This window comes from Sphaerisporangium corydalis (genome assembly GCF_025506355.1).
GTDB classification, from domain to species: domain Bacteria; phylum Actinomycetota; class Actinomycetes; order Streptosporangiales; family Streptosporangiaceae; genus Sphaerisporangium; species Sphaerisporangium corydalis.
Genome location: NZ_JANZYP010000052.1, coordinates 1 through 55,783, shown reverse-complemented (window position 1 = coordinate 55,783; position 55,783 = coordinate 1). Strand labels below are relative to the sequence as shown.

Genomic DNA, 55,783 nt, shown 5'->3' with positions numbered 1-55,783 from the left:
GTGGATCCTGCGGGAGGCCTGCCGCGAGGTGGCCAACTGGCGGGCGTCCTCCTGGGACATCGGGCTGTCGCTCAACCTGTCCAGCCGCCAGATCACCGCGCCCAGGTTCGTGGAGACGGTCGAGGCGGCCCTCGCCGAGAGCGGCCTGCCGGCCAGCGCGCTGACGCTGGAGGTCATCGAGGAGATGCTCGTCGAGGACGCCGAGGAGATCACCAGCAGGCTCTCGGAGCTGCGCGCCCTCGGCGTGCGGCTGGCGATCGACGACTTCGGCACCGGGTACGCCTCCCTGGCGTTCCTGCGTCAGCTCCCCGTCGACATGATCAAGATCGACCCGTCCTTCGTCTCGGGCCTGGGTCGCGACGAAACGCTCACTTTGCTGACCCGGACGATCGTGCGGCTCGGCCACGACCTCGGCCTGATCGTCGTGGCCGAGGGCATCGAGCGGCCCGAGCAGCTCGAACTCCTGCGTGAGATGGGCTGCACCCGAGGTCAGGGCTATCTGGTGGCCCGCCCGATGGCCGCGCGCGGCGTGGACTCGCTCATGCGGACCAGCCTGTCGCCGCTGCAGAACACCGCCTGACCCGTGAAGTCTCTGATCCCATATGGTGAGACATGCGTCCGTAGATTTGACACCTCGGATGTGTCAGGGGCTATCGTGGCGGCATGCGTATCACTCGGGACTCCATTGCCGGGCTCATTCGAGCCCGCCTCGACGGTGTAGTACTTCGCCGGCGCGCGGGTCGCTGACGAAGAGTCCCCAGCCTGCGCGCAGCCCCAGCACCGCCATACCGGCGGGCGGGGCATTTTTTATGGCCACACCCAGCTCAGCCAGCAAGGAAACGAGCCGATGACCGAAGAGATGACAGGTGCGCAGGCCCTCGTCAGGGCGCTGGAGCAGGTCGGGGTCGACACGGTGTTCGGGATCCCCGGTGGGGCGATCCTGCCCGCCTACGACCCGCTCTACGACTCCACCAAGGTCAGGCACGTGCTCGTACGTCACGAGCAGGGCGCCGGCCACGCGGCCGAAGGATACGCCCAGGCGACCGGCCGGGTCGGGGTCTGCATGGCCACGAGCGGCCCCGGCGCCACCAACCTCGTGACGGCGATCGCCGACGCCTACATGGACTCGGTGCCCATCGTCGCGATCACCGGCCAGGTCGCGGCCCCGCTCATCGGCACCGACGCCTTCCAGGAAGCCGACATCTCCGGCATCACCATGCCGATCACCAAGCACAACTTCCTGGTCACCGACGCGGCCGACATCTCCAGGACGATCGCCGAGGCCTTCCACATCGCCGCCACCGGCCGTCCAGGACCCGTCCTGGTGGACATCTCCAAGGACGCGCTCCAGGCGACGACCACCTTCGTCTGGCCGCCGGTCATGCGCCTCCCGGGCTACCGCCCGGTCACCCGGCCGCACTCCAAGCAGATCAGGGAGGCCGCCCGCCTCATGATGGAGGCCAAGCGGCCGGTGCTGTACGTCGGCGGCGGCGTGCACAAGGCCCGCGCGTCGGCCGAGCTGGCCGAGCTGGCCGAGCTGACGGGCATCCCGGTCATCACCACCCTGATGGCCAGGGGCACCTTCCCCGACACCCACCACCTCCACCTCGGCATGCCGGGCATGCACGGCACCGTCGCGGCCGTGGGCGCCCTGCAGCGCGGCGACCTGCTCATCGCGCTCGGCACCCGGTTCGACGACCGGGTCACCGGCCGGCTCGACACCTTCGCCCCGCACGCGAAGATCATCCACGCGGACATCGACCCGGCGGAGATCTCCAAGAACCGCCACGCCGACGTCCCGATCGTGGGTGACTGCCGGGAGGTGCTGGTCGACCTGCTCGCCGCGATCAAGCACGAGCACGCCGAGGGCCGCGCCGGCGACTACGAGGCCTGGTGGACCCTGCTGCAGGGGTACAAGGACACCTACCCGCTCGGGTACGACGAGCCCGAGGACGGCTCGCTGTCCCCGCAGTACGTGATCCAGCGGCTCAGCGAGATCGTCGGGCCCGACGCCTACTACCTGGCGGGCGTCGGCCAGCACCAGATGTGGGCCTCGCAGTTCGTCACCTACGAGAAGCCCGGCACGTTCATCAACTCGGGCGGCGCGGGCACCATGGGGTTCGCCGTCCCCGCCGCGATGGGCGCCAAGATGGGCGTCCCGGAGGCGACGGTGTGGGCCATCGACGGCGACGGCTGCTTCCAGATGACCAACCAGGAGCTCGCCACCTGCGCGCTCGAAGGCGTGCCGATCAAGGTGGCCATCATCAACAACGGCAACCTCGGCATGGTCAGGCAGTGGCAGACCCTGTTCTACAACCAGCGCTACTCCAACACCGACCTGCAGTCGGTGCGCCGGATTCCCGACTTCGTGAAGCTGGCGGAGGCGTACGGTTGTGTCGGCCTGCGGTGCGAGCGGCCCGAGGACGTGGACGCGACCATCCGCAAGGCCATGGAGATCAACGACGTGCCCGTGGTCGTCGACTTCGTCGTCCACAAGGACGCCATGGTCTGGCCCATGGTCGCCGCCGGCACCGGCAACGACGACATCAAGATCGCGCGGGACATGGCGCCCGTGTGGGACAACGAGGAGCAGCCGTGAACCGGTCGGTCCGCATCGGTGCCGGCGCACGCCGCACGGGTTCCACGGGAGGGGACGCATGAGCCGCCACACGCTGTCGGTGCTCGTCGAGAACAAGCCGGGCGTCCTCGCCAGGGTCGCGGCCCTGTTCAGCAGGCGGGGCTTCAACATCGACTCCCTGGCCGTCGGCCCGACCGAGCACGCCGACGTCTCCCGGATGACCATCGTCGTCAACGTCGCCGAGCTGCCGCTGGAGCAGGTCACCAAGCAGCTCAACAAGCTGGTCAACGTGATCAAGATCGTCGAGCTCGACTCCTCACAGTCGGTGCAGCGCGAGCTGACGCTGATCAAGGTCAGGGCCGACGCCGAGACCCGGTCCCACGTGCTGGAGCTCGTGCAGCTCTTCCGCGCGCGCTGCGTGGACGTGGCCACCGACGCGGTGACCATCGAGGTCACCGGCACGCCGGACAAGCTCGACGCCTTCATCAGGGTGCTGGAGCCGTTCGGCGTCAAGGAACTCGTCCAGTCGGGCATGGTGGCCATCGGCCGCGGCGCCCGTTCCATCACCGACCGCTCGCTCCGGGCCCTGGACCGCAGCGCGTAGACCTGCGGGCGCGAGCCGTATGAAATCACGAAAGGCAAGCAAGTGACTGAGATCTACTACGACGACGAGGCAGACCTGTCGATCATCCAGGGTCGGCACGTGGCCGTGCTGGGGTACGGCAGCCAGGGCCACGCCCACGCGCTGTCGCTCCGCGACTCCGGTGTCGACGTCCGGGTCGGCCTGCCCGAGGGCTCCAAGAGCCGGGAGAAGGCCGAGAACGACGGCCTGCGCGTCGTCTCCCCGGGGGAGGCGGCCGAGGAGGCCGACCTCATCATGATCCTCGCGCCGGACCACATCCAGCGCCACCTGTACGCCGAGCACGTCGCGCCGAACCTCGTCGAGGGCGACGCGCTGTTCTTCGGCCACGGGCTCAACATCAGGTACGGCCTCATCGAGGCGCCCGAGGGCGTCGACGTGGCCATGGTCGCGCCGAAGGGCCCCGGCCACCTCGTGCGCCGGCAGTTCACCGCCGGCCGGGGCGTCCCGGTGCTGGTCGCCGTCGAGCGCGACGCCACGGGCGAGGCCTGGCCGCTCGTGCTCTCCTACGCCAAGGCCATCGGCGGCACGCGCGCCGGCGCGCTCAAGACGACCTTCACCGAGGAGACCGAGACCGACCTGTTCGGCGAGCAGGCCGTCCTGTGCGGCGGCGTGTCCGAGCTGATCAAGACCGGCTTCGAGACGCTGATCGAGGCCGGCTACCAGCCCGAGGTCGCCTACTTCGAGTGCCTCCACGAGATGAAGCTGATCGTCGACCTCATGTACGAGGGCGGCATCTCCAAGATGTACTGGTCGGTCTCCGACACCGCCGAGTACGGCGGCTACACGCGCGGGCCGCGCATCGTCAACTCCGAGACCAAGAAGGAGATGCAGCGGATCCTCGGCGAGATCAAGTCGGGCGACTTCGCGCGCGAGCTGGTCGACGAGTTCGACAGCGGCCAGGGCAACTTCCGCAAGTACCGCGAGGAGCTGGCCGAGCACTCCATCGAGAAGACCGGCGCCAAGCTGCGGCCGATGATGAGCTGGCTCAAGGAGAAGTGACACCTGACGAGCCCACGGCGGGATGACCCCCGCCGCGTCGGCCCTCCGGCCCCGTCCCGCGTCTCGCGGGGCGGGGCCGGTCCCGTTTCGTCAGGGCCGGGGGCGGGTCAGCACTGGACGGGCTTCCGCCACGCGCATTCCAGGCCGGCGTCCCGGCCCTCGGGCTCGGCCGTCAGCCGGCCCTGCGCCGCGACGTCGGCCGGGGTGTTCCGGCTGAACCGGGCCAGCCGGACCGCGATGGCGTCCTCCAGGGTCTTGGGGCTCCCGGTCAGGTAGTTGTTGGTCAGGATGGAGAAGACCAGCGGCTCACCGTCCGCGCTGGTCACATACCCCGACAGGCCGGTGACGCTGGTCAGCGAGCCCGTCTTGGCGTGCACGTTGTTCGCGGCCGGGGTGCCCGCCATGCGGCTGCGCAGCGTCCCGCCGGTGAACCGGTCGGCGTTGCCCGCGATCGGCAGCGCGTTGTACCAGGTCGTGTACCAGGGCTTGGCGCGCATGGCGATGAGGAACCCCGTCAGCTCGCCCGGGGTCACCCCGTCCAGCCGGGACAGCCCTGAGCCGTCGCGCAGCCGTACCGACCGGACGCCGTTGGCGTTGGCGAACGCGGCCGTGACGGCCAGCCCGGCGTCCCAGGTGCCCCTGCCGGAGACCTTGCGGCCCATCGCCTTGGTGAGGATCTCGGCGTGCATGTTGTTGCTGAGCTTCAGGAACGGCACGAGCAGCTCGCCGAGCGGCATCGACGAGCGCTGCGCCACGCTCTTGGCCGAGGCCGGCGTCGCGCCCCTGCCGGTGGAGCCGAGCACGCGCACCCCGTGCTTGGTGAGGGCCCTCCTGAACAGGGAGGCGGCGTACCCGGTGGGGTCGTCGACCGCCACCCACTCGCTGTACTCACCGGCGACCGTGCCGGTGATCACGATCCGGTTGGTGCCGTGCACGCGGGTGACCAGGACGTCGGTCGTGGCGCCCGTGGTGGCGTGGTTCTCGATCTTGACGTAGTCGGTCTCGGGGGTGGTGGTCACCTTCGTGGCCTCGCCCGCCGCGCCGCCAGGGGCGACCGAGACGATCACCGAGCCGGCGTCGTAGTCGGTGTCCGGTGCGGCGGTGAGCGCGGAGATCTGGCCCGCGTAGTAGTACGGCTCGTCGTCCTGGGCCCAGTCGGTGCCGAGCCGGACGTCGTCGAACCAGGTGTCGTCGGCGACCAGCTTCCCGGTGACCAGCTTCACCCCCGAGCCGGCGACCTTGGCCGCGAGCGCGTCGTAGTCGGCGGCGAGCATGGTCGGGTCGCCCGTCCCCCGCAGGTACAGGTCACCGGCCAGGGTCGAGCCCACGCGGCGACCCGAGTTCAGCACGCTCGTGGTGAAGCGGTAATCGAGGCCCAGGGTGTCGACGGCGGCGGTGGAGGTGAGCAGCTTGGTGTTGGAGGCCGGCAGGAACACCTTGCCGGGGTCCTGCGCGTAGAGCTGCTCGCCGGTCGCCGCGCTCCTGACCACCACGCCCGAGCGGGCCACGGTCAGGTACGGGGCGGTGAGGATCTGGTCGATGTCCTTGACCAGGTCGGCGACACCGGGCGCCGGATCGTCGGCGCTCGCCGGGGCGCCCGCGCCCGATGCCCACATCAGGGAGAGGGTGAGGAGGACCGCTGTCAGCGGTCCGGCCGGTCGTCGGGGCATCCGCACGGGTTCCTCCAGAGATAGATGGCCCGGATCATGCCGCGATCATCGATAACCCCCGCCCCCACGGCAATACGGAAATATCCGTATCTTCTCCCGACCCCCGCCCGCGCTTCACGCGTTCCCCCTGGGAGGGCCGCGTTTTCGGGAATGTCGGAGGGGCGTGATGGGATGGCGCTGTGGGCAGCGCCGCAGAGGAGAGCAACCGTCGCATGCTTCGGGCGCGTGACGCGATGGACCGTGCCTACGCGCAGCCGCTGGACGTCCCCGCACTGGCCCGCATCGCCTTCGTGTCGGAGACGCACTTCACCCGCACTTTCCGGGCCACCTTCGGCGAGACCCCTCACCGCTACCTCCAGCGCCGCCGCGTCGAGCGGGCGATGTTCCTGCTGCGGGAGACCGACCGCAGCGTGACCGACATCTGCTTCATGGTCGGCTTCGGCAGCCCGGGGACCTTCAGCCGCACGTTCCGGGACATCGTCGGCCGGTCACCGAGGACGTACCGCAAGGAGACGACGGCCACGGGCGTGCCGACGTGCTTCATGAAGGCGTGGACGCGGCCGAGCGCCTGACCAGGAGGGGTGGACGCGGCCGAGCGCCTGACCCTGAGGCCGCCGGGACGGTGGACATGGCGCCTGGCCTGGTCGCCGGCCGCCGGGTGAGTTGTTTTGGATAAGTTTTCTGCCGGGCCGGCCGGTAGCTTGATGCACATGTTCAACGCCATCACGCACTCGCAGATATTCGTTCTCGACCAGGACGAGGCCCTCGACTTCTACGTCGGCAAGCTCGGCCTCGAGGTCGGCGCCGACGTCGACATGGGCTTCATGCGCTGGCTCACCGTCAACGTCCCCGGGCAGCCGGACCGCCAGGTCCTGCTGGAGAAGCCGGGCGGCCCGTCGATGTCCGAGGAGACGGCGCGGCAGGTCCGCGAGCTGGTGACCAAGGGGGCGACGGGCGGCACGCTCATCTTCAGCACCGACGACTGCCGCAAGACGTACGAGACGCTCCTGGCCCGGGGCGTCGAGTTCACCGAGGAGCCCACCGATCGCCCCTACGGCATCGACTGCGGCCTTCGCGACCCCTTCGGCAACAACCTCCGCTTCACCCAGCCGAAGGCCTGGCAGGCCGAGGACTTCCAGCCGAAGGCGTAGCGGGACCACCTGGCCGGCGGCCGAGCGGGACCGGCCCTCTCCCGGCCGGCGACCCAGCGGGGCTGGGCCCTCCCAGACGGTGGCCTAGCCCTGCTGGAAGATGATGTGCCAGCCGAACCAGATGAGGAAGCCGAGCAGCCCGGCGCTCGCCGCCAGCCGCCAGTGCTTCACGGGATAGATCCCCAGCCATTCGCGGAGCCGCTCCGACAGCGTGTCCCCCTCGCGGTGGTTGAGCAGCGCCACCGTCTCCAGGATCGCGAAGGAGCCGAGGGTGATCCCGGCCCAGACGAGCCAGATCGTGTTCAACGCGCCACCGCGGCCCGCGGCCTCATCAGGTTCTGCACAAACGCCACAATAGCCGCGACTGCCAACGAAAACCCCTACCGCATCGAGCGATCCGGCAGCGGGAGGCGAAGACTCAGGCGTCGAGCGTCCGCTTCAGGGCGGCGAGGCCGCCGGTGTAGATGCCCTGGAAAAGGGTGATCGCCTCCTCGTCGCCGATGCCCACCGGCGTGAAGGTGCCCGACCACTCCACCCGGGACGCCTCCGCCCCGGGAACCCCGTGCACGGCGATGGTGGAGCGGTAGTCCGTCACGGGAAAGGGGCCCTGGACGATGGAGTAGCTGTACGTGCGGGCCGTGTCGTCGAAGAAGTCCAGGCGTTCGACGATGACGTCGCCTTGGTCGGTGGTCAGCCGGCGGACGCGCCCGCCTTCTTCGATCTCGCTCACGGGGATGAAGGGCAGCCAGTCGGGCAGGGAGTCGAAGCCGCCGACGAGCCGCCAGACGCGGTCGGGCGAGACGGGCAGGTCGACGGACGCGGTGGTGGTGGCCATGCTGGTCTCCTGGGGTCACGCGGTGGGAACGGGGGCGTCCGGCGCGATCAGGCCCTCCTGGCGCAGCGCCGTCCAGAACTCCGCCGGTATGGTCTCGCCGAGCGCGGCGACGTCCTCGGCGACGCGGCTCGGCCGTGAGGCGCCGGGGATGGCCGCCGCCGTGGCGGGGTGCGCCAGGCAGAACTGCAGGGCGGCCGCCTTGACGCCGACGCCGAACCGTTCGGCGACGGACGTGATGCGCTCGACCTTCGCGAGGATGGCGGCGGGCGCCTTCTGGTACTCGAAGTGCCGCCCGCCCACCAAGATGCCGGAGCTGTACGGCCCGCCCACCACGATGTCCACGTCCCGCTCGACCGCCGCAGGGAGGAGCCGCTGCAGGGCGCGCTCGTGGTCCAGGAGGGTGTAGCGGCCGGCCAGCAGGAAGGCGTCCGGCCGGGGCTCGTCCAGCTCCAGGGTCAGCTCCAGCGGCTCGACCCGGTTGACGCCGAGCCCCCACCCCTTGATGACGCCTTCGTCGCGCAGCTTGTCCAGGACCCGGAAGGCGCCGGTGCGGGCCGACTCGAAGACGCCGAGCCACGCGTCCCCCCAGAAGTCCTGGGCGAGGTCGTGCACCCACACGATGTCGAGCCGGTCGGTCTGCATGCGCTGGAGGCTGTCCTCGATCGAGCGGTGCGTCGCGTCCGCGCCGTAGTCGTGGACGATCTTGTTCGGCCGGCCGTGCTCGAACAGCCCGCCCTTGTCGCCGAGGTCGCGGGACGACGGGTCCTCGGTCTCGTCGAGGATGACCCGGCCGACCTTGCTGCTCAGGACGTACTCGTCGCGGGGGTGGGCGGCCAGGATCTTCCCGAGCCGGATCTCCGCGAGGCCCGCGCCGTAGAGGGGGGCCGTGTCGAAGTAGCGGATGCCGCTGTCCCAGGCGGCCTCGACGGTGGCCAGGGCCTCCTCGTCGGGGATCGCGCGGTACATGTTGCCGAGGGGGGCGCTCCCGAAGCCGAGACGGCCGGGCAGGAAGGACCTGATGCTCATGGCACTGCACCTCTCCGCGCGTTACGGGATCCGGCACTCCTTCCGAGCGTTCCATCCCCGCACGCGGCCACGCGAGCACCACGACCCAGGCTTTACCCCTTCCGAGCACACCCTTGGGCCCTCGCCCGCCCTGAAGAGGCCGGTGGGCGGCCGGGGTTCAGTCGGGGACGGAGACGAGGAAGCCGCATTCGCCGAAGGAGATCTCGTCGCCGGCCTTCACGCGTGCCGGGCCGACGAGGCGCCAGCCGTTCAGGCGGGTGCCGTTGAGTGAGCCGAGGTCCACCAGCAGCCAGGCCTCGGTGTCACGGCGCAGTTCGGCGTGGACGCGGGAGACGGTGAGGTCGGCCAGGATCAGGTCGCACTCCGACCCCCGGCCCACCACGTAGCGCACGCGGTTGTCGCCGGGGAGGGCGAGCCGGGGCAGGCGCGGCCGGCGCCAGGCGCTTTCGAGGCGCGTCGTCAGGTCCGACACCGACGCGACCGCCTCGGTGAGCCTGCGCCGCCACCGTCCGGGCGGGGGCAGGTCGGAGACGAGCTCGGTCAGCTCGACACGGCTGCGCGCGCGCAACGCGCGGTCGACCCGTCCGAGGAACGTGTCGTGCGAGATCTGTCCCTCGACGGCGTGATCGCGGAGCTCGCTGATCGCGCGATCACGGTCTCCATCGGAGGCGCGCACAGGCGGGTGCGTCGAGCTCATCTCCTGAGTATCAGGCTGGCAACGGCAAGGTGTCCAGAATATCCGGGATCTCTTGTCGGACGCATACTGAGTATGCGTACCACCCTTGTATGACCATCCGTCCCGCCCCGCGTGGTCCCGCTGACGCGGGGCCACGCGACGGCCTGGGACTTTGCGCCGTTTCTTGACTACGAGGCCTCGGACACCGGGCTCGTGGGCTCCGGGTTCGCGGCCTTGGCGAGCTGTTCGGCGGTGAGGCGGTACTTCAGGGTCATCAGGATGCCGATGAGGATGATGACGGCGGGGATGAGCGCCTGGGCGACCACGACGGCCGTCAGGGCGCTGTCGGGCTGGGTGACGGGGTGCTCGGGGTCGGAGGGGAGGAAGCCCCCGACGGCCAGCACGCCGCCGACCACCAGGGCGCCGAACGCGGCCACGGCGCTCTCCACGGCCGTCCAGAGACCGGTGAGCACGCCGCCCCTGCGCTTGCCGCTCAGCGCCGACTCGTGGGAGATCACGTCGGCCAGCATGGAGAACTGGAGCAACTGGAGCCCGGCGTACCCCACGCCGATGATCAGCGTCATGAGGTGGGCGTAGAGCGAGCCGAAGAAGGGGGTGAGCGACGACATCAGCGCCCCGGTGAGGAAGAGCGCCCCGGCGAGGACCATGGCGCCGCGCTTGTCCATCTTGCGGGCGATCCACACCCACAGCGGCATCGTGATCAGCATCGGGCCGATCAGCGCGGCGAACAGCGTGCTGGTGGCGTCGGGGTTCTTCAGCGTGTACGAGGCGAAGTACGGGGCGCCGGCGAGCATGACCCCGGCGGCCAGCATCTGCGCGCTCGACAGGCCGAGCAGCCACATGAACGGCCGGCTGGCGCGGGCCGCCGCGAGCTGGGTGCGCAGGCTCGCCTCCGGCTCGATGACGCCCGTGAGCGGGGCACGGGCCGTGCCGAAGAACGAGGCGATCATGGACAGGAACAGGATGCCCGCGAAGACGAAGCCCATCGTGCGGTAGCCGTCGAGGGAGTGCGCCGCGATGGCGGGCGCGATGATGCCGCTCAGCCCGATGGCGAGGGCGACGAAGATCATGCGCCACTGGAGCAGCGAGGTCCGCTCGTGGTAGTCGTCGGTCATCTCGGCGGGCATCGCCTTGAACGGCACCTCGTACAGGGCGTAGCCGGTGGCGGCGATCAGGAAGAACAGGCCGACGTACAGGGCGGCGGGGGTGCCGGTCAGCGGCGGGCCGATGAAGGTGAGCGCGAAGGCGATCGGCAGGATGACGGCGCCGCCGAGCAGCCAGGGGCGGCGGGGGCCCCAGCGGGAGACCGTGCGGTCCGACCACTGGCCGACCAGCGGGTTGATGATCAGATCCCACGCCTTCGGGGCGAACACCACCAGGCCGCCCAGCCAGGCGGGCACCGCGAGGATGTTGGTCATGTAGAAGAGGAGCAGCAGGCCCGGGATGGCACTGAAGGTCGCGGTGCAGAACGAGCCGACTCCGTAGCCGAGCCGCACACCCCGCGTCACGGCCACGGCCCGCGCCGCTGTCGTCGTCGATGGGATCATTGAGCAATTACAGCCCAGCAAGCGTTTGGCCGCCAGGCTTATTCGATTACGGACCGGCACGCATATGGCCGCGATGCGTGATCACCACCGCCGCCGCACCGGCCGTCCCAGGTCAGGACGGCCGGGGGTCAGCTGTCGGAGACGTCGGCGCAGACCACGTGGGCGCCGAGTTCGATCATGCGGCGCTCGGTGTTCGCGTCCGCGACGCGCGCCATGAGCACCGGCGCCTCGCTGGCCGCGAGCTGCGGCAGCCGGGCGCGGACCATGCGGTGCAGGTCGCGGACGATGTCCTCGGCCGACCTGGTGTGCACCTTGACGTGCAGCATGATCCCCGAGGACCCCGAGACGGTCCGGGCCTCGGAGATCCACACGTGGTGGACCAGGGGGAAGTCGCGGAGCAGCTCCGAGATCGCCACGCGTAGCGCGGGGAGGATCGGGTGGACGCAGCGCTTGTAGCCCGGGTCGACCTGCTGCATGGGCCCGGACAGGTGGGGTCTCGGGGCGGGGATCCACGGCCGCGCGGACGCGTCGGGTGCGCTCGGCTGCGGCATGCGCGCGGTCAGCGTCTCGTTCCGCCCGAGCCCGGTCGGGCCCGGCACGGTGGTGGTGTGGTGGGAGACCGTCGCCATGGCACCGGTGGCGTACGCCGTCGGCAGGGCGCTGGACAGGGCCGGCGCGTGCTGCCCGCTGCGCGAGGCGGCGAGATGGCGCTGCAGGTCCTCGATGGGGATGGCCGCCGCCGCGGGGCCCGCGGCGTCGATGACGATCTCACGCACGCCGGTGACGCGCTGGATGTCGAGGATGGTGTCGGCGTCGCACGCCGACAGCGAGTGGTTGCCGCGGTGCCGGGCGTAGGTGTTGGCCCCGGTGTACCCGAGGAGCACGCGTTCGCCGGCCTGCGTCGTGCCGAGCACGACGGAGCGGTCCGGCCGCACGGCCACCAGGATGCCCCACTCGGCAAGAGCCGCCAGTAGCCGATGCGGGCTGCCGTGCTGCGCGAGCACTTCTCCGAGAGCGGGGTTCCCGATGCTCATACGACAAACGATAGGTAGTGGGACACAGCTTATCAGCCTAATCGTCAAGAAATGTTGTGATCAATACCAAGATGGCGACTTGCGCGTGGAATCCAGTTTAGATGGGTACGCGCCGCTGTCTCGGATACCGGGACGTTCGTGAGGCGTTTCACAAGCGTGGATAGACTCGAACCTCGTCCGTGCATCCGCACTTCCCGAAGGACTCACCAGTGAACAAGCCCGTCGTCCTGGTCGCAGAGGAGCTCTCCGAAGCAGGCCTCGCCGTGCTCGAGGCCGACTTCGAGGTCCGTCACACCGACGGTGCCGACCGGTCGCAGTTCCTGCCCGCGCTCGCCGGAGCGGACGCGCTCATCGTGCGCAGCGCCACCCAGGTGGACGCGGAGGCGCTGTCGAACGCGCCCCGCCTGCGCGTCGTCGCCCGCGCCGGCGTCGGACTCGACAACGTCGACGTCGAGGCCGCCACCAAGGCCGGCGTCATGGTCGTCAACGCGCCGACCTCCAACATCGTCAGCGCCGCCGAGCACACCGTCGCCCTGATCCTGGCCAGCGCCCGCAACGTCGCCCAGGGCCACGGCGCGCTCAAGGCCGGGGAGTGGAAGCGCTCGAAGTACACCGGCGTCGAACTCGACGAGAAGGTGATCGGCGTACTCGGGCTCGGCCGCATCGGCCAGCTCGTGGCGCAGCGCCTCGCGCCCTTCGGCGTCGAGCTCATCGCCTACGACCCCTACCTCCAGCCGGCCCGCGCCGCCCAGATGGGCGTGCGCCTGGTCACGCTGGAGGAGCTGCTCATGCAGGCGGACTTCATCACCGTCCACCTGCCGAAGTCCAAGGAGACCGTCGGGCTGATCGGCGAGCGCGAGCTGCACACCGTCAAGCCGTCGGTCCGCATCATCAACGTCGCCCGTGGCGGCATCGTCGACGAGGCCGCCCTCTACTCCGCCATCAAGGAGGGCAGGGTCGCCGGGGCCGGCATCGACGTGTTCTCCAAGGAGCCCTGCACCGACAGCCCGCTGTTCGAGCTCGACAGCGTCGTGGTGACCCCGCACCTCGGTGCCTCCACCCACGAGGCCCAGGAGAAGGCCGGCACCCAGGTGGCGCGCAGCGTCAAGCTGGCGCTGGCCGGCGAGTTCGTGCCGGACGCCGTGAACGTCCAGGGCGGCGCGGTCGCCGAGGACGTCAAGCCCGGCCTCCCGCTGGCCGAGAAGCTCGGCCGGGTCTTCACCGCCCTGGCCGGCGAGGTGGCCACCCGCCTGGACGTCGAGATCCGCGGCGAGATCGCGGCCCACGACGTGCGGGTCCTGGAGCTGGCCGCGCTCAAGGGCGTGTTCACCGACGTGGTCGAGGACGCGGTGACCTACGTCAACGCGCCGCTGCTCGCCAAGGACCGCGGCGTCACGGTCGAGCTGGTCACCAGCGAGGAGAGCCCCGACTGGCGCAACGTCGTCACCGTACGCGGCGTGCTGGCCGACGGCCGCACGGTCTCGGTGTCGGGCACGCTGTCAGGCCCGCGCCAGGTCACCAAGATCGTCGAGGTCAACGGTTTCCAGATGGAGATCGAGCCGACCGAGCACCTCGCGTTCTTCACCTACGCCGACCGGCCGGGCATCGTGGGCATCGTCGGCAAGATCCTGGGCGAGCGCCAGGTCAACATCGCCTCGATGCAGGTCGCGCGGGACACCAAGGGCGGCAAGGCGCTCATCGCGCTGACCGTCGACTCCTCGATCACGGCCGACGTGGCCGACCAGATCATCCAGGAGATCGGCGCCGAGGGCGGCCGCACGGTCGACCTCACCGACTAGGACCCTTACGGCGCGTACGCGGTCTCACCGGCCGGGCCATAGGTCTCACCGGCCGGGCCGCACGGTCTCACTGGCTGGACACGGTCGAACGCGGGAAGGCCCGCCGCCCTCGGGGCGGCGGGCCTTCGTCGTCTCAGCCAGTGAGATACTAGGTCGTCCTACGAGACAAGTAGGCTACCGGCAGGTAACGTGAAGGACGATGACGCGTCAGGTGGTCGCACTCCTCACCTGCCGCGGCGGGGCCTGATCAGGGCAGGCCGGCGACCCGCCGCGGTGCGCGGCGTCCGTCGGCCGTGAGAGCCGTCCCCGATCCGCGATCCGGATCAGGGGCAGGAGCACCGGTCCACATCGGCGACCGGGGCCCGCTGTCAACCGTCCCCATCGCGCACGTGACGCGTGCGCCCTCAAGGCAAGCGAGAATCCGTCATGTACGACATGTATCCCTGGAACCGTCCCGAAGACCAGCGTCACGAGGACGAGACGCCCGACCCCGTGCAGACGGCACTGGACCGCCGCGACAACGGCGGCGTCCCCACCGACTGACCAGGCCGGCGACGGCCCGCGCGCTGATCACGCCGGTCCGCCGGCCCTCGCGGTCATGGCCAGCGCCAGCGCGCCGTACAGCGGGGCGTCGTCGACGAACCGCGCCGCCGTGATCTCCGGCGGGAACGGGACCGCGCGCGCGATCTCGGCCGTGAGGCCGGGCAGGATGTGCCGCGCGGCGCCCATGAGCCCGCCGCCGATGACCACGCGCTCGGGGTCGAGGACCACGCACACGTTGGCGACCGCCATGGCGAGCGCCTCCACCGCGCCGTCCAGCAGCGTACGCACGGCCGGGTCGCCGTCCTGCTCGAACAGGGAAGCGGCGCTCACCGTCCGGCCCAGCAGGGCCGACCCCTGGTGCGCGAGCGCGTGCCCGGAGACGACCTCCTCCAGCGGCGCGTGCCCTTCGGCGAAGGCGGGTTCGCCGGGCCTGCTGAGCAGGTACCCGATCTCACCGGCCGCGCCGTGCGCGCCCGGCACCACCATCCCGTTGACCACCAGCGCGGCCGCGAGGCCGGTGCCGAGGTTCAGGTAGAGCCCCGTGCGGACCCCCCGCAGCGCGCCCCAGCGCAGCTCGGCCGCCGCCGCGGCGTTCACGTCGTTGTCGATCGCGACCGGCGTCTCGCCGAACTCCTCCCTGAGCAGCCGGGGGAGCTCCAGCCCCTCCCATCCGGGCACCGTCGGCGCGAGCTGCACCGTCTCCCCGCGTACCACCCCGAACGTGGACACCCCGACCGCCTGGAGCGTTCCTGACCAGTCGGCCAGTTCCCTGGCGGCGTCCAGGGACCTGCGGAGCACCTGCTGGGCGCCCTCGCTTCCCAGGGTCGGCAGCCGCATCTTGCGCAACGGCCGGTCGACGCTGTCGGCCGCCGAGGTGGCCAGGGCGACCTTGGTGCCGCCGAAGTCGATGCCCAGCACGAACCGCCGGCTCATTGGGCGCTGCCACGGCGGGCGAGCGAGTCGATCGCCACGGCCAGCGCCAGCACGCTCGCGGTGACCATGTAGCGCACCGAGGAGTCCACGTTCAGCAGCAGCATGCCGTTGGTGATCGACTGGATCACCAGGATGCCGAGCAGCGCCGCGTACGTCCGTCCCCGGCCGCCGAACAGCGAGGTGCCGCCGATGACGGCCGCCGCGATGGCCATCAGCAGGATGTCGCTGCCGCCGGAGCTCTGGTTGACCGCCGCCAGCCGGCTGGCGGCCAGGATGCCGCCGAACGCCGCGAGGGCGGAGGACAGGACGAAGGCGAGCAGGCGGATGCGGGTCACGTTGATGCCCGCCCGCCGCGCGGCCTCGGCGTTGCCGCCCACGGCGTACATCCAGCGGCCGAAGGCGGTGTGCCGCAGCACCAGGTCAAGGACCACGACCAGCGTGCCGAAGATGACCAGCAGCAGGGGTACGCCACGGTCGGCCTGGAGCACCAGGACCGCGCCCGCGAGCACGACCGCGAGGCCGCCGGTCCGTACGGCCGCCCAGTACGCCGGGGTCACCGGCAGGCCGGCGGCCAGGCGGAGGCGGCGGCTGAGCAGCAGCGACCCCCCGTAGACGGCGACCAGGGCCGCGGCGAGCGCCCATGCCTGCCAGGGCGGCAGCCACGTGTCACTCAATTTCGCGATAAATCCGTCGAAGGGGAGGTTGATGGTGCCGGACTCGCCCAGCAGGTACAGCAGCAGGCCCTGCCAGCCGATCAGCCCCGCCAGCGTCACCACGAAGGACGGCATCCGGACCCGGGTGAACAGCAGCCCGTGCAGCAGCCCGACCGCCGAGCCCGCCACCACGGCGACAACGATGGCGAGCACCGGGTTCCAGCCGTTCCGCACCGACAGGATGGTCATCACCACGGCGCACAGACCGCTGACCGAGCCGGCCGACAGGTCGATCTCGCCGAGGAGCAGCACCATGATGATGCCCAGCGAGATCGTCCCGGTCGCCGCCATCTGCAGGGCCAGGTTGGTCAGGTTCTCCGGCGACAGGAAGTGCTCGTTCAGCGAGCCGAAGACGATCGCGATGGCGATCAGCCCGCCGACCACCGGCCAGGCGCCGAGGTCACCGCGCCGCACCCGGTCGAGCGCCTGCCTCGGGCTGAGCGGCTTGCGCGCCGGGCTCATGGTCGTCGCGCTCATGCTGCGGCTCCGGTGATGGCGGCCACGATGGACTCCTGCGAGGCCTCGGCCGTGCGGAACTCGCCGGCGTTGCGCCCGAGGCGCAGCACCACGACGCGGTCGCTCACGGCACGGACGTCGGCGAGGTTGTGGGAGATGAGCAGGACCGCGAGCCCCCGGTCGCGCAGCCGCCGGATCAGGTCGAGGACCTGCGCCGTCTGCTCCACGCCGAGGGCGGCGGTGGGCTCGTCCAGGATGACGAGCCGAGGCTCGCCGATCAGCGCGCGGGCGATGGCGACCGACTGCCGCTGGCCGCCCGACAGCATGGCGACCGGCACCCGGATGTCCCGGATGCGCACGTCGAGCTGGGTGAGCAGGTCGCGGGTCGCCCGTTCCATGCTGATGTGCGACAGCCACGACCAGCGCCGCCGCTCGGACCCGAGGAACAGGTTGGCCACCACGTCGAGGTTCTCGCACAGGGCGAGGTCCTGGTAGACGGTGGAGATGCCGAGCGCCTGCGCGTCGTGCGGGTTGCCGATGCGCACCGGCCGGTCGTCCATGGTGATCTCGCCCTCGTCCGGTGAGATGACACCGGAGATGGCCTTGACCAGGGTGGACTTGCCTGCCCCGTTGTCGCCGACCAGGGCCACCACCTCGCCGGGAGGCAGGTCCAGGCTCGCTCCTTCGAGGGCCTGGACCGCTCCGTACCGCTTGGAGATGTCTTTCGCGCGGATCATCTAGCTGATGCCCGCCTTGGCGCACGCGGCGGCCGTCTCGCCCTTGCAGATGTCGGCCGCCTTGTAGAAGCCGTCCTTCACGATGGTGTCCTTCACCTTGTCCGCGGTGACCGCGATCGGGTCCAGGAGGAAGGAGGGGATGTCCGCCGTGCCGTTGTTGACCGTGGTCGTCGCCGCGGGCTTCTCGCCCTTGCCGACCGCGACCGCCAGTTCGGCCGACTTCTCCGCCTCGCTCCGGATGTCCAGGTAGATGGTCATGTACTGCTCGCCGGTGAGGATGCGCTGGACCGCCGCCAGTTCGGCGTCCTGCCCGGTGATGGGCAGCGCCGGGTCGTAGCCGGCCCGCTTCATCGCGGCGATGGCGCCGCCCGCCATGCCGTCGTTCGCCGACAGCACGCCGACGATCTTGTCGCGGCCGAGGGCGGTGATGGCCTGCTCCATCTCCTGCTGGGCCTTGTCGGGGCTCCAGTCCGGGGTGTCGAACTCGCGGCCGACCTTGACCTTGCCGTCCAGGACGTTGTGGGCGCCCTTCTTGTAGTCGGCGGAGCTCGGGTCGGTGGTCGCGCCGTTGATCATGACGATCTGGCCCTTGTCGGTGGTGCCCTTGGCGTTGAGCGCGTCCAGGAGCGCCTGGCCCTGCATCTCGCCGACCCGCACGTTGTTGAACGACACGTAGTAGTCGTAGGAGATGCCGGAGATCAGCCGGTCGTAGGCGATGACCGGGACCTTCTTCTGCTTGGCCTGGTTGACCAGGGGCGCGACCGCCGCGGCGTCCACGGCGTCGAGCACCAGCACGTCGGCGCCCTGGGTGAGCGCCGCCTCGACCTGTTGCTGCTGCTTGGCGGCGTCCTGGTCGGCGTTGGAGTACAGCAGCTTGCAGTCGGGGCACAGGCTCTTGACCTTGGCCTCGAACAGCGGCTTGTCGAACGCCTCGTACCGGGTGGTCTTGGACTCCGGCAGGAACAGGGCGATCGTCGGCGCCTTGTCGCCGCCGCTGGTCGCGGCCGGCCCGGAGGTGGCCGCGTCGTCGGTGGAACCCCCGCAGCCGGTGGCCGCTACGGCTATCGCAAACGGAACCGCGAACCATTTCGCGCGCATGTTGCCCCTCAGGGTGTTCGTGGTGGTGCTTCAGGTACTTGGCAGCATGCTGAACTCCCGATACAAATTTGGCAAGGTCTCTTACAAAGTTCTTCGGCGTGCTTGCCGAGGTAAAGCGTGTGCCAGTCTGGGGGACGTGGTGGGTATCGGCGGTACGGCGAGCACGACAGCGGTGCTGCGGGTCATGAACGAGCGCGCGGTCTTCGCGGAGATCTTCAAGCTCGGGAAGGTCTCCAGGCCCGAGCTCGCGCAGGCCACGGGCCTGTCCAAACCGACCATCTCCATGGCCCTGGCCGACCTCGAACGCGCGCGCCTCGTCCGCCCGATCGGCCTGCGCACCGGCAATGCCGGGCGCGCGGCCCTGCTGTACGAGATCCGCCCGCAGGCCGGCTGGGTGCTCGCCGTCGACATAGGCAGGGAGTTCGTCCGGCTCGCGCTAGCCGACCTCGTCGGCGACATCGCCGCGCGCCGCGACGAGCCGCGCAAGGGCGGCGAGACCCCCGACGAGCTGGTCGCCTCGCTGGCCGAACTGACCCGTGAGCTGGCCGACGAGGCGGGCGCGAGTGTGGGCGACATCACACTCACCGTCTTCGGCACACCGGGCATCCACGACAAGGAGACCAGCTCACTCCAGCTCGCCCCGAACCTGCCCGGCTGGGAGCGCACGGGGGCGGTCGAGCTGCTCGCGGGCGTCGCGGCCGGCGCGCCGTACGTCGTGGAGAACGACGTGGACCTCGCGGCCCTGGGCGAGGGCGCCTACGGGTACGGCCAGGGCGTCGCCCACTTCGCCCTGGTCTGGATCGGCACGGGCATCGGCATGGGCATCGTCATCGACGGCAGGCTCTACCGGGGCGCCCAAGGGGCCGCCGGGGAGATCTCCTACCTTCCGGTGGGCGAGGGCGACCCGCTGGTCAACCGGGGGCGGGGCATGCTGGAGTCGGTGGCCTCGGCCGACGGGGTGGTGGCGCTCGCCACCCGGCTCGGCATGCGGGGCGTGACCAGCGCCAAGGACGTCTTCGACGCCGCACGCGCCGGGGACCCCATCGCCGACCGGGTCCTCGCCACCGAGGCCGACCACATCGCGCACGCCCTGGCCGGAGTGATCGCCGTGCTCGACCCCGAGCTGGTCGTGCTCGGCGGCGGCATCGGCGTCCAGGCGGGCGACCTGCTGATCGGGCCGGTCACCGACTGCCTGCGCGACCTCGTGGCGCTGCGGGTGCCGATGATCAGGGCTTCCGGGCTCGGCACCGAGGCGGTGCTGCTCGGCGCGATGGCCGTGGGCCTGACGACGGCCCGCGATCTGGTCTTCGAGCGCGCGGTGGCCCAGCTCCCGGCGGGCTGACGTCCCGCCCCGGCGTCGTGAGATCTCGTCCGATATGTGAGATGCTGTGTTCGACCAACGAGACGCGACGGTAGGGTACGACCATGCGGGAATCTCACAACATCCGTCTGGCGGTCATTCCCGGCGACGGCATCGGCGGTGAAGTGGTCGCCGAAGGGCTGAAGGTCCTCGACGCGGTCGGTCTCAAGCTGGAGACCACCACGTACGACCTCGGCGCCGCGCGCTACCACGCGACCGGCGAGGTCCTTCCCGACGAGACCCTCGCCGAGCTGCGCGGATTCGACGCGATCCTGCTGGGCGCCGTCGGCGACCCGAGCGTGCCGCCCGGCGTGCTGGAGCGCCGGCTCCTGCTGAAGCTCCGCTTCGAGCTCGACCACTACGTCAACCTGCGCCCGGTCAAGCTGTTCCCCGGCGTGGAGACCGCGCTCGCCGGGCCCCGCCCCGAGGACATCGACATGATCGTCGTCCGCGAGGGCACCGAAGGCCCGTACGCCGGCGCCGGCGGCGTCATGCGCCGCGGCACCTCGCAGGAGATCGCCACGCAGGAGAGCGTCAACACCGCCTTCGGCGTCGAGCGCGTCGTGCGCTTCGCCTTCGACAAGGCGATGACCCGGCCCCGCAGGAAGCTCACCCTGGTCCACAAGACCAACGTGCTGACCTACGCGGGCGACCTGTGGGCGCGCGTCGTCGACCGGGTCTCCGCCGAGTACCCCGAGGTCACCACCGACTACTGCCACGTCGACGCCGCCTCGATGTTCTTCGTGACCCAGCCGCAGCGCTTCGACGTGATCGTCACCGACAACCTGTTCGGCGACATCCTCACCGACCTCGGCGCGGCCATCGCCGGCGGCATCGGGCTGGCCGCCAGCGGCAACGTCAACCCCGCGCGCCCGGGCACGGCCTCCTGGGCGCCCAGCATGTTCGAGCCCGTGCACGGCAGCGCCCCCGACATCGCCGGCCAGGGCAAGGCCGACCCGACCGCCACGATCCTCTCGGTCGCCATGCTGCTCGACCACCTCGGCCTCGCGGACGACGCGGCCAGGGTCGAGCGGGCGGTGGCCGACGACCTGCTCGAACGCCAGGTCGCCTGGGTGCCCCGCTCCACCTTCGAGATCGGTGACGACATCACCGCGCGAGTAGCCGGCTGAGGGGCCTCCCGACGCCGACCGACGCGCATGGTGGCCCCGCTGACGGGCCGCCGTGCGCGTTTTCGCGTTCGAGGGGCCCTGACCGGGGCACCAGAGACCCTGACCGGGGCGCGTGCCCCCGCCGTCGCCCGCGTCCCCGCCGTCGCACGCGCTCCGATCGAGCCGCCGGGCCGCACGGCAAGGGCTCCGGCGACACACTCCCGTATGTCCAGATGATGCAGTAGTTTCCCGTTACCCGGTCCGTCGCAGAATGGATGCAGGCGAGACCGACAGAGAAGAGAAGGATCTTCGACATGACCACCGCTCCACGGCTCAGCTTCGACGTGCAGCCTTCCGACGCCGCTCGCACTCCGGCCGAACGCGAGCGGGTACTGGCGGACCCGGGGTTCGGGCAGACCTTCACCGACCACATGATCTCGATCGACTACACCGAAGGGCAGGGCTGGCACGACGCCCGCCTCACGCCGTACGGGCCGCTCACGCTCGACCCGGCCACCTCGGTCTTCCACTACGCCCAGGAGCTCTTCGAGGGGCTCAAGGCCTACCGGCAGGCGGGCGGGTCCATCGTGACCTTCCGGCCGTACGCCAACGCGGCGCGCTTCAACCGGTCCGCCGTGCGCATGGCCATGCCGGAACTGCCCGAGGAGGCGTTCGTCGAGTCGCTGGAGCTGCTGGTCCAGACCGACCGCGAATGGGTGCCGACCACCGAGGGCCACAGCCTGTACCTGCGCCCGTTCATGATCGCGACGCAGCCGGCGCTCGGCGTCAACTACCCGTCCCGGACCTACACCTACATGGTGATCGCCTCACCCGCCGCGGCATATTTCTCTGGCGGGGTCAAGCCGGTCTCGGTCTGGCTGTCCCAGGACTACACCCGGGCCGCCCCCGGCGGCACCGGCTTCGCCAAGTGCGGGGGCAACTACGCCGCCGCGTTCGTCGCGCAGCGCCAGGCCGTCGAGCAGGGCTGTGACCAGGTCGTGTGGCTGGACGCCTTCGAACACCGCTACGTCGAGGAGATGGGCGGGATGAACCTGTTCTTCGTCTTCGGCGACCGCCTGCTCACCCCCGACCTGACCGGGACGCTGCTGCCCGGCGTCACCCGCGACTCCCTGCTCACCCTGGCCGCCGACCTGGGCCTCACCGCCGAGGAGGGCAAGATCTCCATCGAGGAGTGGCGGGCGGGCTGCGAGTCCGGCGAACTCACCGAGGTCTTCGCCTGCGGCACCGCCGCCGTGATCACCCCCGTGGGCAAGGTCAAGGGCGTCGACGGCGAATGGACCATCGGCGACGGCACCCCCGGCGACCTCACCCTCCGCTTCCGCGACGAACTCATGGGCATCCAGTACGGCACCCGCCCCGACCCCCACAACTGGGTCCACAAAATCTGCTGACCCCCGGAGCCCGGCCACCCACCGGGCTCCACCTGGTCGCTACGCCGACCGCTCGGCCAGCCGACCGGTGTCGATCGAGAGGCCCCATGGCTCCGGCAGTTTCAGCGGCTCGCCCAGCGCGACCGTGACCTTCTGGGAGTACTCGCCCTCGCGTGGGTGGCTGAACAGCCGGGCCGTGTCCTCGAAGGCGTCGACCACCAGATAGAGCGGGACGCCGGCGACCGCGCACGCGCCCGGCTTGACGACATGGTCATCGTGGGCGCTGCTCTTCGACACCACCTCGGCGACGAGATGCGTCGCGTGCCCGTACACCTCGTCCGGTTGCCACATGGGCGGGTGGGCGGGCACGACGGTCGCGTCCGGCCGGTATCGATCCATCTGGGGGCCGAGGAAGATCGCGATGTCGGGAAGGATCTCCCAGCCGCGCTCCGTCACCAAGGGGATGAGCTGGAGCAGCAGCCGGTAGACGATCCTGGCGTGTTCGATGGTGGGCATCTCCCTCACCACGACCCGGCCGTCGACAAGCTCGACCTTGCGCCTGCCGTCCAGGCTACCGGCGAGGTCACGGTAGATCGCTTCCTGCTCGGCGTGCTCGTCCACGACCTCGGGATCGACCTCCTCGACCGGTGACACGTCCGGATCTCCCGCCGGCGGCACGGTGGATCTGTCCAAGACCTTGACCATGGGTGCATCATCCTCTCCAGGCGGATCGCGTAACGTCCCAACACCATCACACAAGGTAATCGCACGGGTTTCGGGCCGCCTGGAATTCGTCAATGTTTGCGGATGAAGGTCAGGCCGTCGGCGATGGGGAGGAGGGTGGTGGTGACGCGGGGGTCGCGGTAGACCAGGTCGTTGAAGGCGCGCATGGTGGCCGCGTCGCCGTTGGTGTAGTCGGCGACGCTGCCGCGACGCAGGGTGTTGTCCACCAGGATGATCCCGCCGGGGGCCAGGCGCGACATGATCGCCTCGTAGTACACCGGGTAGCCGCCCTTGTCGGCGTCGATGAACGCCAGGTCGACCTCGGGCCGCACCGGGAACTCCAGCAGCGTCTCGGCCGCCGGGCCGAGGCGGAGCTCGATGAGGTGGGCGACGCCCGCCTTCTCCCAGTACTTGCGGGCGATGGACGTCCACTCGTCGCTGACGTCGAAGCAGGTGAGCCGGCCCTCGCCGGTCAGGCCGCGGGCGATGCAGATCGAGGAGTACCCGGTGAACGTGCCGACCTCGACGACGTTCCGCGCCCCGCTGATCTGGGTGATCATCGTGAGGAAGGTGCCCTGCTCGGGTGAGATCTGCATCCCCGCGCTGTCGCCCGTGGCGCTGAGGGTCACCTCGGCCAGCTCGGTGAGCAGGGCGTCGGGCGGGGTCGTGTGTCCGGCGATGTACTCGGCCACGTCGGCGTTGAGGAACGAGAATGCCTTCATGGGTGCCATTCTTACCCCTCGACGGGCTTCTGGTGAGGAACCGCGAGGGGTTCCCACCTCGGAGAACACCCCTCCGGTCCCCCGGTCGTCCCAAATCGTGAGATCAATGCGTCACATGGTGGCCACGTGTGGCAGACTCCGTAGCACCATGTTCTACGGTCTGCTCATTATCAGCAGGCGCGCTGGCTAAAAGGGACACCGCCAGCGCGCAGACCTCTCACGTCCGTGAGGGGTCTTTTTGTTTGGGCCGAGTTCCCGGCTCCTGGGCAGAAACCGCGCGCGGCGCATCGAAAAGCACCCCCGCGAAGGAGAAGACATCATGGCCGACGACCGCTTCCATGTGTACGACACGACCCTGCGTGACGGCGCGCAACAGGAAGGGCTCTCCCTGACCGTCGCCGACAAGCTCGTCGTCGCGCGGCACCTGGACGACCTGGGCGTCGGCTTCATCGAGGGGGGCTGGCCGGGCGCCAACCCCAAGGACACCGAATTCTTCCGGCGGGCTCAAACAGAGCTCGGCCTGAAGCATGCGCAGCTCGCCGCGTTCGGCGCGACCCGCCGAGCCGGAGTGAAGGCCGCCGACGACCCCCTGGTGGCCGCATTGCGCGAATCAGGCGCGCCGGTCGTGACCCTTGTCGCCAAGAGTCACGACCGGCACGTGGAGCTGGCCCTCCGCACGACGCTGCGGGAGAACCTCGCGATGATCCGCGACACGGTCTCCCACCTTCGTGCGGCGGGGCAGCGCGTCTTCCTCGACGCCGAGCACTTCTTCGACGGCTACAAGTCCAACCCGGCCTACGCGCTGGAGGTCCTGCGGACCGCCGCCGAGGCCGGCGCCTCCGTCATCGCCCTGTGCGACACCAACGGGGGGATGCTGCCCGACGAGCTGTCCGACGTCGTCCACGAGGCGGTCGGCACCGGCGCCCGCATCGGCATCCACTGCCACGACGACACCGGCTGCGCGGTCGCCAACTCGCTCGCCGCGGTCAAGGCCGGCGCCACCCACGTCCAGGGCTGCGCCAACGGCTACGGAGAGCGCTCGGGCAACGCCAACCTGTTCACCGTCGTCGGCAACCTCCAGCTCAAGCGGGGCTACGACCTGGTCCCGCCGGAGTCCCTGGCCGAGATGACCCGCATCGCCCACGCGATCACCGAGGTCACCAACGTCACCCCCAACTCCCACCAGCCGTACGTCGGGACCTCGGCGTTCGCCCACAAGGCGGGGCTGCACGCCAGCGCGATCAAGGTCGACCCGAACCTCTACCAGCACATCGACCCCGCGCGGGTCGGCAACGACATGCGCATGCTCGTCTCGGACATGGCCGGCCGGGCGTCGGTGGAGCTGAAGGGCAAGGCCCTCGGGTACGACCTGACCTCCGCCCAGTCCCGCGAGCTGGTCGACCGGGTGAAGGAGCTGGAGTCCCAGGGTCACACCTTCGAGGCCGCCGACGCGTCCTTCGAGCTCCTGCTCCGCGACACCGTCACCGGCGAGCGCCGGCGCTACTTCACCGTCGAGTCCTGGCGGGTCATCGTGGAACGCCGCCCGGGCGGCGACGTCGTCAGCGAGGCCACGGTCAAGCTGCACGCCAAGGGCGAGCGCATCGTCGCCACCGGCGAGGGCAACGGCCCGGTCAACGCGCTGGACCGCGCGGTCCGCCTCGGCCTGGAGAAGCTCTACCCCGAGCTCGCCGAGGTCGAGCTGATCGACTTCAAGGTCCGCATCCTGGAGGGCACCCACGGCACCGACGCGGTCACCCGCGTCCTGATCACCTCCAGCGACTCCAGCGGCGAATGGGCCACCGTCGGCGTCGGCGAGAACATCATCGAAGCCTCCTGGCAGGCCCTGGAACAAGCCGTAACCTACGGCCTCCTCCGAGCCGGCCACACCGCCTGACCCCCTGACCAGGCACGCGTCCCGCCTCGACCCGAAACCGCCTGAGCGTGATCCCGTTTGCCCCATTGACACGGCGCCGGGCGGTTATAGGTTACTGACAATGCCTTTAGTGGGCTTTGTTCTCGTGGCGTCGGCGTGCTTGAAACGGTGGTCATGGGTTCGGTGGGCAAGGGCTCCTGGCGTGGGGTCGCGCGTGCGGGCTTCGTGACGATGATGGTCCTCGCGCCGATGGCGGTGGCCGCTCCCGCGCGGGCGGCCGTCCCGCCCCGGTACGTGATCACCGATCTGGGGGCGCTCGGGGTGGCCGAGACGAGCGTGGCCAAGGCGATCAGCAACGCGGGGGTCGTGGTCGGGTCCTCGACGCTCGCGGGCGTGTCACGGGCCGTGCGGTGGTCGGGCGGGTCGATCGTCAACCTGGGCACCCTGCCCGGTGGGGGTGGCAGCACCGCCAACGCCGTCAACGACGCCGGGCAGATCGCCGGCACCGCCGACCGGCTCACCACCCGGTACGGCTCCCCGGTGCGCTGGAACGCGGCGGGCGTGATCCAGGACCTGGGCGGCCCGGCCGACGACCGGCTCGGCGCAGGCAACGGCATCGACCCGGCGGGCAGGGTGGCCGGCGGGCAGCGGCCCGCGGGGTCCGAGGGCGGCCCGCTCGCCATCCTGTACGACCAGGCGGGCGCGCCGGCCGAGCTGGGCGACCCGCCGGACAGCCTGGGCGCCGCCAACGCCGTCAACGCGGCCGGACAGGTGGTCGGCGACCCGGCCTTCGTCTGGCGCGGGGGACATCTCACGAAACTGCCGGGACTGCCCGGTGGGAGCGCCGAGTGGTACCAGCCCACCGCGACGGCGATCAACATCAGCGGCCAGATCGCCGGCTCGGCCTCCGCGTCGTCCTCCATCGACCATCGGGCCGTGATCTGGCGAGGCGGGGCCGTCGCCGACGTCGGGACCATCGACGGGATCGCGTTCAGCGAGGCCACCGGCATCAATGCCGCCGGCCAGGTGGTCGGCACCGCCGATCCGAAATGCCGGCCCTGTCCCGCCCCGCGCGCCTGGTTCTGGCAGCCCGGCGGCGTCATCACCGCCCTGGACACCCTCATCCCGGCCGGGTCGGGATGGACGCTGCGGGAGGCCAACGGGATCAACGACCGGGGCCAGATCGTCGGCTCCGGGCTGCACGGCGGCGCATTGCACGCGTTCCTGCTCACGCCCGTCTTCAGCGCCACGGTGAACTTCCAGCCGGCGAGCTCGGTCGTGCCGGCCGGCTACACCGCCGACACCGGGGCCGTCTACGGTCCGCGCGCCGGCGGCCTGACCTACGGCTGGAACGTCGACAACAGCGCCAACGGCCGCGAACGCGAGGCCGCGAACGCCCCCGACCAGCGCTACGACACCTTCAACCACCTCCAGGGTCCGGGCGGCGCCACGAGCTGGGAGCTCGCCGTGCCCAACGGCGCGTACCTGGTGCACCTGGTGGCCGGCGACCCGGGCTCGGGCGACGGCGTCTACAAGATCGACGTAGAGGGGGCGCAGGTGGTGTCGGGTACGCCGTCCGCCGCCGCCCGCTTCGTGGAGGGCGTCGCGCGGGTGCTGGTCTCGGACGGCCGGTTGACGATCACCAACGCCGCCGGGGCGGTCGACAACAAGATCGCCTACTTGGACGTTCTCAGTAGCTTGTAGTCGGTTGTTCGTGGTCGGCCGGACCTCGTGATCGGGTTCGTGGTCGGCGGAAGACCGTTTCGTGGTCGGGCTTCGTGGGCGGCCGGAGCCTTCGTGGTCAGTCGGAGCCGCGCGGGAACTGGGAGCAGCGGAACGAGCCCATCGCGCCGACCCGCTGCTGCTGGATGACGACCGTGACGGCGTCGGGGTCGATGTTCGTGCGCGCGGCCAGAGCGCTCGCGGCCGTACAGGTGAGCTGGCCCAGCCACAGGCTCGCCCGGGGGGCGGACTGCGCGGCGGCGGGCCTGGGCAGCCCCAGGGTGATGCGGACCTTCGCCGGGCCCGAGCTGACCTTGATCGGCGCCGCCGCGCTCAACTCCAGGTCACTGCGGAGCCCCCGGCCGCGCTCGGCGGCGGTGGGCCCGTCGAGGAGCAGGACGAGCGTCTCCTTCAGGGAGGGCCACGGGAAAGGCCTGATCACGGGCTGGAGCCGGGAGCCGAGGACGAAGTAGAGCCGGGTGCTGGGGCGGAACCCCACCGGGGGCGTGCCGCCGTCGATCACGTCCGTCGGGGTGATGCCGCAGCCGGCGGCCAGGACCGCGACCACCAGAGCGAGCGCCGCCACGACGCGCCGGGTCCATGCTCTGCGGCCCCTGACGTGCCGGCGGTCTCTGGACCGCGCCGTGATCTGCCGGCGGTCCGCAGGGGGTGCCCGCCAGGGGTCCACGGGGGGCGTCGTCATCCGCCGGGCTCCGTGATCCACGGCGGGTCGGTCCCCGGTTCGCCCGGGTGATCCGGCGGTTCGGCGCGGCGGGGGAGGGTGAGGGTGAACAGGGCTCCGCCCTCGGGCGGGTTGGTCACCCGGATCGTGCCGCCGTGCAGGTGGGCGTTCTCGCGGGCGATCGCCAGGCCGAGCCCGCTGCCGTCCGACCTGGTCCGGGCCGCGTCGGCCTTGGAGAACCGGTCGAAGAGGTGCGGGAGGACGCGCGGGTCCACCCCGCCGCCCGCGTCCTGGACCTCGATGACGACGCCCCCGGCCCCGCCGTCCGCCCGCAGCCGTACGGTGACCGGGGCCGCGCCGTGCCGGAGCGCGTTGCCCACGAGGTTGGCCATGATCACGTCGAACCGCCGGGGGTCGAGGCCGATCCGCACGTCCGGCGGCAGGTCGAGGCCGACACGGCCGGTCCAGCCGCGCGTGCGCAGCGAGGCGCGGACCGCGTCGGCCACGTCGACGTCGTCCAGGATCAGGGTCGCGGCCCCGGCGTCGAACCGGGAGATCTCCATGAGGTCCTCGACCAGCCGGACCAGCCTGCCAACCTCCAGGTTCATCAGGCGGGCCGCCTTCGCCAGGTCGCTTTCGAGGCGGCCGGCCTCCTCCTCGAACATGTCCGCCATCGCCAGGATGGACGCCAGCGGCGTGCGCAGCTCGTGGGACACGTCGGCGACGAACCTGCGGGCCTTGACCTCCATGTCACGCAGTTCCGACACGTTGGTCTCCAGGGCGGCGGCCGTGGCGTTGAAGGTCTTCACCAGCCGGGCCAGCTCGTCGCCGCCGCTCACCTTGAGCCGCGTGTCCAGCTCGCCCGCGCCGAGCCTGCGGGCGGCCCGGTCGAGGTCGCGCACGGGGCGCAGCACGCCTCGCGCCGCCACCAGGGCGAGCAGCACGGCCAGCGCCACGACGGGGATGACGCCGTTCCGTGCCGCCGCGACCAGCGCGTCCTCGTCCGCCTGCTCCTTGGCGAGCGGGGCCACCAGGTACACCTCCACGCCCGACGGCGTCGTGCGCTTGCCCAGCATGACCGGCGTGCCGACGACGAGGTACGGGAGCCCGTTCTTGATCACCCGCTGGTGGTACAGGCGGCCCCGCGCCACGACGGCGCGCCGGAGCGCGGGGGTGATCGGCCCGGTCAGGTCCCCCGAGGTGATCAGTCCCGAGTCGCGGTAGGCGGCGGCGCCGGTCGCCTGGAGGAACGACGGCGCGACGCCGTTGGCGAGCTGCTGGAGCGCCGCGCGGTCCGGGGGGTGCTGCATGTTCTCGGTGAGGGTCGCGACGCGCAGCCGGAACTCGTTGACGACCGACCCTTCGGTGCGGGTCAGCATGAGGTCGCGCGCCTGGCGGTAGATCAGCCCGGCGGCGGTCAGGGCGCTGAGGCCGGCCAGGAGCACGCAGACGATCACCAGCCGGGCCCGTAGCCCGCGCAGCCTGATCGGGATCCAGGGTCGCCGCGGGGGGTCCGCGGCGGTCCGAGGGTTCGCAGGGGTTCGGAGCGGAGGGTTCACAGAGGTCCGAAGCGGTAGCCGAACCCGCGCACGGTCTGGATGTACCGGGGCTTGGACGGGATGTCCTCGATCTTCGTGCGCAGGCGTTGCACGCAGGCGTCGACCAGCCGGGAGTCCCCGAGGAAGTCGAGCTCCCACACCGACTCCAGCAACTGCTGGCGGCTGAAGACCTGCCGGTAGGCCGCCGACAGTTCCAGGAGCAGCCGCAGTTCCATCGGCGGCAGGGTGATCGGGACACCTGCCCTGGTCACGGTGAGCGAGCCGCGGTCGATCGTCAGGTCGCCGTGGACCTCCTGCCCGGTCGAGACGGCCCCCGCCGGGCCGCCGCGCCGCAGCACCGCGCGGATCCGCGCCTCCAGCACGCGCGGCCGTACGGGCTTGATCACGTAGTCGTCGGCCCCCGCTTCGAGCCCGCTGACCACGTCGAGATCATCGCCACGGGCGGTGAGCATGACGATGGGCGTCGGCCCGCCGGCCCGGATCCGGCGGCACACCTCGAATCCATCGAGACCGGGAAGCATCAGGTCGAGCACCACGATGTCGGCGGGGGCGGCCAGCAGCCGTTCGAGGCCCTCCTCGCCCGTGCTCGCCAGGTCGACGTCGTGCCCGTGCCGACCGAGTGACAGGCGCAGCCCCTCGCGTACGGACGGGTCGTCCTCGATCAGCATCACTCTGGCCACCGCTCCAGTATCGGCGCTGGCCAGACCGCTGCTTCCCGATGCCGGCATCCATTACAGGCTCATGACATTCCGGTCATAGCGGGCGGACGTTCCGCTGCCAGCATCGAGCCGTTCCCGACCCGTCCGATGAGAACCGTGTACGGCGCGCGTCCCTTCGCGATGCGGCCGTACGAGGAGGATTTATGCGATTTGTAGCTACAAGCCTGGCCGTGACGGCGCTCGGCGTCGCCATGGCCGTCGCGGCCGGCCCGGCCATGGCCGACGCGAAGCCCGCCGCTACCAGCAAGCCGAGCCCCGCGGCGTCGCGGTCGGCCGCGCCGGCGCCGGTCCGGGCGACCAGGTCCCCGGCCCAGGCCGGGACGCGACCGTCGGCCGCGCCGGTTCCCGCCCGGGAGGTGCCCAGGGGCGCTCCGGAGACCGGCGGCGGCCCCGGCGGCGACGCTCTGGTGCCGTTCGGCGGGGCCCTTCTCGCGGCGGGGGCCGGGATGGGCGCACTGGTGCTGCGCCGGCGCGCGCGTGCCCATTCCTGATATGCCGGATATCCGACGCAGCGGTGGCCGCCTTGCCCTCGGCGCGGCGGCCACCGCCGTCACCCTGACCGGCGCCGTGCTCGCCGGACGCGGACTCCTCCAGGACGAGCCGCCCCCCGCCCCGCCGCCCGCGACCGCGCAGGCCGTCCAGGCCTACACCTCCCCCTCCGGGAGCCCGGCCCTCGCACGGTCGCTGCCGCGCCTCCTCGACGTACCGAAGATCGGCGTGCACGTCGCCCTCGGCCGGCTCGGCCTGAACGCGGACGGCACGGTACGCGTCCCGCCGGTCGAGCACCCCGAACAGGCGGGCTGGTACTCGCGGGGGGCGACTCCGGGGGAGCGCGGGGCAGCCGTGATCCTCGGGCACGTCGACGGCGGCGGGCGCAAGGGCGTCTTCTACGACCTCGGCCGCCTGCGCCGGGGGGACGCGATCTCCGTGCTGCGCGCGGACGGCACGGTGGCGGCGTTCGTGGTCGACTCGGTGGAGAAGGTGGCCAAGAGCAGGTTCCCCAGCCGGCGGGTGTACGGGCCGCTCACCTACGCCGGGCTGCGGCTGGTGACCTGCGGCGGCACGTTCGACCGGCGGACGGGCCACTACACGAGCAACGTCATCGCGTACGCCCACCTCGCGTAGCGGGCTCAGCGCTCGCAGAGCACGGACAGCTCGCGCCACTCCGGCAGGGGGAGCGCGGTGGGGTCGGGCGTGAGGACCTGGAGGCACACGTGGTCGGCGCCGGCCTCGAAGTGCTCGCGCACCCGCCCGGCGATCGCGGGCAGGTCGCCGTAGGCCACGATCGCGTCGACCAGGCGCCCGCTGACCCCGCCGGTCATGTCGGCGTCGCCGAAGCCGAGCCTGCGCAGGTTGGCCTGCTGGTGCGGCGCGGCGGACGCGTAGAACGCGACGTGTTCCGTGGCGACCTCACGGGCCCTCGCGACGTCGGCGTCCAGCACCACCGCCTGCTCGACGGCGAGGAAGGCGTCCGGCCCCATGATCTCGCGGGCCCGGCGGGTGTGCTCCACGGGCACGAAGTATGGGTGAGCGCCCCAGGCGCGGGCGGCGGCGAGTCCCAGCATCTTCGGGCCGAGCGCGGCCAGGACGCGCTGCGGGGGCGCAGCCGGCGCGGGGGAGTTGAGGGGGCTCGCGTCCATGGCGTCCAGGTATTCGGTCACGGTTCGTACGGCACTGCCCCGGCTGGGGACGGCCTGGAGCGCGGCGTCGTTGACCCGGTGCCCACCGAGGCCGAGCAGGAACCGACCCGGGTACGCCTCGTTGATCGACCTCTCACCGGCGGCCATCGCGGTCGGGTCGCGACGTTCGATGCTGGCGATGCCCGTCGCGATGATCATCCGCTGGGTGGCGGACAGCAGCAGCCACGACTGGCCGATGGCGTCCCGGCCGAACCCCTCGCCGAACCACAGCGCTCCGTACCCCAGCTCCTCGATCTCCGCCGCCGCCTCGCGCACCGTGGCTGCGGGTTGCCCGTCGAAGGCGAACGTCCAGACGCCGACGCGTCCGAGGTCGAGCCGTCCCTTGTGCATGTTCCAAGCTCCCCTGCCGTTTATCCGGAGAAGTTCTCCGGATATTCGGCACTATAATACGGAGAACTTCTCCGTTTGCACATCCGGGGGTACCGATGGGGACACGGCCCATGCGAGCCGACGCGCGCCGTAACCGTGACCAGGTGATCGCGGCGGCCACCGCGGTGATCGCCGAAGAGGGCCCGGACGCGTCACTGAACGAGATCGCCCGCCGGGCCGGAGTGGGACCGGGGACGCTCTACCGGCACTTCCCGACCCGCCGCGAGCTGATCGCCGCCGTGTTCAGAGAGCGGGTCGAGACACTGTGCGCCGGCGCCGACCGGCTGGCGGCGGCCTCCCCGCCGGGAGAGGCACTGACCGCCTGGATGCGCGCCATGCTCAAGCACGTCCTCACCGACCGGGGCCTGGCGACCGCGATGATGGACATCGGCCCGGTGGCCGGCTTCGACTGCCACGCGCTGCTGCGCTCCACGGCGGGCCGCCTGCTCACCGCCGCCCAAGCCGCGGGAGCCGTACGCCCCGACCTGCAGGTGGAGGAACTCTTCCAACTCATCACCGGCATCGCCCACGCCACCCCCGACCTCCCCCACGCCACCCGCCTCCTCTCCCTAACCCTCGAAGGCCTCCACGCCCCCCACTGACCCGCCACACCCCTCACCACCCCGCGTCTCGCGTACGCCGTGGCCCTCACGACCCGCCCTTCACGTACGCCGTGGTCCTCGCGATCCCCGCGCTTCGCGCACGCGCGCTCGGGCTGTGTCTTGTGGGGGCAGGCCCCCACACCCCCGGCCAAGCGGCCTGACGGCCCCTCGCACCCCCCGGCCTGTGATGGAAATAGGCATATCTACTTGAACAGCGCAGGATGCAAGCGTCTTCGGTAGCCAGGTAGGTCATTGAAAATGATGGCGCGAGCATCACGCATCATTGGCCTTGGTTGCGGCTTCGGTTGCTTCGTTGCCGCATTTGGGGCAGGACATCACTATCTGGAACCAAACTGCATGTTTCGATTGGTCATGCCGAGTTCCCCACCGCGCGGCCATCTGATCTACGAGCCAGAGTCCTCGACCTCTCTCGAAGTCCGGATTCGCTGTCCCTTCCAGTTCGGCAGTGGACTCTGCCGATCCGTCGTCGATCACCTCGATATGGAGCAATCTGCCGTAGCTTTCGATGATTACGGTTATCTGTCCGCAGGGGTGCCTTCCTGAGTCGGAGTGCCTTATGGCGTTGGCGGTGAGTTCACTCACCAGCAGGACCTGGCTCATGTGGGCATCACGATCCTCGACCTGACCCGCGTCCTCGATCTCTACGAGGTAGAGGATGACAAGCGCAAGCCCCTCTTCGGCCTGGCCAGAACGGCGCGAACACGTGGCTGGTGGGACGCGTACGCCGACTCGGTTCCCAGCGACTATGCCACGTACATCGAGTTGGAGGCGGACGCCTCGTTCATCCGCAGCTATGACGCTTTGGCCGTCAACGGCCTACTTCAGACGGCTGACTACGCCCAGGAGATCATCCGTGCGGCACTGATGGGTCTTTCGCCGCCAGGGGAGGTCAAGCGTCGTGTCGAGGTGCGGCTCACCCGTCAGAAGCTCTTTGCCCTTGAGGATGGCCCACTTCGCCTTTGGGCCGTCATCGATGAATCCGTGCTCACCCGCGTGGTGGGATCACATGTGATCATGGCGGCCCAGTGTGCCGCCTTGCTGGCGGCTGCCGAGCTGCCCAATGTGACCATTCAGGTTCTGCCCTTGGCAAGCGGTGCCCACCCGGCATCAGCAGGCCCGTTCAGCATCATGGAGTTTCGTGAGCCGTACGATCCGGACGTCGTGTATGTGGAAAGCATGACGAGTAGCCTGTACGTAGAGAGTGATGCCGACATATATCGGTACACACTTGCATTCGACCATCTCAGGGCCTCCGCCATGGCCCCCGACGAATCGAAGTCACTGATCGCGCGGGTGGCTGATCGGTTCTCGTGCTGACCGGACGCCCTGCTGAGAAGTAGGGGGAGCAAGTGGACTTGTCCCATATCACATGGCGCAAGAGCAGCCGGAGCGGCAACGGCGCCAACTGTGTGGAGGTGGCCGTTGTTGAGGATGTCTACCTGTTACGTGATTCGAAACATCCCGAAGGTCCGAAACTGGTCGTTCACGCGACCCAATGGCGGGATTTCATCGCCGACCTCAAGAACACCGAGTTCGATCAGCGGGGCTGACTTCGAGGTGTGCGTGAGCTGCCTTCCGTATGGATGGGAGTGCTAGGACCGACACGGATTGCCCCATTTGGCACAGCTTGAGCGTGGGTGTGTCAAGGGCGGGGTTGTGGCGGGCTGTATTACCAAGGGTGTGTGCAGTTAGGGAATTGGGTTCGGGGTGAGGAGTTGGGTTAGGCGGGTGGCGAAGGCTTGGGGGTGGGAGGTGAGGGCGTTGTGGCCGGCGGGGAAGGTGGTGGGTGGGACGGCGAGGTGTTCGGCGAGGAGGAGGGTGCAGCGGTGGGGCCAGGTGTGGGCGGAGGTCTTGCCGACGGCGGGGAGGATGCGGGTGGACGCCGATTTGAGGGCGGGCAGGTCTAGTAGGTGACGTCTGACCGCCGGGGCGTCGTGGGTCAGGAAGAACTCCAGGTTCGGCAGGCGCCCGGGGCCCCGAGGCGCTGCCTTGACGTCGGGTTCACGGTCGTTCAGGTCGATGCCCGTGAGGATCGCGAACTTCAGCAGGGCGGCGAAAGTGCCTTCCGTCCGGTGGGTCTCCTCGATTTCCCGCTGGTCGTGAGCGGCCCGGGTGCGCTCCGCTTCGGAAAGCAGTTGCGTCGTAGGGGGCTCGTGCGCGACCAGGACGCCGACCTGGCCGGGGTGACGGGACACCAGTTCCAGGCTGATCAGGGCACCGATGCTGCTGCCACAGACGTAGGCGGGCTCGGTGGTGACGGCGGCGAGGAGATGGTGCAGGTCGTCGGCGTGGGTGGTGACGGTCGGGGGGTCGCTCGGGTCGTCGATGGTGCTGCCGGACAGGCCTCGGCGGTCGTAGGTGAGGACCGTGTAGTCGTCGGCGAGCCGGGCGGCCAGGTCGTCACTGGAGGAGGCGTCGCCGTCCCCGCCTGCGACCAGGACGAGCAGCGGGCCGGAGCCGCGCAGGACGTAGTGGAGTCGCGCGCCGGGGACGTGCTCGGTGTTCAAGATCGTCATGGGGTTCCCTCTGGCCGGGGTACATCGGTTCGTAGATGCATCAGGAATTAGATATATCAATATCGTGATGCATCTGTCGAATGGTGCATCATGGGTGGCATGAACGGGCTCGAACTGTTCCTGCTGGGGCACAAGTTGATCAAGATCGGGCAGGACGCCATTCCCCGGTCCGGCTTCCACACGCTGCCGGTCAGCGCCCGCACGATCCTCGTCGACGTCTTCGAGCACTCCGTCAGCTCCATCGGTGAGATCACCTCGCGTACCGGCTTCCCGCAGAGCCTGGTGTCGGCGGCGGTCGCCAAGTTCCGCGACGGGGGGGTGATGGTGACCGAGCCGGACCCCGCCGACCGGCGGCGCACCCTCGTACGGCCGGCTCCTGGCATGCGCGAGCAGGGGCAGCGGCGGGCTGACATGGTGACGGTGGATGACACTCTGGCGAAGGCGCTCGGCGTTGAGCCGGAAGAGGTCGCCCAGATCGTGGCCACGTTGGAGTCGCTCGCGCGACGGTTGTCCGAGGTGCAGGCATCGACCTGATTCACCGGCGTTGATCACGTCCAGCGGGCCGTGTGGGTAGCCCTGGTGGGTGGTCGCGACCGATGGGCGTGGTTCGCGTACGGTCAGCCGGGTTTGATCTCGGTGCCCTGGGCGGAGGTGAGGCGCCAGCCTTGGGTGGCGGGGGTGGTGGTGAAGACGTGGGTGTAGCGGCTCGCGGCGGTGAAGGTGGTGCCGTCGGGGGCGGTGAAGTTCATGCTGGTACGTCCGACGACGAGGCCGGTGTCGCCGACGCGCCGGACGATGGCCTCGTCGGGGAACGAGTCGATCGCCGGGAAGGTCAGGGCGCCGCTGGAGACGGCGCCGAGCAGGTCGTGCTTGGTCGCGATGGAGCCGTCGGCCACACCGACCAGGAGGAAATCGTCCGAGAGCAGGATGCGGAGGGTGTCCGCGTCGGCGGCGATCAGCGCGTCGAAGAACCGGCGGTCATGGTCGAGCAGGGACGTACGGTCGTCGGGGCCAGGGGTGGCGGTCATCGTCTTCCATTCGGCGTCGGTATCGCGGTACCAGGGTCTGGGTCGCTTTCGCGGAGCGCGTTGATGTTAGACGTTGACGCCAGTGACAAGGTCAACCGCTGATTCGGCGATCATGCACCGGTCTGGCCGCCGCAAGACGGCGCCGGATTCGCCGTACCACGTCCCGCCGCGTCGGCGCCGAGCTGACACGGCAGGAGCAGGAGAAACGACCGGGTCGCGAAATCGCGGAACCGAGGCGTTGTGAAATCGCGGAACCGAGGTGTAGCGATGGAGCGGACGACTGCGAGCTCAGGGGGGTGGGGTCAGGAGAGGGTGCCCGCCCGGGCGCGGAGGGTGGTTTGGGTGTCGGGGGTTTTGATGGTTACTCGGGGGCCGGAGCAGGTGATGGTGGGTTTGTCGGTGCCGGGGGTGACGATGGTGAGGAGGGAGGGCGTGGCGGGGGAGACGACCACCGAGGCGGGTACTTTGCTCATGTAGGTCGGTGAGATCCAGCCCTGGAAGGGGCTCGACGCGCCCCGTACGACCGACTGGCCGGAGATCGGCTTGCAGGAGGGCATCGCGAGCTGGACGAGGGTGGCCTTCCAGCCTGACTTGTCCTTCACGACGATCCGGCCGCCGTGGGTCGACACCGGGGAGAGCGCCGGGTCGAGGTGCCAGTAGCTGCGTGCCCGCGTGCCGGACGGAACGGTGTCGAGCACCGCCATCAGGTCCTCGCCGTGGTTGACCAGCACCGAACGCGTCCGGGTCACCCCGTAGGCCTTGTCGGTCAGCTTGTACGACTGCCGGTCGTCCTTGACCGACGAGCTCACCAGCTTCGTGGCCGTGTGGCCCCGGAAGGGCTTGCCCACGACGACGGGCACGTTGTGCGCCTCGGGGGAGATGGTCCAGTAGCGGTACGGCGTCTTCTCGTAGGAGTGGAAACCGGCCTCGACCAGCACGTCGTGGCCCTGCGCGTAGTAGGTGACGCCCATGTGGTCCTCGTGCCCGTGGAACTTCAGGCCGGGGCCGAACCGGATGGAGTAGTACGCCGACTCGGGCTTGTCCCACGCGGTGCGCCCGAAGACGTACCCGGCCTTGAAGATCTTCACGGTCTGCTTGGCGTGCTGGAACCCCGCCGGCCGGACGTCCGCGCCGCCGTCCCCGATCGGCACCATGAACCCGCTGGGCTCGGTGGCGTGCGTGATGTACGCCTCCAGCGACTCCCAGCGCTTCGCGATCTCGGACGGCACCTTGCGCCCGCAGTCGGTGATGGCCTCCATGCCGACCTTGAGCCGCTCGTGCACGTAGATGCCGTAGCGCGGCGCCTGCTCCTGGAGCGCGCCCTGGGAGTCGATGTCGAGCTTCACCGACCCGGTCATGCGGCGGACGGCGAGGTCGGCCCACTCCTTGTGGCCGGTACGGCAGCCGATGCGCAGCAGGGCGATGTCCTGATCCATGCCGTGGTTGTGGCCTTTTTCGTACAGGGCCGGGTTGGACAGCATCTTGGCGTGGTCGGCGAGGCTGCGGGTGAGCCATGAGGCCTTGACGTGCCTGCTCAGGCAGACGAGGACGGGGGCGCGCAGCGCGATGGGATGTTCGGCCCACGCGTACTGGCTCGCGCCTGAGCCGCCGCGCGGGTTGCTCTCGACCCAGCTCTTGGTCAGCTCGGTGGCCCGCTTGAGGTAGGCGTCCTCCCCGGAGGTCTCGTAGTCGGCCACGAGCCGGCCGACCCAGCGCAGCGAGGAGAACACCATGTCCCAGGAGCGGTTCTTGTACGGGCTCCAGCGCCAGTTGATCGTCTTGCCGATCTTGACGGGCGGCAGGTCGAGGAACTGCACCTCGCCGGACATGACCTGCGTGGACGTCGGCGTGGCCGGTAGCCAGTCGCCCTGGCACTCGGGGGTGGGCTTGGCGGTCGCCCGCGCTTCCGAGCTCCGGGCGGCGGCCGGGGCCGCCTGGGTGATCCCGCCACCGGTCAGGAGGAGGGTGATGATGAGACCGAGAGCTCGTGTCCGGCGGCGCACGCCAGTTCCTTCCGTGACCAGGATGGGGGCGGATCATGCTGTCCGATTCACACCGAATTGGTCAAGCCGCAGGAGCCCCATCGGTCACATCGTTAACAACCAGATGCCGGGATGCCAGCCAACTCCCAGAAACGGCGCCGGAGCAGGGGCTCCACGGGAACGCGTACGCCCCCGGCCGCGAGGTGCGCGGCCGGGGGCGTACAGCGAGCGGTACGGCGGGACGGGGGACGGGGGACGGGGGACGGGGTGAGGTCACATGGTCTGGGTGCGGGCGTGTTTGGGGAGCAGGAAGCCGAGGCCGAAGGTGAGGACGATCAGCGCGATGGTGACCAGCGCGGTCGTCTCGGCGGCGCCGAGGGAGTCGCGCATGTGGGTCTCCCGCCCGGCCGCCGTGACGGCCGCGCCGACCGCCGGGGCGGTGGGCAGGGAGCCGGCCGCGCAGCTCGGGGGCGTCGCGTCGGGGTTCTCCTCGGTCTCGCGGTCGTGCACGCAGGCGCGTACCCCGGCGACGATCGGCCCCTGAGCCTGGGCGGGGACCCCGGCGGCGGTCAGTTCGGCCCGCAGCCGGGGCGCGGCGGCGGTGTCGAAGTTGTGCCCGGCCTGTGTGCCGAGGAGCCCGAAGAAGATCGTGCCGATCACGGCGATGCCGAGCGACATGCCGAGCTGCTGGATGGCCTGCAGGGCGCTGGACGCCGAGCCCACCTCGTGGTCGGCGACCCCGCCGAGGATGATGTCGAACAGCGGTACGAAGATCATGCCCATGCCGATCCCGCCGATCAGCAGCGGGACGATGAAGTCGGTGCTGCCGATGCCGGTCCCGGAGGTCCGCAGGACCACGTACAGGGCGGCCATGCCAAGGGCCATGCCCACCGTGCCGATGTGCAGCAGGGTCCGGCCCAGCTTGCCCATCAGGGCCCCGCTGATCCCCGAGCCGATGAACGCCCCGGCCGCCCACGGCAGCGTGGTCAGGCTGGCGCGCAGCGGTGAGTACCCGAGGCCGACCTGCATGAAGACGCCGAGGGTCAGCATCGTCCCGCCCATCGCGCCCATGAACACGGTCGCGAACAGGACGCCGGAGACGTACGGGCGCCTGGTGAACACGGCGGGCTCGATCAGCGGGACGCCGCCTGACCGCTTGCGGCGCACCTGGTAGGCGGCGAACAGGCCGAGGATCGGGACCGAGCAGGCCAGCATCGCCAGGATCCAGACGGGCCAGCCGAGCTCGCGGCCCTGGACCAGCGGGAAGATCAGGGTGAACGTCCCGGCGGCGGCCAGGACCACGCCCACCGCGTCCAGGCGGGCGGACCGCACGGCCGGGGGCGTCACCGGCAGGAACCTGGCCCCGATGACCAGGGCGAACAGGCCGATCGGCGCGTTGACCAGGAAGATCATGCGCCAGCCGGTGCCGAACAGGTCGGCGTGAATGAGCGCGCCGCCGACGATGGGACCGAGCACCGCGGACAGGCCCATGATCGGCCCGAAGGCGGTGTACGGCTTCTGCATCTCGGCGGGCGGGAACAGGTCGCGGATCAGCCCGAAGCCCTGCGGCAGCATCACCGCGCCGAACGCCCCCTGGAGCACCCGCGAGAGCAGCAGCATCTCCGGCGAGAGGGCCGCCGCGCACAGCATCGACGCGACGGTGAACCCGCCGACCCCGATCAGCAGCATCCGCTTGCGGCCGAACATGTCACCGAGCCGCCCGCCGATGAGCAGCGTCACCGCGAGGGCCATGGTGTACCCGGCGGCCATCCACTGCACGCTGGCGTACGACCCCCCGAGGTCCGCGCGGATCGCCGGCGCGGCCGTGTTGATCACCGTCGAGTCCAGCAGGTCCATCACGCTCGACGCCATCACGGCCGAGAACGCGAGCCAGCGCCACCGGTAGAGCGGCGCGGTACCGGTTCCGGGCGGGGCTTCGAGTATTGCGGTCATCGAGATCTCCTGAGAACGAGGACGATGAGCTCACGCTATGGTGGATAGCGGCCACTTTCTGACCTGAATGACGAGCATCCTGAAGACATGGCGAACACGAGCTCACGCACCCTGCGGCTGCTGTCCCTGCTCCAGACCCACCGGTACTGGCCGGGCACGGAGCTGGCCGACCGGCTCGAGGTGTCGGTACGCACCCTGCGCCGCGACGTCGACCGGCTGCGCGAGCTGGGCTACCCGGTCGAGGCCCACCGCGGCGTCGACGGCGGCTACCAGCTCGCCGCGGGCGCCGCGCTGCCTCCGCTCCTGGTCGACGACGAGGAGGCGGTCGCGCTCGCCGTCGGCCTGCGGATGGCCGCGCAGGGGTCGGTCGCCGGCATCGAGGAGTCGTCGGTCCGCGCGCTGACCAAGGTCGTGCAGGTCATGCCGCCGAGGCTGCGACGGCGCATCGAGGCGCTGAGCACGGCCACCGTGCCGACGGTGTGGGGCGCCGGGCCGACGGTCGACGCCGGTGTGCTCACCTCCGTCGCCCAGGCGTGCAGGGACGAGGAGCGGTTGCGCTTCGCCTACAAGGCGCGCGACGGCGAGGAGAGCGCGCGCTACGTCGAGCCACACCGCCTGGTCTCGCTGGGACGCCGCTGGTACCTGGTCGCCTACGACCTGGGCCGCCACGGCTGGCGCAGCTTCCGGCTCGACCGCCTCGACGGGCCGCTCGGCACCAGGGAGCGGTTCCGGCCGCGCGAGCTGCCCGCCGACGACGCGGCCGGTTTCGTCCGCCAGGGGATCGACAGCATCGTGCCGCCGCTCGCCTGCGAGGTGGTCGTGCACGCGCCCGCCGGCAGGGTGCGCGACCGCGTCGGCCGGTGGGGGACGGTCGAGGAGATCGACGAGGGGCGGTGCCGGCTGCGGATGACCTCGGACACGCTCGACTGGCCGGCCATGGCCCTGGGGTCGCTGGGCGCGGACTTCGAGGTGGTCCACCCGCCTGAGCTGGTCGTCCACCTGCGCGACTGGGCCACCCGCTTCACCCGCGCCACCTCCGCGCACGAATGAGCCCCGGCGCGCCGGGCCACGACGCGGATCCAGGCCAGGACGCGGGCGCGGACCCTCCGGCGCGCCAGGCCGGTGCTACTCCTTGCGGCCGACGCTCTGGATGACCTCGAACGACCACAGCTGCGAGTCCGTCGCGGCAGGCCCGCCCTGCCCGTGGCCGTGCCCCTGGCCGCCGCGGCCCTGGGCCTCGGCGTCGGCGACCGCGCGGGCGTGGCCCGCCTGGAAGGCCTCGCTCGTCTGCCAGCGCTGGAAGTCCTCCTCGCTGCGCCACCGCGTGTACACCAGGTAGGTGTCGGTCCCCTCGACCGGCCTGAGCAGCTCGAACCATTCGAAGCCGTCGGAGGACTCGACCATCCCCGCCCGGCTCCCGAACCGGCGCTCCAGCTCCTCGCGCATCGCGGCCGGGACGGTCAGCGCGTTGATCTTCACAACGGACATGTCCACTCCTCGTCAGGCATAAAGGCATAGGCGTACGGGCACCCGCCCACGCGGCGCCGGACGGGTACCGCCACCTTACGATCAGCGCCGTGTCCTCGCGGGGCGGCGGGCGGCACTAGCCTTGAGGGGTGCGTATCGCGAGGTTCTCCACGGGTGAAGGTGTCGCGTTCGGCGTGGTCGAAGGCGCTCAGGGTGAGGAGTTCGTCTCCCGGATCGACGGGCATCCGTTCGGCACGATCCAGTTCACCGGTGAGCGCTACCCGCTCCAGGAGGTGCGCCTGGTCCCGCCGATGCTGCCGAGCAAGATCATCGCGGTCGGCAGGAACTACGCCGAGCACGCGCGGGAGATGGGCAACGAGCCGCCCGCCGAACCGCTGATCTTCAGCAAGCCGTCCACGTCGGTGATCGGCCACAACGAGTCCATCGTGTACCCGCACAAACTCTCCGAGCGCGTCGACTACGAGGGCGAGCTGGCCCTGGTCATCGGGCGGCTGTGCCGCGAGGTGCCGGTCGAGCGGGCCCGCGAGGTCATCTTCGGCTACACCTGCGCGAACGACGTCACGGCCCGTGACCTGCAGAGCAAGGACGGGCAGTGGACGCGCGCCAAGGGCTTCGACACGTTCTGCCCGCTCGGCCCGTGGATCCAGACCGAACTGGACCCCGACGACCTGGCCATCACCACGACCGTGAACGGCGAGCTCAGGCAGAGCGCGCGCACCTCCCAGCTCATCCATGACATCCCCAAGCTGATCGCCTACATCACCGAGGTCATGACCCTCATCCCCGGCGACGTGATCCTCACCGGCACCCCGGAGGGGATCGGCGCGCTCGACGACGGCGACGAGGTCAGCGTCGGAATCGAAGGCATCGGCACTCTCACGAACCGGGTGGTTCCGCGTGACTGATCTCCAAGGCCCCGCCGGCGCCCCTGAGCCGGACGCCGCGCTACGGGTGCGCTTCGCCCCGTCCCCGACCGGAATGTTCCACGTCGGCGGCGCCCGTTCGGCCCTGTTCAACTGGGCGCTGGCCGAGCAGTCGGGCGGCCGGTTCGTCCTGCGCGTCGAGGACACCGACGCGGCGCGCAACCGTCCCGAGTGGACCGAGGGCATCATCTCGGCGCTCGCCTGGATCGGGATCAACGGCGAGTCGCCGTACTTCGAGGGCCCCTACTTCCAGTCGGCGTACGAGGAGCAGCACCGCGCCGCTTCGGCCAAGCTCGTCGCGGACGGCAAGGCCTACCACTGCACCTGCACCCGCGACGACGTGAAGGCGCGCACGGGCTCTGAGCACCAGGGGTACGACGGCTTCTGCCGCGACCGTGGCCTGCGCGAGGGCGCGGTGCGCTTCCGCACGCCCGACACCGGCGTCACCGTCGTCGACGACCTGGTACGCGGCCGGGTGGAGTTCCCGAACGCGGCCATCGAGGACTTCGTCGTCGCCCGGGGGGACGGCTCCCCGCTGTTCGTCCTGGCCAACGTGATCGACGACATCGAGATGCGGATCACCCAGGTCGTCCGCGCCGAGGAGCACCTGTCGAACACGCCCAAGCAGCAGCTGCTGTGGCAGGCCCTCGGCGTCACCCCGCCCGTGTGGGCGCACGTCCCCGTGATCGTCAACGAGAAGCGGCAGAAGCTGTCCAAGCGCCGCGACAAGGTGGCCCTGGAGTCCTACCGCGACGAGGGCTACCTCCCCGAGGCCATGGTCAACTACCTGATGCTGCTCGGCTGGGGCCCGGGGGACGACCGCGAGATCATGCCGTGGTCGGAGATGGTGCCGCTGTTCCGGCTGGCCGACGTCAACCCGTCCCCGGCCTTCTTCGACGAGAAGAAGCTGCGGGCGTTCAACGGTGAGTACATCCGGGCGCTGCCGGCCGAGGTCTTCGCCCGGCGCTGCGAGCCCTGGCTCGACCCGAGCTGGAGCCGCGAGACCTTCGCCAAGGTGGCCCCGCTCGCCCAGACGCGCATCGCCCTGCTGTCGGAGATCACGGCCAACGTCGACTTCCTGTTCCTGGACCAACCCGTCTTCGACCAGCCGAGCTGGGACAAGGCCATGAAACCGGGCGCCGCGGACATCCTTTCCGGCTATCTCGACCGGCTGGAGAACGTCTCCTTCGACCCCGAGTCGCTGAAGGCCGCCCTGGAGGAGGTCGGCCTGGCGCACGGGCTCAAGCTCGGCAAGGCCCAGGCCCCGGTCCGCGTCGCGATCACCGGGCGCACGGTGGGGCTGCCGCTGTTCGAGTCCATCGAGGTGCTGGGCCGGGCGGCGGCCATGGACCGCCTGCGCGCCGCCCTGGCGAAGCTCCAGGCCTGACCACGCCGCCACCCGGGTGACCGGTCGTGTCCGGGCCGGCCGCCCGGACACGGGGGGTCACAGCAGGCCGCGGCGCTCCAGGAGGGGCTCGATGCGGGGGTCGCGGCCGCGGAAGGCGCGGAAGGTCGTCATGGCCTCCACGCTGCCGCCCTTGGACAGGAGCTCGCGGCGGAAGGTGTCGCCGTTCTCCCGGGTGAGGCCGCCGTTCTCCTTGAACCACTCGACGGTGTCGGCGTCCAGGACCTCGCTCCAGATGTAGGAGTAGTAGCCGGCGCTGTACCCGCCCGACCAGATGTGCGCGAAGTACGTGCTGCGGTAGCGCGGCGGCACCAGCGGCAGGTCCACGTTCGCGTCCCGCAGCGCCCGCGCCTCGAACTCCTGCGGGTCGCTCCCGTCCGCGTCGACCGTGTGCCACGCCCAGTCGAGCAGCGTCGCGGCCAGGTACTCCACCGTGGCGAAGCCCTGGTTGAACTTCTGCGACTCCAGCATCCGGTCGACCAGGTCCTGCGGCATCGGCTCGCCCGTCTCGTGGTGCCGGGCGTAGTTGGCCAGCACCTCGGGCCAGACCCCCCACATCTCGTTGACCTGCGAGGGGTACTCCACGAAGTCGCGCGGCACCGCCGTACCCGAGAAGCGCGGAAACTGGACGGCGGAGAACAGCCCGTGCAGGGCGTGCCCGAACTCGTGGAACATCGTGTTGACCTGGTCGAAGGTCATCAGCGTCGGCTCCCCGGCCGGCGGCTTGACGATGTTGAGGTTGTTGACCACCACCGGCCGGGTGCCTTCGAGCTCCGACTGCTTGACCAGGCTGTTCATCCACGCCCCGCCGCGCTTGGACGCGCGGGCGTAGAAGTCGCCGAGGAACAGCCCGAGCGGCGAGCCGTCCTCGTCGGACACCTCGAAGACCCGCACGTCGGGGTGGTACCCCACGAGGTCGGTGCGCTCGGTGAAGCCGATCCCGTACAACCTGCCCGCCGCGTGGAACACCCCGTCCCACAGGACCCGGTTCAGCTCGAAGTACGGCCGCATCTGCCGGCTGTCGATGGAGTAGCGGGCCTCGCGCACCTTCTCGGCGTAGAAGGACCAGTCCCAGGCCGCGATGTCGAAGCCCGCGGTCTCGCGCAGCGCCTCCGCCTCCTTGTGGGCGTTGGCGACGGCGGCCGGGGTGAGCTTGGCCAGCATCTCGGTGACGGCCTCCGTGCCCGGCGCGGTCTGGTCGGCGACGACGTACTCGGCGTGGCTGCCGTACCCGAGCAGTGCGGCGCGCTCGGCCCGCAGCCGCGCCATGCGCACGACCAGCGGGGAGTTGTCCCGGAGGCCGCGCCCGGCGGACGCCTTGTGGATGCGCTCGCGCAGGCCGCGGCTGGTCAGCTCGGTCAGCACGGGCTGCCCGGTGGGCAGCACCAGGGTGAGCACGTACTTCCCGTCGAGCCCGCGTGCCTTGGCGGTTTCGGCGGCGCCCCGGATGTCGTCCTCGGACAGGCCGTCCAGCTCGGCGACGTCCTCGACCACGATCGCCGAGGCGTTGGTGTCGGCGAGCAGGTTCTGCTCGAACTGGGTCGACAGCCCTGACAGCTCCTCGTTCAGGCCCCTGAGGCGCTCCTGGTCCTCGGGGGCCAGTTCGGCGCCCGCACGGACGAAGTCGGTGACGTAGCGCTCCAGCAGCAGCTTGCGCTCCGCGTCGAGGCCGTCGGGGGAGATGGCCTTGATCCGGGAGAACAGCCGGGCGTCGAGGTGGATCGCGTCGCTGTGCTGGGCGAGCCTGGGGGTGACGTCCTTCTGGATCGCCTGGAGCCCCGGGCCGGTGTCGGAGGAGGCCTGGTTGAAGAACACCGTGGAGACGCGGTACAGGAGCTGCCCGGACCGTTCGAGCGCCGCCACGGTGTTGTCGAAGGTCGGTGGGTCGGCGCTGCCGGCGATGGCCTCGACCTCCGCGAGTTGCTCGGCCATGCCGCGTTCGAAGGCGGGCGCGTAGTGCTCCTCGCGGATCTCCGCGAAGGGCGGCAGCCGGTAGGGCAGGGCACTCGGGGCGAAGAAGGGGTTCTCGGTCAACGCACAGGCTCCTCACGTGGCAAAGGTTCTTCCCAGCGTTACACAGGGAACAGGCTCCCGGCACTCCTTGAGGGGTCGTCCCCACGCGGCCGGCGACGGGGTTCACCAGGGGTGATCCGCCGCTTGGGCAATCGTTTTGGTCTTGACCCTCAAGCTGGGCTATTCTTTCGGAGTCGCGAGCGGGCCCGGCTGACAGGCGGGGGTCGCGAGCAATGGGGTATGGGGTAATTGGCAGCCCGGCTGATTCTGGTTCAGCTAGTCTAGGTTCGAGTCCTGGTACCCCAGCAGTTCAACCGTGTGACGCCTATGCCTTCTCGAAGGCATAGGCGTTTTCGCTTTCCCTGGCCGGGGGCGTGATCCGCGCGGGGGCCGGGGAATCGGTTTGGTCGTGCTCTCACGGGTGCGGTAGAGTAACGCCCGTTGCCAAGGCGTCCGCAGGGGCGCCTCCGTCGGTTCACCGTCGTGAATCCGGCAGGCAGTGGCAAGGTCCCGTCGTCTAGTGGCCTAGGACGCCGCCCTCTCAAGGCGGTAACGCCGGTTCGAATCCGGTCGGGACTACCACCTGCCACAGCAAGACCCAGATCGTGTAAGCCTGGCTCCGTCGTCTAGTGGCCTAGGACGCCGCCCTCTCAAGGCGGTAGCGCCGGTTCGAATCCGGTCGGGGCTACACAGAGATCGGGAACCCTCGGAAGCGTCTTCCGAGGGTTTTTTCGCGTCCACGCCCGTTCGGCGTCCGGACCCGGCGGGCCGGACGGGCGGGGCCGGACGGGCGGGCCGCCGCCGAAGCGATCACCCGTCCCGCCCGGCCCCGGGGGTCACTCGCGGTCGCCGGCGCCGGAGCGGGCCTTGAACAGGGCGCGTTTGGCGGCCTTGGCGACCTGCTTGTCGGGGTGGGCGTCGCTGACGGCCTCCAGCAGCTCCTCGACGTGCGGGTGCGGCACCTTCCAGATCACTTCGAGCAGGCTGCTCAGCACCGGCGCGGGGCCGATGTCGTGCAGGCTGCTGACGAACTCCGGCCGGCCGAGGCCCGCCGAGATCGTCCACATGTCGAGGATCAGCCAGTGCGTGTCGCTCTGGCTGGGCTCGGGGGCGTCCTCGACGCCGAGCTGGGCGAGATGGGTCGCGGCGTACGGGCGCAGCGACGGCTCGTTGAGCGCCTCCTGCCAGGCCGGGACGGCGACCGGCCCGAGCGACCCCACGAGGCTGGCGGCCTGGACGCGGATGAGCGCGTCGGCCTCGTCCTCGGCGGCGGCCTCCAGCAGCTCCTCGGCGGCCGTGGCGGGCTCGCGCAGCTTCATCCAGGCGGCGAATTCGGTGTCGGCCTCGTCCTCGGGCAGGTCGGCGCTGAACGACAGCAGGTCCAGGGCGGTCATCGCGTCGATCGCGGGGCGCGCGTCCACCTCGATGTCGTCGTCGTCCAGCAGGTGGACCACGCCTTCGGTGCCGAGCGGCGTGAGGCCGACCCGGTCGCCCGAGACGGTGATCATGCCGTAGCCGGACAGCCATTCCAGGACGGGGGCGAGCGGGTCGCCGGCGTCGGCCCAGGCGCTCGCGCCGAGGTCGTCGAACTCGGCGGCGGCCTCGGCCAGCTCGTCGCGCAGGTCGTCCAGGGTGCGTTCGCCGCCCGCGATCAGCAGCCGGATCAGCAGCGCGCGGGTGAGGCCGGACAGGGCCAGGGTCAGATCGTCGTCGTCCAGCTCGGGGTCGCCGTAGTCGACGGAGTGCAGGCCGAGCATCCAGGCGTCGAGGACGTCCTCGTCGTTCTCGAAGGGCCAGGCGGCGGTGTCCTCGTCGACGCTGACGGTGTCCTCGCCGTCGGGCGTCAGGAACTCCAGGTCGACGGCGAGGTTCCACAGGTTCCACAGGGCGGGCACCGCGTGGGCGAGCGGGCGCTCGCCCGGCTCGGGAAGCCCGACGACGGCCAGGGCCTGCCGGATCTCCTCGTCGCTGAGCAGGGTGTCCTCGCCGACCTTGCGGGCCTTGCCCACCCAGACGGCCAGGTCACGGGCCTTGAAGATCAGCGGTACGGCGCGGGCGGCGGTGGCCAGCTCGGCGTCGGGGCGCAGGCGGATGGTCGGCAGGTCGCCGAGCTCGTCGGCGAAGGGCTCGAAGTCGCCGAGGCCTTCGACCTCCTCCTCGTCGAGGTCCTCTTCCTCCTCGTCCCAGTCGCGCTCGCCGAGGACCTCCTCCATCGCCTCGACGAAGTCGTCCTCGACGGCGTCGAGCTCGTCGAGCAGGTCGTCGAGGGCGTCGGACCCCTTCGCCAGGCGGCCGGTCTCGGAGAGGAAGGTGAGGTAGGCGCGCACGGCCGGGATCATGCCGTCGGCCGCCGCGTCCGGATCCTCGACCACTTGAGGCATCCGTTCCACCAGGACGGGGCGGAGATCGTCACGCTTCCACAGGTGGACGTCGTCACGAGCGATCAGGCGGTGCCAGAGTGCGGCGGGTCCCACCAGGTCAGGATCACTGTCCGGTGCGTTGTCTGGTGCCCAGAGAATGAACTCTTGAAGGAGGGGACGCAGCTCCGTTGCCGCTGCCTCGATGCGATCTGTCACTCCGCCAGGCTAGTGCTTGGCGGCGGCCGTCTCTAATCAGTTAGCACGGCTTCCACATCCAATCGGTGAGCGCGCGCCCGATCGGCGGGGACGGCCGGCACCAGTTGGGACAACACGTACCTGGCGGTGCGGTTGACCGGTCGTTCAGTTCGCCCGTCGCATGGCCTCGGTGATGCGCTCGGCGGCGGCGACCACCGGTGCGGCGTGCATGCGGCCGGGCGTGCGGGTGAGGCGCTCGATCGGGCCGGAGACCGAGACGGCGGCGATGACCTTGCCGCCCGCGCCGCGGATCGGGGCGGAGACGCTGGCGACGCCCTGCTCGCGCTCGCCGACGCTGTGGGCCCAGCTCCGCCTGCGCACGCTCGCCAGCGTGGCGGCGGTGAACTTGGCGCCGCGCAGGCCGCGGTGGAGGCGGTCGGGCTCCTCCCACGCGAGCAGGATCTGGGCGGCCGACCCCGCGGTCATGGGGAGCGAGGTGCCGACGGGCACCGTGTCGCGCAGCCCGCTGGCGCGCTCGGCGGCGGCCACGCACACACGCTCGTCCCCCTGCCTGCGGTAGAGCTGCGCGCTCTCGCCGGTCAGGTCGCGCAGGTGGGTGAGGACGGGGGAGGCGACGGCGAGCAGGCGGTCCTCGCCGGCCGCGGTGGACAACTCCGACAATCGGGGCCCCAGAATGAAGCGGCCCTGGGTGTCGCGGGAGACGATGCGGTGGTGCTCCAGCGCGACGGCCAGCCGGTGGGCCGTGGGGCGCGCCAGCCCTGTGGCCTGCACGAGTTGCGCCAGCGACGCGGGTCCCGCTTCCAGCGCGTTGAGAACGAGTACGGCCTTGTCGAGTACGCCGACTCCGCTAGAGTTGTCCATACCCCGATACTGCCGTCTCGCTATCCGAGATGCAACTGGCATTCACCGGACGGATGGGTAGGCTTGTCCATATCCCGAAATTTCTGTCTTGAAGGTTGAGACGTCCCCAGGGATGAAACGCAAGGAGGCGTTCACGACATGGGTCGCACACTGGCTGAGAAAGTATGGGAGCAGCACGTCGTACGGCGCGCCGACGGCGAGCCGGACCTGCTCTACATCGATCTTCACCTCATCCACGAGGTGACCAGCCCGCAGGCGTTCGACGGCCTGCGCATCGCAGGGCGGAAGGTGCGCCGGCCCGACCTCACCATCGCCACCGAGGACCACAACGTCCCGACGGTGCTCGGCCCGATCGCCGACCCGGTGTCGAAGGCGCAGGTGGAGACCCTTCGCAAGAACGCCGCCGAATTCGGCATCCGCCTCCACCCGATGGGCGACGCGGGCCAGGGCGTGGTGCACATCATCGGCCCGCAGTTCGGCCTCACCCAGCCGGGCATGACGGTCGTCTGCGGCGACTCCCACACCTCCACCCACGGCGCCTTCGGAGCCCTCGCCTTCGGCATCGGCACCTCCGAGGTGGAGCACGTCCTCGCCACCCAGACGCTTCCCGCCTACCGGCCGAAGACGATGGCCATCGAGGTCTCGGGAGAGCTGCCGTTCGGCGTCACCTCCAAGGACCTGATCCTCGCCATCATCGCCAAGATCGGCACCGGCGGCGGCCAGGGCCACATCGTGGAGTACCGGGGCGAGGCGATCCGCGGGCTCTCCATGGAGGGCCGGATGACGGTCTGCAACATGTCCATCGAGGCGGGCGCCCGCGCCGGCATGATCGCCCCCGACGAGACGACCTTCGAGTACCTCAGGGGCCGGGCGCACGCGCCCACCGGGGACGCCTGGGACGCCGCCGTGGCCTACTGGCGCTCGCTCAGGACCGACGACGACGCCGCGTTCGACACGGTCGTCGAGATCGACGCCTCGACGCTCGCGCCGTTCGTGACGTGGGGCACCAACCCCGGGCAGGGCGCGCCGCTCAGCGGGGCCGTCCCGGTGCCCGAGGAGACCTCCGACCCCGCCGCAGCCCAGCGCGCGCTCGACTACATGGGCCTGTCCGCCGGCACCCCGCTCAGCGAGATCCAGGTGGACACCGTCTTCGTCGGCTCGTGCACCAACGGCCGGCTGGAGGACCTGCGCGCCGTCGCCGAGGTGCTGCGCGGCCGCACGGTCGCGGCCCGCACGCTGATCGTGCCGGGCTCGATGCAGGTCAAGGCGGACGCCGAGGCCGAGGGTCTGCACGAGGTGTTCACGGCCGCGGGCGCCGAGTGGCGCGAGGCCGGCTGCTCGATGTGCCTGGGCATGAACCCCGACATCCTCGCGCCGGGCGAGCGCAGCGCGTCCACCTCCAACCGCAACTTCGAGGGCCGCCAGGGCAAGGGCGGGCGCACCCACCTGGTGTCCCCGGCGGTCGCCGCCGCCAGCGCCGTCACCGGCCGTCTCACCGCGCCCGCCGACCTGTAAGGAGCCCCGCAGCATGGAAGCCTTCACCACCCACACCGGCCGCGGCGTGCCGCTGCGCCGCAGCAACGTGGACACCGACCAGATCATCCCCGCCGTGTGGCTCAAGCAGGTCAGCCGCACCGGGTTCGAGAAGGGGCTCTTCGCGGCCTGGCGCGAGGACCCGGCGTTCGTCCTGAACGACCCCGTGTACGAGGGCGCCTCGGTCCTCGTCGCCGGCCCCGACTTCGGCACCGGCTCCTCGCGCGAGCACGCCGTGTGGGCCCTGCAGCAGTACGGCTTCCGCGCCGTGGTCGCGGCCCGGTTCGGCGACATCTTCCGCAACAACTCCACCAAGATGGGGCTGCTGCCGGTCGTCCTGCCGGCGGAGACCGTGGAGGCGCTCCAGTCCGCCATCGAGGCCGACCCCGCGACCGAGGTGACCGTGGACCTGTCCGCGCGCCAGGTGCGCTGGGGCGCCGAGGCCGCCGGTTTCGAGATCGACGACTACACCCGCTGGCGGCTTCTTGAGGGCCTCGACGACATCGGGCTGACCCTGCGGCACGCCGATGACGTCGAGACGTACGAGAATGGTCGGCAGTCATGGCTGCCGACGACCGTCTGACCGAGCGCACCGGCCCCGAAGACGAGCTGGCGCGGCGACTGCGCGACGCGTATCGCCGCGTGGCCGCCGCGCGGCTCTCTCCCGAGGAGCGGGAGCGAGTCGCGCGCCGTTTCGTTGTGATCTGTGAGCTTTCCAAGAGGGATGTCGAGCACGCCGGCGCCCGTCTGGACGCCTTTCTCGCTGATCTGGAAGAGCATTCCGACACGCCGCGTAGGCGAAACAACGCGGAATGTGATTGAGTCCTGGCCCCGCGTCCCTTAATTTCAAGCGGGTAAGGGGTTTCTGACCGTTGACTGGCAGGTGCGTGCCGGAACCCCGCGCTTGGCACACCGGATGGGACGGGGGAGGGCGGCGCCCTCCCCCGCGCTCATCCTCAGACAGCGGTAACAGGGGGAGCAATCCAGATGAACAAGCGAGAACTCGTCGACGCCATCGCCGATCGTGTCGGCGACCGCAAAACGGCCACCGAGGCCGTGAACGCGATTGTCGAGGCCATCCAGCACGCCGTCTCGAACGGGGACAAGGTTTCGATCACGGGCTTCGGCGCGTTCGAGATGGCACACAAGCCGGCCCGCCAGGCGAGGAACCCGTCGACCGGGGAGCCGATCAAGGTCGCCGAGAGCTGGGGGCCGAAGTTCCGGCCCGGTGCCGACTTCAAGGATCAGGTCAACGCGGCCGGGAAGAAGGCCTCCAAGAAGAAGTGACGCACCACCGGCCCGCTACGCGCCCGGACACCCTCATCAGGGGTTCCGGGCGCGACCATGTTCAGCCCACGGCCACGCCGGGGACCTTCCGGGCACGCCCGCGGCGCGGGCCTAGTCGGGCAGCGGGAAGGTGGACAGGGTGATCACGGTGATGACGTCGTCCCGCACCCTGATGTTCACCCGCTGACCCGAGCGCAGCAGCCGCAGCGGGCCCGCGTCGAAGGCGTCCGCGCCGAACGGGATCTCGGCACCGTCGTCGAGGAAGACCGAGCCCGAACGGGTCTCGGGGTCGAAGTCGCGCACCGTCGCCTGCACGCCGGCCAGCCTACAACGCCGCACCCTCCGCGGGCCCGTCCGCGCCGAGGTGACCGCGGCCCCGGGCCGGCGGCGATCAGCCTTGGGGGCCCGGCTGGATGTAGGAGGCCAGGCCGCGCATGATGATGTCCAGGCCGAGCTCGAACCGGTCGTCGTTGGACTCGTCGAACATCAGGCCCGACAGCGCGACCAGGTGGGGGAACCGCTCGGGCGGGAGCGCGTCGAAGTACCCCTTGATCGTGGCCTGCATCTCCTCCCAGCTGTCGGCCTTGGTGGTGCGGCGGCGCTCCTCCCACATGCTCTCCTCGTAGGTGAACCCGTCCATGTACGTGGAGATCATGTCGCCGGCCGCCGCGGCCACCGCGTCGGGCAGCCCGGCTGCGCGGAAGATGGCCATCAGGCGCTCGATGTGCGGCAGCAGCTCCGGGGTGAAGGGCACGTGGGCCATGGAGATGCGGGCCATGTCGCGGTGGGCCAGCAGCCGCTCGCGTCCCTGGCGGGCGAAGTCCTTGACCTGGTCCTGCCAGTGCTCGGGGTCGGGGTCGGGGAGCTCGTAGCCCTCGAACAGCCGGTTGTACATCTGCTGCAGGAGCTCGTCCTTGCCCGCCACGTGGGCGTACAGGGCGGAGACGGCGACGCCGAGCTCGGCGGCCACCTGGCGCATGCTGAGCCGCTCGAACCCCTCGCGGTCGAGGACGGTGAACGCCGCGTCGGTGATGCGTTCGAGCGTGAGGGGGACGCGGACGGGCGCGACCCGCCTGCGGGACCGCTCCCAGGGCGGGGGGGCCATCGATTCGCCGCCGGACTCCGGCTCGCTCATGAGTCACCGCCCCTTGGCGTGGTCGTCCGGACTTCCGGCCAAGTCTAGTTGGCCGCCGAACAGTGCTCGGTGCCGAGAACACCGATTTTTTTCGCGATATATCTTGTCGTCGCGATAGATGCGACATATCTTAAGAACGCCGCACTTGAGTACGAACACCGTTCGATGATAGAACACTGCTCGTATCAAGTGAACACTGTTCTTAGGGCGCGGACGGCGCCCGCTCCCAAGGAGTCCCCCATGACGACCATCGATACCTCCCCGACCCAAGCTCCACCCGAGAAGGCGCCGTACAGGTGGCGCTGGGCCGCCCTGTTCGTCATCCTCGCCGCCGAGGTGATGGACCTTCTCGACGCGATGGTCACCAACATCGCGTCCCCCACCATCCGCGCCGAGCTGGGCGGGAGCGCGGCCGTCATCCAGTGGCTCGGCGCCGCCTACACCCTGTCGATGGCCGTCGGGCTGGTCACCGGCGGCAGGCTGGGCGACATCTTCGGACGCAAGCGGATGTTCCTCATCGGCGCCATCGGCTTCACCGTGGGCTCGCTGTTGTGCGCGGTGTCCCAGGGGCCGGAGCTGCTGATCGCCGCGCGGGTCATCCAGGGCCTGTTCGGCGCGGTCATGCTCCCGCAGGGACTCGGCATGATCAAGGAGATGTTCCCGCCCAAGGAGATGCAGGCCGCGTTCGGCATGTTCGGGCCGATCATGGGCCTGTCCTCGGTCGGCGGCCCGATCCTGGCCGGCTGGCTGATCGACGCCGACTTCTTCGGCACCGGCTGGCGCATGATCTTCCTGATCAACCTGCCGCTCGGCATCCTCGCCGTCCTCGCCGGCCTGCGGTTCCTCCCCGAGTCACGGTCACCCCACCCGTTGAAGCTCGACTTCACCGGCATGTTCCTGATCTCGCTGGCGGGCCTGCTGATCGTCTTCCCGCTGGTCCAGGGACGCGAGTACGACTGGCCGCTCTGGTCCTTCCTGATGATGGGCGCGTCCGTGGTGGTCTTCGCGGTCTTCGGCTGGTTCGAGGCGCGCAAGAACAGGAACGGCGGCGACCCGCTCGTGGTCCCGAGCCTGTTCCGCAAGCGGGCCTTCACCGGCGGCCTGGTGACCGGTCTGGTGTTCTTCTCCGGGATGGTCGGCTTCTCGCTGGTGTTCAGCCTCTACACCCAGATCGGCCTCGGGTACTCCACCCTGAAGGCCGGCCTGGCGAGCGTCCCGTGGTCGCTCGGCATGATCGTCGGGTTCGGCATCGCCCAGCCCCTGCAGAAGTACGGGCGCAAGCTCCTGCACGGCGGGGCGCTGCTCATGGCCCTCGGCGTGTTCGGCGTCATCGTCACCCTGAACGTCGCGGGCATCGGCGTGACGCCCTGGCAGTTCGTCCCCGCGCTGCTGCTGACCGGCATCGGCATGGGCATGCTGATGGCGCCGTTCTTCAACATCGTGCTCGCCGGCGTCGAGCAGCACGAGACCGGCTCGGCCTCCGGGTCGCTGACCGCGATCCAGCAGCTCGGCAGCGCGTTCGGCGTCGCGCTCCTTGGCACGGTGTTCTTCGGGCTCCTCGGGAGCAGCGTCGCGACCGCCTCCGACGACGTCACGCCGAAGCTGCGCTCCGACCTGGCCGCCGTCCAGGTGACCGGGGCCGCCCAGGACCGGATCGTCACCGGGATCCGCGCCTGCGGGCACGACCGCGCGGTCGCCAAGGACCCGGCCGAGGTGCCCGCGTCCTGTGTCCGGCTCGAGGCCGACAGCCGGGCCTCGGCGACCTCGCCGCAGGCGGGCGCGGCCGTGCAGAAGGCGGTCATGACGGCCGGCGCCACCGCGGGCAAGGAGGGCTTCAGCCAGGCGATGAAGACCATCCTGTGGGTCGTGGACGGCATGCTGCTGCTGACGTTCCTGGTGGCCTTCCTGCTGCCCAAGCACGCCCGCGAGGGCGAGGAGGGCGCCCACTAATGGGAGCTACCGGGTCGGCTGTTCGGGCAGACTCGGTGCCTGTAGCCGCTGGTGGGTGAGCACTCTCGTCCACCGGACCTAGGAGTCCTGGGGTCAGATCGTGCCCTCACCGGTGGCCAGGG

The 55,783-nt window shown here is 70.5% G+C and carries 54 protein-coding genes and 3 tRNA genes (1 of these 57 cut by a window edge); 29 read left to right on the top strand and 28 right to left on the bottom strand.

From position 1 onward, the window contains the following. From NYZ98_RS29410 to ilvC, 4 genes are all read left to right on the top strand, one after another. Positions 1-580: the final stretch of a putative bifunctional diguanylate cyclase/phosphodiesterase gene (locus NYZ98_RS29410; RefSeq protein ID WP_262846818.1), read on the top strand. 2,078 nt of this gene lie to the left of the window's left edge; only the last 580 of its 2,658 coding nucleotides appear in the window; the start codon falls outside the window, past its left edge; the stop codon is at positions 578-580. A gap of 222 nt (positions 581-802) precedes the next feature. Then, entirely contained in the window at positions 803-2,599 is a 1,797-nt protein-coding gene (locus NYZ98_RS29405) for an acetolactate synthase large subunit (RefSeq protein ID WP_262846830.1), read from the top strand. A 58-nt stretch (positions 2,600-2,657) separates the two neighbouring features. Further along, positions 2,658-3,182, top strand: coding sequence for an acetolactate synthase small subunit (gene ilvN, locus NYZ98_RS29400; RefSeq protein WP_262846817.1), 525 nt, complete (start codon positions 2,658-2,660; stop codon positions 3,180-3,182). A gap of 51 nt (positions 3,183-3,233) precedes the next feature. Beyond that, positions 3,234-4,220, top strand: a complete 987-nt coding sequence (gene ilvC / locus NYZ98_RS29395) for a ketol-acid reductoisomerase (protein ID WP_262846829.1) — start codon at positions 3,234-3,236, stop codon at positions 4,218-4,220. A gap of 107 nt (positions 4,221-4,327) precedes the next feature. Here ilvC and dacB read toward each other — a convergent pair whose 3' ends face one another. Continuing rightward, positions 4,328-5,890, bottom strand: coding sequence for a D-alanyl-D-alanine carboxypeptidase/D-alanyl-D-alanine endopeptidase (gene dacB, locus NYZ98_RS29390; protein ID WP_262846816.1), 1,563 nt, complete (start codon positions 5,888-5,890; stop codon positions 4,328-4,330). Between the two features lie 212 nt (positions 5,891-6,102). Between dacB and NYZ98_RS29385 the strand changes: the two genes are divergently transcribed. Both NYZ98_RS29385 and NYZ98_RS29380 read left to right on the top strand, forming a co-directional pair. Next, a complete protein-coding gene (locus NYZ98_RS29385) occupies positions 6,103-6,462 on the top strand; it encodes a helix-turn-helix domain-containing protein (RefSeq protein WP_262846815.1) in 360 nt (119 codons plus the stop codon). A gap of 138 nt (positions 6,463-6,600) precedes the next feature. Beyond that, a complete protein-coding gene (locus tag NYZ98_RS29380; protein WP_262846814.1) occupies positions 6,601-7,041 on the top strand; it encodes a VOC family protein in 441 nt (146 codons plus the stop codon). Positions 7,042-7,125: 84 nt separating this feature from the next. On the opposite strand, the gene NYZ98_RS29375 is transcribed toward NYZ98_RS29380, so the two are convergent. From NYZ98_RS29375 to NYZ98_RS29350, 6 genes are all read right to left on the bottom strand, one after another. Further along, positions 7,126-7,347, bottom strand: coding sequence for a hypothetical protein (locus NYZ98_RS29375; protein WP_262846813.1), 222 nt, complete (start codon positions 7,345-7,347; stop codon positions 7,126-7,128). Between the two features lie 112 nt (positions 7,348-7,459). Next, a complete protein-coding gene (locus tag NYZ98_RS29370) occupies positions 7,460-7,876 on the bottom strand; it encodes an SRPBCC family protein (RefSeq protein ID WP_262846812.1) in 417 nt (138 codons plus the stop codon). Positions 7,877-7,891: 15 nt separating this feature from the next. Beyond that, entirely contained in the window at positions 7,892-8,902 is a 1,011-nt protein-coding gene (locus NYZ98_RS29365; RefSeq protein ID WP_262846811.1) for an aldo/keto reductase, read from the bottom strand. Positions 8,903-9,059: 157 nt separating this feature from the next. Then, positions 9,060-9,599 carry a DUF1707 and FHA domain-containing protein gene (locus NYZ98_RS29360; RefSeq protein WP_262846810.1) on the bottom strand — a complete coding sequence of 180 codons (540 nt, stop codon included), beginning with the start codon at positions 9,597-9,599 and terminating at the stop codon, positions 9,060-9,062. Between the two features lie 167 nt (positions 9,600-9,766). Further along, positions 9,767-11,146: an MFS transporter gene (locus NYZ98_RS29355; protein ID WP_262846809.1), complete on the bottom strand. Its 1,380-nt coding sequence runs from the start codon at positions 11,144-11,146 to the stop codon at positions 9,767-9,769. 128 nt (positions 11,147-11,274) lie between these two features. After that, positions 11,275-12,180, bottom strand: a complete 906-nt coding sequence (locus NYZ98_RS29350) for a hypothetical protein (RefSeq protein ID WP_262846808.1) — start codon at positions 12,178-12,180, stop codon at positions 11,275-11,277. Between the two features lie 209 nt (positions 12,181-12,389). Here NYZ98_RS29350 and serA point away from each other — a divergent pair, with 209 nt between their 5' ends. Continuing rightward, positions 12,390-13,979, top strand: coding sequence for a phosphoglycerate dehydrogenase (serA, locus tag NYZ98_RS29345; protein ID WP_262846807.1), 1,590 nt, complete (start codon positions 12,390-12,392; stop codon positions 13,977-13,979). Between the two features lie 570 nt (positions 13,980-14,549). Here the strand turns inward: serA and NYZ98_RS29340 are convergent. The 4 genes from NYZ98_RS29340 to NYZ98_RS29325 are packed head-to-tail and all read right to left on the bottom strand — an operon-like array spanning position 14,550 to position 18,459. Continuing rightward, positions 14,550-15,455, bottom strand: a complete 906-nt coding sequence (locus NYZ98_RS29340) for an ROK family protein (protein ID WP_262846806.1) — start codon at positions 15,453-15,455, stop codon at positions 14,550-14,552. Then, a complete protein-coding gene (locus tag NYZ98_RS29335) occupies positions 15,452-16,645 on the bottom strand; it encodes a sugar ABC transporter permease (RefSeq protein ID WP_262846805.1) in 1,194 nt (397 codons plus the stop codon). Before NYZ98_RS29335 ends, NYZ98_RS29340 begins: the two co-directional genes overlap by 4 nt. After that, positions 16,642-17,361 carry an ATP-binding cassette domain-containing protein gene (locus NYZ98_RS29330; protein WP_262846804.1) on the bottom strand — a complete coding sequence of 240 codons (720 nt, stop codon included), beginning with the start codon at positions 17,359-17,361 and terminating at the stop codon, positions 16,642-16,644. The genes NYZ98_RS29335 and NYZ98_RS29330 overlap by 4 nt, the downstream gene beginning before the upstream one ends. Beyond that, the gene (locus tag NYZ98_RS29325) at positions 17,362-18,459 is read right to left on the bottom strand and encodes a sugar ABC transporter substrate-binding protein (RefSeq protein ID WP_262846803.1); all 1,098 of its coding nucleotides are present in this window, start codon (positions 18,457-18,459) and stop codon (positions 17,362-17,364) included. Between the two features lie 394 nt (positions 18,460-18,853). On the opposite strand from NYZ98_RS29325, the gene NYZ98_RS29320 reads away from it, so the two are divergent. The 3 genes from NYZ98_RS29320 to NYZ98_RS29310 all read left to right on the top strand — a co-directional run bounded on the left by NYZ98_RS29320 (position 18,854) and on the right by NYZ98_RS29310 (position 22,340). Continuing rightward, positions 18,854-19,801 (top strand): ROK family protein, encoded by a 948-nt coding sequence (locus NYZ98_RS29320; RefSeq protein WP_380707104.1) that lies wholly within the window; start codon positions 18,854-18,856, stop codon positions 19,799-19,801. An 83-nt stretch (positions 19,802-19,884) separates the two neighbouring features. Next, positions 19,885-20,949: a 3-isopropylmalate dehydrogenase gene (locus NYZ98_RS29315; RefSeq protein WP_262846801.1), complete on the top strand. Its 1,065-nt coding sequence runs from the start codon at positions 19,885-19,887 to the stop codon at positions 20,947-20,949. A 293-nt stretch (positions 20,950-21,242) separates the two neighbouring features. Next, positions 21,243-22,340 carry a branched-chain amino acid aminotransferase gene (locus tag NYZ98_RS29310; RefSeq protein WP_262846800.1) on the top strand — a complete coding sequence of 366 codons (1,098 nt, stop codon included), beginning with the start codon at positions 21,243-21,245 and terminating at the stop codon, positions 22,338-22,340. 39 nt (positions 22,341-22,379) lie between these two features. On the opposite strand, the gene NYZ98_RS29305 is transcribed toward NYZ98_RS29310, so the two are convergent. After that, on the bottom strand, positions 22,380-23,012 hold the full coding sequence (locus NYZ98_RS29305) for a Uma2 family endonuclease (protein ID WP_262846799.1): 633 nt from the start codon (positions 23,010-23,012) through the stop codon (positions 22,380-22,382). A 101-nt stretch (positions 23,013-23,113) separates the two neighbouring features. Beyond that, positions 23,114-23,764, bottom strand: a complete 651-nt coding sequence (locus tag NYZ98_RS29300) for an O-methyltransferase (RefSeq protein WP_262846798.1) — start codon at positions 23,762-23,764, stop codon at positions 23,114-23,116. A gap of 319 nt (positions 23,765-24,083) precedes the next feature. Here NYZ98_RS29300 and cimA point away from each other — a divergent pair, with 319 nt between their 5' ends. Next, a complete protein-coding gene (gene cimA, locus NYZ98_RS29295; protein ID WP_262846797.1) occupies positions 24,084-25,658 on the top strand; it encodes a citramalate synthase in 1,575 nt (524 codons plus the stop codon). A 135-nt stretch (positions 25,659-25,793) separates the two neighbouring features. After that, positions 25,794-27,341: a hypothetical protein gene (locus NYZ98_RS29290; protein WP_262846796.1), complete on the top strand. Its 1,548-nt coding sequence runs from the start codon at positions 25,794-25,796 to the stop codon at positions 27,339-27,341. 97 nt (positions 27,342-27,438) lie between these two features. Here the strand turns inward: NYZ98_RS29290 and NYZ98_RS29285 are convergent, their stop codons facing one another. The 3 genes from NYZ98_RS29285 to NYZ98_RS29275 form a co-directional block, all read right to left on the bottom strand. Further along, complete coding sequence (locus tag NYZ98_RS29285) at positions 27,439-28,062, bottom strand: hypothetical protein (RefSeq protein ID WP_262846795.1); 624 nt, start codon at positions 28,060-28,062, stop codon at positions 27,439-27,441. Continuing rightward, on the bottom strand, positions 28,059-29,498 hold the full coding sequence (locus tag NYZ98_RS29280) for a sensor histidine kinase (protein WP_262846794.1): 1,440 nt from the start codon (positions 29,496-29,498) through the stop codon (positions 28,059-28,061). The genes NYZ98_RS29285 and NYZ98_RS29280 overlap by 4 nt, the downstream gene beginning before the upstream one ends. Before the next feature lie 98 nt (positions 29,499-29,596). Further along, positions 29,597-30,280 carry a response regulator transcription factor gene (locus NYZ98_RS29275; protein WP_262846793.1) on the bottom strand — a complete coding sequence of 228 codons (684 nt, stop codon included), beginning with the start codon at positions 30,278-30,280 and terminating at the stop codon, positions 29,597-29,599. A gap of 182 nt (positions 30,281-30,462) precedes the next feature. Between NYZ98_RS29275 and NYZ98_RS29270 the strand changes: the two genes are divergently transcribed. Further along, on the top strand, positions 30,463-30,810 hold the full coding sequence (locus NYZ98_RS29270) for a hypothetical protein (protein ID WP_262846792.1): 348 nt from the start codon (positions 30,463-30,465) through the stop codon (positions 30,808-30,810). A gap of 1 nt (position 30,811) precedes the next feature. Further along, the gene (locus NYZ98_RS29265) at positions 30,812-31,444 is read left to right on the top strand and encodes a class F sortase (protein WP_262846791.1); all 633 of its coding nucleotides are present in this window, start codon (positions 30,812-30,814) and stop codon (positions 31,442-31,444) included. A gap of 5 nt (positions 31,445-31,449) precedes the next feature. Here the strand turns inward: NYZ98_RS29265 and NYZ98_RS29260 are convergent, their stop codons facing one another. Next, complete coding sequence (locus tag NYZ98_RS29260; protein WP_262846790.1) at positions 31,450-32,349, bottom strand: TIGR03620 family F420-dependent LLM class oxidoreductase; 900 nt, start codon at positions 32,347-32,349, stop codon at positions 31,450-31,452. A 110-nt stretch (positions 32,350-32,459) separates the two neighbouring features. Between NYZ98_RS29260 and NYZ98_RS29255 the strand changes: the two genes are divergently transcribed. Further along, a complete protein-coding gene (locus NYZ98_RS29255) occupies positions 32,460-32,990 on the top strand; it encodes a TetR/AcrR family transcriptional regulator (RefSeq protein ID WP_262846789.1) in 531 nt (176 codons plus the stop codon). A gap of 273 nt (positions 32,991-33,263) precedes the next feature. Here NYZ98_RS29255 and NYZ98_RS29250 read toward each other — a convergent pair whose 3' ends face one another. Next, positions 33,264-33,611 carry an ATP-binding protein gene (locus NYZ98_RS29250; protein ID WP_262846788.1) on the bottom strand — a complete coding sequence of 116 codons (348 nt, stop codon included), beginning with the start codon at positions 33,609-33,611 and terminating at the stop codon, positions 33,264-33,266. Here NYZ98_RS29250 and NYZ98_RS29245 point away from each other — a divergent pair, their 5' ends adjacent. After that, positions 33,612-34,328, top strand: a complete 717-nt coding sequence (locus NYZ98_RS29245) for a DUF5753 domain-containing protein (protein ID WP_262846787.1) — start codon at positions 33,612-33,614, stop codon at positions 34,326-34,328. 32 nt (positions 34,329-34,360) lie between these two features. Further along, on the top strand, positions 34,361-34,561 hold the full coding sequence (locus tag NYZ98_RS29240; protein WP_262846786.1) for a DUF397 domain-containing protein: 201 nt from the start codon (positions 34,361-34,363) through the stop codon (positions 34,559-34,561). Positions 34,562-34,699: 138 nt separating this feature from the next. Here the strand turns inward: NYZ98_RS29240 and NYZ98_RS29235 are convergent, their stop codons facing one another. Then, positions 34,700-35,527 (bottom strand): alpha/beta fold hydrolase, encoded by an 828-nt coding sequence (locus NYZ98_RS29235; RefSeq protein WP_262846785.1) that lies wholly within the window; start codon positions 35,525-35,527, stop codon positions 34,700-34,702. Between the two features lie 99 nt (positions 35,528-35,626). Between NYZ98_RS29235 and NYZ98_RS29230 the strand changes: the two genes are divergently transcribed. Further along, positions 35,627-36,061 carry a MarR family transcriptional regulator gene (locus NYZ98_RS29230; RefSeq protein ID WP_262846784.1) on the top strand — a complete coding sequence of 145 codons (435 nt, stop codon included), beginning with the start codon at positions 35,627-35,629 and terminating at the stop codon, positions 36,059-36,061. 83 nt (positions 36,062-36,144) lie between these two features. Here NYZ98_RS29230 and NYZ98_RS29225 read toward each other — a convergent pair whose 3' ends face one another. The 3 genes from NYZ98_RS29225 to NYZ98_RS29215 all read right to left on the bottom strand — a co-directional run bounded on the left by NYZ98_RS29225 (position 36,145) and on the right by NYZ98_RS29215 (position 40,490). Further along, entirely contained in the window at positions 36,145-36,555 is a 411-nt protein-coding gene (locus tag NYZ98_RS29225) for a nuclear transport factor 2 family protein (RefSeq protein ID WP_262846783.1), read from the bottom strand. 302 nt (positions 36,556-36,857) lie between these two features. Next, a complete protein-coding gene (locus NYZ98_RS29220) occupies positions 36,858-38,558 on the bottom strand; it encodes a heparinase II/III family protein (RefSeq protein ID WP_262846782.1) in 1,701 nt (566 codons plus the stop codon). 252 nt (positions 38,559-38,810) lie between these two features. After that, positions 38,811-40,490 (bottom strand): MFS transporter, encoded by a 1,680-nt coding sequence (locus NYZ98_RS29215; protein ID WP_262846781.1) that lies wholly within the window; start codon positions 40,488-40,490, stop codon positions 38,811-38,813. An 87-nt stretch (positions 40,491-40,577) separates the two neighbouring features. Here NYZ98_RS29215 and NYZ98_RS29210 point away from each other — a divergent pair, with 87 nt between their 5' ends. After that, positions 40,578-41,540 carry a helix-turn-helix transcriptional regulator gene (locus NYZ98_RS29210; protein ID WP_262846780.1) on the top strand — a complete coding sequence of 321 codons (963 nt, stop codon included), beginning with the start codon at positions 40,578-40,580 and terminating at the stop codon, positions 41,538-41,540. 75 nt (positions 41,541-41,615) lie between these two features. On the opposite strand, the gene NYZ98_RS29205 is transcribed toward NYZ98_RS29210, so the two are convergent. Beyond that, positions 41,616-41,978, bottom strand: coding sequence for an antibiotic biosynthesis monooxygenase family protein (locus NYZ98_RS29205; RefSeq protein ID WP_262846779.1), 363 nt, complete (start codon positions 41,976-41,978; stop codon positions 41,616-41,618). A 128-nt stretch (positions 41,979-42,106) separates the two neighbouring features. Here NYZ98_RS29205 and NYZ98_RS29200 point away from each other — a divergent pair, with 128 nt between their 5' ends. Further along, positions 42,107-42,883 carry a fumarylacetoacetate hydrolase family protein gene (locus tag NYZ98_RS29200; protein ID WP_262846778.1) on the top strand — a complete coding sequence of 259 codons (777 nt, stop codon included), beginning with the start codon at positions 42,107-42,109 and terminating at the stop codon, positions 42,881-42,883. A gap of 46 nt (positions 42,884-42,929) precedes the next feature. Next, complete coding sequence (gene gltX, locus NYZ98_RS29195; protein WP_262846828.1) at positions 42,930-44,288, top strand: glutamate--tRNA ligase; 1,359 nt, start codon at positions 42,930-42,932, stop codon at positions 44,286-44,288. A 57-nt stretch (positions 44,289-44,345) separates the two neighbouring features. Here gltX and NYZ98_RS29190 read toward each other — a convergent pair whose 3' ends face one another. Continuing rightward, entirely contained in the window at positions 44,346-46,340 is a 1,995-nt protein-coding gene (locus tag NYZ98_RS29190) for a M3 family metallopeptidase (protein WP_262846777.1), read from the bottom strand. Between the two features lie 213 nt (positions 46,341-46,553). Here NYZ98_RS29190 and NYZ98_RS29185 point away from each other — a divergent pair. The 3 genes from NYZ98_RS29185 (at position 46,554) to NYZ98_RS29175 (ending at position 47,007) form a co-directional block, all read left to right on the top strand. Next, positions 46,554-46,625, top strand: a tRNA-Gln gene (locus tag NYZ98_RS29185). Between the two features lie 200 nt (positions 46,626-46,825). Then, positions 46,826-46,901 (top strand) — tRNA-Glu (locus tag NYZ98_RS29180). Between the two features lie 33 nt (positions 46,902-46,934). Then, positions 46,935-47,007 (top strand) — tRNA-Glu (locus NYZ98_RS29175). Between the two features lie 148 nt (positions 47,008-47,155). On the opposite strand, the gene NYZ98_RS29170 is transcribed toward NYZ98_RS29175, so the two are convergent. Together NYZ98_RS29170 and NYZ98_RS29165 are read right to left on the bottom strand one after the other, a co-directional pair. Further along, positions 47,156-48,793 carry a hypothetical protein gene (locus NYZ98_RS29170; protein WP_262846776.1) on the bottom strand — a complete coding sequence of 546 codons (1,638 nt, stop codon included), beginning with the start codon at positions 48,791-48,793 and terminating at the stop codon, positions 47,156-47,158. 246 nt (positions 48,794-49,039) lie between these two features. Next, the gene (locus NYZ98_RS29165; RefSeq protein WP_262846775.1) at positions 49,040-49,756 is read right to left on the bottom strand and encodes an IclR family transcriptional regulator; all 717 of its coding nucleotides are present in this window, start codon (positions 49,754-49,756) and stop codon (positions 49,040-49,042) included. A 138-nt stretch (positions 49,757-49,894) separates the two neighbouring features. Between NYZ98_RS29165 and leuC the strand changes: the two genes are divergently transcribed. From leuC to NYZ98_RS29145, 4 genes are all read left to right on the top strand, one after another. After that, positions 49,895-51,271, top strand: a complete 1,377-nt coding sequence (gene leuC, locus NYZ98_RS29160) for a 3-isopropylmalate dehydratase large subunit (protein WP_262846774.1) — start codon at positions 49,895-49,897, stop codon at positions 51,269-51,271. Between the two features lie 13 nt (positions 51,272-51,284). Next, positions 51,285-51,872 carry a 3-isopropylmalate dehydratase small subunit gene (leuD, locus tag NYZ98_RS29155; protein ID WP_262846773.1) on the top strand — a complete coding sequence of 196 codons (588 nt, stop codon included), beginning with the start codon at positions 51,285-51,287 and terminating at the stop codon, positions 51,870-51,872. Next, positions 51,851-52,111, top strand: coding sequence for an SCO5555 family protein (locus NYZ98_RS29150; protein WP_262846772.1), 261 nt, complete (start codon positions 51,851-51,853; stop codon positions 52,109-52,111). The genes leuD and NYZ98_RS29150 overlap by 22 nt, the downstream gene beginning before the upstream one ends. Positions 52,112-52,276: 165 nt before the next feature. Beyond that, positions 52,277-52,576, top strand: coding sequence for an HU family DNA-binding protein (locus NYZ98_RS29145; protein ID WP_262846771.1), 300 nt, complete (start codon positions 52,277-52,279; stop codon positions 52,574-52,576). A 111-nt stretch (positions 52,577-52,687) separates the two neighbouring features. Here NYZ98_RS29145 and NYZ98_RS29140 read toward each other — a convergent pair whose 3' ends face one another. Together NYZ98_RS29140 and NYZ98_RS29135 are read right to left on the bottom strand one after the other, a co-directional pair. Further along, positions 52,688-52,891 (bottom strand): hypothetical protein, encoded by a 204-nt coding sequence (locus NYZ98_RS29140; protein ID WP_262846770.1) that lies wholly within the window; start codon positions 52,889-52,891, stop codon positions 52,688-52,690. A gap of 76 nt (positions 52,892-52,967) precedes the next feature. Beyond that, positions 52,968-53,711, bottom strand: a complete 744-nt coding sequence (locus NYZ98_RS29135) for a TetR/AcrR family transcriptional regulator (RefSeq protein WP_262846769.1) — start codon at positions 53,709-53,711, stop codon at positions 52,968-52,970. A 240-nt stretch (positions 53,712-53,951) separates the two neighbouring features. Here NYZ98_RS29135 and NYZ98_RS29130 point away from each other — a divergent pair, with 240 nt between their 5' ends. Continuing rightward, positions 53,952-55,661: an MFS transporter gene (locus NYZ98_RS29130; protein ID WP_262846768.1), complete on the top strand. Its 1,710-nt coding sequence runs from the start codon at positions 53,952-53,954 to the stop codon at positions 55,659-55,661. Positions 55,662-55,783: the final 122 nt, after the last annotated feature.

What these genes read in the sequence shown, in the direction of transcription:
- NYZ98_RS29130 (WP_262846768.1), top strand. Translation starts at nt 53,952, where the DNA reads ATGACGACCATCGATACCTCCCCGACCCAAGCTCCACCCGAGAAGGCG.
- NYZ98_RS29250 (WP_262846788.1), bottom strand. Translation starts at nt 33,611, where the DNA reads ATGAGCCAGGTCCTGCTGGTGAGTGAACTCACCGCCAACGCCATAAGG.
- NYZ98_RS29380 (WP_262846814.1), top strand. Translation starts at nt 6,601, where the DNA reads ATGTTCAACGCCATCACGCACTCGCAGATATTCGTTCTCGACCAGGAC.
- NYZ98_RS29350 (WP_262846808.1), bottom strand. Translation starts at nt 12,180, where the DNA reads ATGAGCATCGGGAACCCCGCTCTCGGAGAAGTGCTCGCGCAGCACGGC.
- NYZ98_RS29335 (WP_262846805.1), bottom strand. Translation starts at nt 16,645, where the DNA reads ATGAGCGCGACGACCATGAGCCCGGCGCGCAAGCCGCTCAGCCCGAGG.
- NYZ98_RS29385 (WP_262846815.1), top strand. Translation starts at nt 6,103, where the DNA reads ATGCTTCGGGCGCGTGACGCGATGGACCGTGCCTACGCGCAGCCGCTG.
- NYZ98_RS29265 (WP_262846791.1), top strand. Translation starts at nt 30,812, where the DNA reads ATGCCGGATATCCGACGCAGCGGTGGCCGCCTTGCCCTCGGCGCGGCG.
- NYZ98_RS29330 (WP_262846804.1), bottom strand. Translation starts at nt 17,361, where the DNA reads ATGATCCGCGCGAAAGACATCTCCAAGCGGTACGGAGCGGTCCAGGCC.
- leuD (WP_262846773.1), top strand. Translation starts at nt 51,285, where the DNA reads ATGGAAGCCTTCACCACCCACACCGGCCGCGGCGTGCCGCTGCGCCGC.
- NYZ98_RS29215 (WP_262846781.1), bottom strand. Translation starts at nt 40,490, where the DNA reads ATGACCGCAATACTCGAAGCCCCGCCCGGAACCGGTACCGCGCCGCTC.
- leuC (WP_262846774.1), top strand. Translation starts at nt 49,895, where the DNA reads ATGGGTCGCACACTGGCTGAGAAAGTATGGGAGCAGCACGTCGTACGG.
- NYZ98_RS29235 (WP_262846785.1), bottom strand. Translation starts at nt 35,527, where the DNA reads ATGACGATCTTGAACACCGAGCACGTCCCCGGCGCGCGACTCCACTAC.
- NYZ98_RS29145 (WP_262846771.1), top strand. Translation starts at nt 52,277, where the DNA reads ATGAACAAGCGAGAACTCGTCGACGCCATCGCCGATCGTGTCGGCGAC.
- dacB (WP_262846816.1), bottom strand. Translation starts at nt 5,890, where the DNA reads ATGCCCCGACGACCGGCCGGACCGCTGACAGCGGTCCTCCTCACCCTC.
- NYZ98_RS29230 (WP_262846784.1), top strand. Translation starts at nt 35,627, where the DNA reads ATGAACGGGCTCGAACTGTTCCTGCTGGGGCACAAGTTGATCAAGATC.
- NYZ98_RS29310 (WP_262846800.1), top strand. Translation starts at nt 21,243, where the DNA reads ATGACCACCGCTCCACGGCTCAGCTTCGACGTGCAGCCTTCCGACGCC.
- NYZ98_RS29325 (WP_262846803.1), bottom strand. Translation starts at nt 18,459, where the DNA reads ATGCGCGCGAAATGGTTCGCGGTTCCGTTTGCGATAGCCGTAGCGGCC.
- NYZ98_RS29340 (WP_262846806.1), bottom strand. Translation starts at nt 15,455, where the DNA reads ATGAGCCGGCGGTTCGTGCTGGGCATCGACTTCGGCGGCACCAAGGTC.
- NYZ98_RS29315 (WP_262846801.1), top strand. Translation starts at nt 19,885, where the DNA reads ATGCGGGAATCTCACAACATCCGTCTGGCGGTCATTCCCGGCGACGGC.
- NYZ98_RS29300 (WP_262846798.1), bottom strand. Translation starts at nt 23,764, where the DNA reads ATGAAGGCATTCTCGTTCCTCAACGCCGACGTGGCCGAGTACATCGCC.
- NYZ98_RS29150 (WP_262846772.1), top strand. Translation starts at nt 51,851, where the DNA reads ATGGCTGCCGACGACCGTCTGACCGAGCGCACCGGCCCCGAAGACGAG.
- NYZ98_RS29355 (WP_262846809.1), bottom strand. Translation starts at nt 11,146, where the DNA reads ATGATCCCATCGACGACGACAGCGGCGCGGGCCGTGGCCGTGACGCGG.
- NYZ98_RS29165 (WP_262846775.1), bottom strand. Translation starts at nt 49,756, where the DNA reads ATGGACAACTCTAGCGGAGTCGGCGTACTCGACAAGGCCGTACTCGTT.
- ilvN (WP_262846817.1), top strand. Translation starts at nt 2,658, where the DNA reads ATGAGCCGCCACACGCTGTCGGTGCTCGTCGAGAACAAGCCGGGCGTC.
- cimA (WP_262846797.1), top strand. Translation starts at nt 24,084, where the DNA reads ATGGCCGACGACCGCTTCCATGTGTACGACACGACCCTGCGTGACGGC.
- NYZ98_RS29285 (WP_262846795.1), bottom strand. Translation starts at nt 28,062, where the DNA reads ATGACGACGCCCCCCGTGGACCCCTGGCGGGCACCCCCTGCGGACCGC.
- NYZ98_RS29225 (WP_262846783.1), bottom strand. Translation starts at nt 36,555, where the DNA reads ATGACCGCCACCCCTGGCCCCGACGACCGTACGTCCCTGCTCGACCAT.
- NYZ98_RS29255 (WP_262846789.1), top strand. Translation starts at nt 32,460, where the DNA reads ATGCGAGCCGACGCGCGCCGTAACCGTGACCAGGTGATCGCGGCGGCC.
- NYZ98_RS29260 (WP_262846790.1), bottom strand. Translation starts at nt 32,349, where the DNA reads ATGCACAAGGGACGGCTCGACCTCGGACGCGTCGGCGTCTGGACGTTC.
- NYZ98_RS29210 (WP_262846780.1), top strand. Translation starts at nt 40,578, where the DNA reads ATGGCGAACACGAGCTCACGCACCCTGCGGCTGCTGTCCCTGCTCCAG.
- NYZ98_RS29270 (WP_262846792.1), top strand. Translation starts at nt 30,463, where the DNA reads ATGCGATTTGTAGCTACAAGCCTGGCCGTGACGGCGCTCGGCGTCGCC.
- NYZ98_RS29370 (WP_262846812.1), bottom strand. Translation starts at nt 7,876, where the DNA reads ATGGCCACCACCACCGCGTCCGTCGACCTGCCCGTCTCGCCCGACCGC.
- NYZ98_RS29205 (WP_262846779.1), bottom strand. Translation starts at nt 41,978, where the DNA reads ATGTCCGTTGTGAAGATCAACGCGCTGACCGTCCCGGCCGCGATGCGC.
- NYZ98_RS29365 (WP_262846811.1), bottom strand. Translation starts at nt 8,902, where the DNA reads ATGAGCATCAGGTCCTTCCTGCCCGGCCGTCTCGGCTTCGGGAGCGCC.
- NYZ98_RS29135 (WP_262846769.1), bottom strand. Translation starts at nt 53,711, where the DNA reads ATGAGCGAGCCGGAGTCCGGCGGCGAATCGATGGCCCCCCCGCCCTGG.
- NYZ98_RS29360 (WP_262846810.1), bottom strand. Translation starts at nt 9,599, where the DNA reads ATGAGCTCGACGCACCCGCCTGTGCGCGCCTCCGATGGAGACCGTGAT.